At 64.4% G+C, this 44,514-nt stretch carries 37 protein-coding genes and 1 tRNA gene; 19 read left to right on the top strand and 19 right to left on the bottom strand.

Annotated elements, in window-relative coordinates:
• Window positions 1-118 precede the first annotated feature (118 nt).
• Entirely contained in the window at window positions 119-3,451 is a 3,333-nt protein-coding gene (locus tag MPN20_RS17540; protein WP_242782117.1) for a S41 family peptidase, read from the bottom strand.
• 80 nt (window positions 3,452-3,531) lie between these two features.
• Here MPN20_RS17540 and argS point away from each other — a divergent pair, with 80 nt between their 5' ends.
• Window positions 3,532-5,256 (top strand): arginine--tRNA ligase, encoded by a 1,725-nt coding sequence (gene argS / locus MPN20_RS11075; protein ID WP_242782119.1) that lies wholly within the window; start codon window positions 3,532-3,534, stop codon window positions 5,254-5,256.
• A gap of 100 nt (window positions 5,257-5,356) precedes the next feature.
• Window positions 5,357-6,577, top strand: a complete 1,221-nt coding sequence (locus tag MPN20_RS11080; protein ID WP_242782120.1) for an MFS transporter — start codon at window positions 5,357-5,359, stop codon at window positions 6,575-6,577.
• 276 nt (window positions 6,578-6,853) lie between these two features.
• On the opposite strand, the gene MPN20_RS11085 is transcribed toward MPN20_RS11080, so the two are convergent.
• Entirely contained in the window at window positions 6,854-7,678 is an 825-nt protein-coding gene (locus MPN20_RS11085) for a hypothetical protein (RefSeq protein WP_242782122.1), read from the bottom strand.
• 173 nt (window positions 7,679-7,851) lie between these two features.
• Between MPN20_RS11085 and MPN20_RS11090 the strand changes: the two genes are divergently transcribed.
• Window positions 7,852-8,391: a peptidylprolyl isomerase gene (locus MPN20_RS11090; protein ID WP_242782124.1), complete on the top strand. Its 540-nt coding sequence runs from the start codon at window positions 7,852-7,854 to the stop codon at window positions 8,389-8,391.
• Window positions 8,392-8,464: 73 nt separating this feature from the next.
• Complete coding sequence (locus MPN20_RS11095; RefSeq protein ID WP_242782126.1) at window positions 8,465-9,178, top strand: rhomboid family intramembrane serine protease; 714 nt, start codon at window positions 8,465-8,467, stop codon at window positions 9,176-9,178.
• 355 nt (window positions 9,179-9,533) lie between these two features.
• Here MPN20_RS11095 and MPN20_RS11100 read toward each other — a convergent pair whose 3' ends face one another.
• Window positions 9,534-10,355, bottom strand: a complete 822-nt coding sequence (locus tag MPN20_RS11100) for a cell division protein CrgA (RefSeq protein ID WP_242782128.1) — start codon at window positions 10,353-10,355, stop codon at window positions 9,534-9,536.
• Between the two features lie 384 nt (window positions 10,356-10,739).
• Here MPN20_RS11100 and MPN20_RS11105 point away from each other — a divergent pair, with 384 nt between their 5' ends.
• From MPN20_RS11105 to MPN20_RS11120, 4 genes are read left to right on the top strand one after another with little or no spacing between them, the layout of a single operon-like run.
• A complete protein-coding gene (locus MPN20_RS11105) occupies window positions 10,740-11,912 on the top strand; it encodes a class E sortase (protein ID WP_242782131.1) in 1,173 nt (390 codons plus the stop codon).
• 3 nt (window positions 11,913-11,915) lie between these two features.
• Entirely contained in the window at window positions 11,916-12,086 is a 171-nt protein-coding gene (locus MPN20_RS11110) for a hypothetical protein (protein WP_242782133.1), read from the top strand.
• Entirely contained in the window at window positions 12,083-12,760 is a 678-nt protein-coding gene (locus tag MPN20_RS11115) for a gamma-glutamyl-gamma-aminobutyrate hydrolase family protein (protein WP_242782135.1), read from the top strand. Before MPN20_RS11110 ends, MPN20_RS11115 begins: the two co-directional genes overlap by 4 nt.
• A gap of 11 nt (window positions 12,761-12,771) precedes the next feature.
• Window positions 12,772-13,302, top strand: coding sequence for a GyrI-like domain-containing protein (locus MPN20_RS11120; protein ID WP_242782137.1), 531 nt, complete (start codon window positions 12,772-12,774; stop codon window positions 13,300-13,302).
• A gap of 196 nt (window positions 13,303-13,498) precedes the next feature.
• On the opposite strand, the gene pknB is transcribed toward MPN20_RS11120, so the two are convergent.
• From pknB to MPN20_RS11155, 7 genes are all read right to left on the bottom strand, one after another.
• Window positions 13,499-15,418, bottom strand: a complete 1,920-nt coding sequence (pknB, locus tag MPN20_RS11125; RefSeq protein ID WP_242782139.1) for a Stk1 family PASTA domain-containing Ser/Thr kinase — start codon at window positions 15,416-15,418, stop codon at window positions 13,499-13,501.
• Window positions 15,419-15,504: 86 nt separating this feature from the next.
• The gene (locus MPN20_RS11130) at window positions 15,505-17,334 is read right to left on the bottom strand and encodes a protein kinase (protein WP_242782141.1); all 1,830 of its coding nucleotides are present in this window, start codon (window positions 17,332-17,334) and stop codon (window positions 15,505-15,507) included.
• Window positions 17,331-18,800, bottom strand: a complete 1,470-nt coding sequence (locus MPN20_RS11135) for a penicillin-binding protein 2 (RefSeq protein ID WP_242782143.1) — start codon at window positions 18,798-18,800, stop codon at window positions 17,331-17,333. Before MPN20_RS11135 ends, MPN20_RS11130 begins: the two co-directional genes overlap by 4 nt.
• Complete coding sequence (locus MPN20_RS11140) at window positions 18,797-20,275, bottom strand: FtsW/RodA/SpoVE family cell cycle protein (protein ID WP_242782145.1); 1,479 nt, start codon at window positions 20,273-20,275, stop codon at window positions 18,797-18,799. The genes MPN20_RS11135 and MPN20_RS11140 overlap by 4 nt, the downstream gene beginning before the upstream one ends.
• Window positions 20,275-21,789 carry a PP2C family serine/threonine-protein phosphatase gene (locus MPN20_RS11145; protein WP_242782147.1) on the bottom strand — a complete coding sequence of 505 codons (1,515 nt, stop codon included), beginning with the start codon at window positions 21,787-21,789 and terminating at the stop codon, window positions 20,275-20,277. The genes MPN20_RS11140 and MPN20_RS11145 overlap by 1 nt, the downstream gene beginning before the upstream one ends.
• Window positions 21,786-22,298 carry an FHA domain-containing protein gene (locus tag MPN20_RS11150; RefSeq protein WP_242782149.1) on the bottom strand — a complete coding sequence of 171 codons (513 nt, stop codon included), beginning with the start codon at window positions 22,296-22,298 and terminating at the stop codon, window positions 21,786-21,788. The genes MPN20_RS11145 and MPN20_RS11150 overlap by 4 nt, the downstream gene beginning before the upstream one ends.
• Entirely contained in the window at window positions 22,295-23,143 is an 849-nt protein-coding gene (locus tag MPN20_RS11155) for a DUF3662 and FHA domain-containing protein (RefSeq protein ID WP_242782151.1), read from the bottom strand. Before MPN20_RS11155 ends, MPN20_RS11150 begins: the two co-directional genes overlap by 4 nt.
• A 518-nt stretch (window positions 23,144-23,661) precedes the next feature.
• Between MPN20_RS11155 and MPN20_RS11160 the strand changes: the two genes are divergently transcribed.
• Window positions 23,662-23,745 (top strand) — tRNA-Leu (locus tag MPN20_RS11160).
• Window positions 23,746-23,994: 249 nt separating this feature from the next.
• A complete protein-coding gene (locus MPN20_RS11165; protein ID WP_242782153.1) occupies window positions 23,995-24,480 on the top strand; it encodes an anthrone oxygenase family protein in 486 nt (161 codons plus the stop codon).
• Window positions 24,481-24,498: 18 nt separating this feature from the next.
• On the opposite strand, the gene MPN20_RS11170 is transcribed toward MPN20_RS11165, so the two are convergent.
• The 3 genes from MPN20_RS11170 to MPN20_RS11180 form a co-directional block, all read right to left on the bottom strand.
• Window positions 24,499-25,776: a DUF6596 domain-containing protein gene (locus tag MPN20_RS11170; protein ID WP_242782154.1), complete on the bottom strand. Its 1,278-nt coding sequence runs from the start codon at window positions 25,774-25,776 to the stop codon at window positions 24,499-24,501.
• A 32-nt stretch (window positions 25,777-25,808) separates the two neighbouring features.
• Window positions 25,809-26,192 carry a YciI family protein gene (locus MPN20_RS11175; protein WP_242782156.1) on the bottom strand — a complete coding sequence of 128 codons (384 nt, stop codon included), beginning with the start codon at window positions 26,190-26,192 and terminating at the stop codon, window positions 25,809-25,811.
• A gap of 219 nt (window positions 26,193-26,411) precedes the next feature.
• Window positions 26,412-27,779 carry an FAD-linked oxidase C-terminal domain-containing protein gene (locus tag MPN20_RS11180; RefSeq protein ID WP_242782160.1) on the bottom strand — a complete coding sequence of 456 codons (1,368 nt, stop codon included), beginning with the start codon at window positions 27,777-27,779 and terminating at the stop codon, window positions 26,412-26,414.
• A gap of 152 nt (window positions 27,780-27,931) precedes the next feature.
• Here MPN20_RS11180 and MPN20_RS11185 point away from each other — a divergent pair, with 152 nt between their 5' ends.
• The 3 genes from MPN20_RS11185 (at window position 27,932) to MPN20_RS11195 (ending at window position 31,701) form a co-directional block, all read left to right on the top strand.
• Window positions 27,932-29,860, top strand: a complete 1,929-nt coding sequence (locus MPN20_RS11185; protein WP_242782164.1) for a bifunctional 3'-5' exonuclease/DNA polymerase — start codon at window positions 27,932-27,934, stop codon at window positions 29,858-29,860.
• Between the two features lie 142 nt (window positions 29,861-30,002).
• The gene (locus tag MPN20_RS11190; RefSeq protein ID WP_242782166.1) at window positions 30,003-31,082 is read left to right on the top strand and encodes an NAD(P)-dependent alcohol dehydrogenase; all 1,080 of its coding nucleotides are present in this window, start codon (window positions 30,003-30,005) and stop codon (window positions 31,080-31,082) included.
• A gap of 151 nt (window positions 31,083-31,233) precedes the next feature.
• Window positions 31,234-31,701 (top strand): VanZ family protein, encoded by a 468-nt coding sequence (locus tag MPN20_RS11195; RefSeq protein WP_240516229.1) that lies wholly within the window; start codon window positions 31,234-31,236, stop codon window positions 31,699-31,701.
• Between the two features lie 44 nt (window positions 31,702-31,745).
• Here the strand turns inward: MPN20_RS11195 and MPN20_RS11200 are convergent, their stop codons facing one another.
• Window positions 31,746-32,192: a MarR family transcriptional regulator gene (locus MPN20_RS11200; RefSeq protein WP_242782168.1), complete on the bottom strand. Its 447-nt coding sequence runs from the start codon at window positions 32,190-32,192 to the stop codon at window positions 31,746-31,748.
• 102 nt (window positions 32,193-32,294) lie between these two features.
• Between MPN20_RS11200 and MPN20_RS11205 the strand changes: the two genes are divergently transcribed.
• A complete protein-coding gene (locus MPN20_RS11205; RefSeq protein ID WP_242782170.1) occupies window positions 32,295-32,663 on the top strand; it encodes a VOC family protein in 369 nt (122 codons plus the stop codon).
• A 144-nt stretch (window positions 32,664-32,807) separates the two neighbouring features.
• Here the strand turns inward: MPN20_RS11205 and MPN20_RS11210 are convergent, their stop codons facing one another.
• Genes MPN20_RS11210 through MPN20_RS11220 form a run of 3 tightly spaced genes read right to left on the bottom strand, consistent with a single transcriptional unit; the run spans window position 32,808 to window position 35,162 of the window.
• Window positions 32,808-33,239: a YdeI/OmpD-associated family protein gene (locus MPN20_RS11210; RefSeq protein WP_242782172.1), complete on the bottom strand. Its 432-nt coding sequence runs from the start codon at window positions 33,237-33,239 to the stop codon at window positions 32,808-32,810.
• Between the two features lie 31 nt (window positions 33,240-33,270).
• Window positions 33,271-34,287, bottom strand: a complete 1,017-nt coding sequence (locus MPN20_RS11215) for an isoprenylcysteine carboxylmethyltransferase family protein (protein ID WP_242782173.1) — start codon at window positions 34,285-34,287, stop codon at window positions 33,271-33,273.
• 8 nt (window positions 34,288-34,295) lie between these two features.
• Window positions 34,296-35,162: a PhzF family phenazine biosynthesis protein gene (locus tag MPN20_RS11220; RefSeq protein ID WP_242782174.1), complete on the bottom strand. Its 867-nt coding sequence runs from the start codon at window positions 35,160-35,162 to the stop codon at window positions 34,296-34,298.
• A gap of 396 nt (window positions 35,163-35,558) precedes the next feature.
• Between MPN20_RS11220 and MPN20_RS11225 the strand changes: the two genes are divergently transcribed.
• The 3 genes from MPN20_RS11225 (at window position 35,559) to MPN20_RS11235 (ending at window position 39,649) form a co-directional block, all read left to right on the top strand.
• The gene (locus MPN20_RS11225) at window positions 35,559-36,302 is read left to right on the top strand and encodes a M50 family metallopeptidase (RefSeq protein WP_242782175.1); all 744 of its coding nucleotides are present in this window, start codon (window positions 35,559-35,561) and stop codon (window positions 36,300-36,302) included.
• A gap of 70 nt (window positions 36,303-36,372) precedes the next feature.
• A complete protein-coding gene (locus tag MPN20_RS11230) occupies window positions 36,373-37,059 on the top strand; it encodes an HAD family phosphatase (protein ID WP_242782176.1) in 687 nt (228 codons plus the stop codon).
• A 964-nt stretch (window positions 37,060-38,023) separates the two neighbouring features.
• Window positions 38,024-39,649 (top strand): HNH endonuclease signature motif containing protein, encoded by a 1,626-nt coding sequence (locus MPN20_RS11235; RefSeq protein WP_242782177.1) that lies wholly within the window; start codon window positions 38,024-38,026, stop codon window positions 39,647-39,649.
• 59 nt (window positions 39,650-39,708) lie between these two features.
• Here MPN20_RS11235 and MPN20_RS11240 read toward each other — a convergent pair whose 3' ends face one another.
• Window positions 39,709-41,322 (bottom strand): nucleobase:cation symporter-2 family protein, encoded by a 1,614-nt coding sequence (locus MPN20_RS11240; protein ID WP_242782178.1) that lies wholly within the window; start codon window positions 41,320-41,322, stop codon window positions 39,709-39,711.
• A gap of 414 nt (window positions 41,323-41,736) precedes the next feature.
• Here MPN20_RS11240 and MPN20_RS11245 point away from each other — a divergent pair, with 414 nt between their 5' ends.
• A complete protein-coding gene (locus tag MPN20_RS11245; RefSeq protein ID WP_242782179.1) occupies window positions 41,737-43,284 on the top strand; it encodes an 8-oxoguanine deaminase in 1,548 nt (515 codons plus the stop codon).
• Window positions 43,285-43,325: 41 nt separating this feature from the next.
• On the opposite strand, the gene MPN20_RS11250 is transcribed toward MPN20_RS11245, so the two are convergent.
• Window positions 43,326-43,832, bottom strand: a complete 507-nt coding sequence (locus MPN20_RS11250) for a hypothetical protein (protein ID WP_242782181.1) — start codon at window positions 43,830-43,832, stop codon at window positions 43,326-43,328.
• 145 nt (window positions 43,833-43,977) lie between these two features.
• Here MPN20_RS11250 and MPN20_RS11255 point away from each other — a divergent pair, with 145 nt between their 5' ends.
• A complete protein-coding gene (locus MPN20_RS11255) occupies window positions 43,978-44,436 on the top strand; it encodes a DUF2871 domain-containing protein (protein WP_242782183.1) in 459 nt (152 codons plus the stop codon).
• Window positions 44,437-44,514 lie beyond the last annotated feature (78 nt).

Here is a 44,514-nt window from a genome sequence, read left to right on the forward strand (position 1 = left end):
GCGATTCCGCACGCGGGTCCACTATGACGAGAGCGTCGAGGCACTTATGCCGGAGCTGGCTCCGGCGGGCGAGGTTCTCCGGAGGCAGGCCTGCCCGCACGACCGGCTTCTCGGGGATCTACTCCGTCGGGGGCAGCTGCACCCGGGGGGCGGGGAAGTCCGGGGCTGTGGCCGCGGGTGTCTCCTCCAACCCGGCGAGCACCTCGGCGATGGCGCGGTCCAACTGCGGATCATCTGCAGCGAACAGCTGAGACGGATCGTGCTCGACCTCGATGTCCGGGTCGACGCCGTGGTTCTCCACACCCCAGCCCTTGCCTTCGAGCCAGAAGGCGTAGCGCGGCTGCGTCACACCGGTTCCGTCGACGAGGTCGTAGCGGCCGTCGATGCCGACGACTCCGCCCCACGTGCGCACGCCGATGACCGGGCCGAGACCCTTGGCTTGGACGCGGGCGTTGATGATGTCGCCGTCTGAGCCCGAGAATTCGTTCGCGAGGAAGGCCACTGGGCCACGGCGGGCGTCTTCGGGATCGGGCATCATCACGTCATAGCTGCGGGCGGCATTCCACGCGATGACGCGCTCGGCGAAGCGTTCGGCCACGAGCGCGCTCGTGTGACCGCCGCGGTTGAAGCGGACATCGGCGATGACGCCCTCGGCGGACATCGCCTGCCTGAGGTCGCGGTGCAGCTGAGCCCAACCACCGGCCATCATGTCGGGGACGTGGACATAGCCGACCCGGCCACCGGACTTCTCCGCCACGTACTCGCGCCGGGAGCGCACCCAGTCCTGGTAGCGCAGCTTCTCCTCGCTGGCCAGGGGGATGATCGCAACCACGCGGTCCTTACGGCGACCTCGACGCAGGGTGAGCTCGACGATCGAGTCCGCCGCCCCCTGCAGGTGTGCCGCGGGGCCGCGCACTTCGTCGACGGGCTGCCCGTTGACGGCGACGATGATGTCACCCTCGCGGGCGCCGACTCCGGCCTGTCTCAATGGTGACCTGGCTGCCGGGTCACTGCTCTCACCGGGCAGGATGCGTGCAATCTGCCATCCCTGCGGCGTCCGCTCGAGATCGGCACCGAGGAAGCCGAGCTTCTTCGACCGATCTCCCGGCGCCGAGGCGGGGGTGACGTAGGCGTGCGAGGTGTTGAGTTCGCCCACGGTCTCCCACAGGATGTCGACGAGGTCATCATGGGTCAGTGCCTTCGCGGCCACTCGACGCCAGCGCAGGGTCACACCCTCCCAGTTCACGCCGTTCATATCGGCTCGCCAGTAGTGATCGCGCATGATCCGCGAGTTCTCTTCGAACATCTGCAGCCACTCGGCCCGCTGATCGAGTTCGAAGCGCAGGCGCGTGAGATCGATGGAGACCGACTCATCGTCGTCAGCCTCGACCTTGCGGCCCGCGGGCACGACCCGAAGATCACCGTCGTCATTGACGACGATGAGTTTGCCGTCGCCGGACACCGCGAACTCATCGGCCTTGTCGACGACCGTGACAAGTTTGCGCTTGGCGAAGTCGAAGTACTGGACCAACTCAGCGGGTCCGTCGCCCGCGTCACCGGCGTGCTTGTCACCGATTTCGCCGTCCTCGGCATCACCGGTGCGCATCCACAGAATGCCGCCCTCGGCAGCTTCGAGGTCACGGAAGACGCCGGAGGAGACAGGGAATGGAACGATCCTCTCCTCCGCGCCCTCGAGGTCGACCTCAATGGTCGTGACTCCGGCCTTCTCTGCCTTGGCCTTCTCCGCCTTCGCCGCTTCGTCGGTGAGCTCGCTGATCGCCCAGCCGCTCGCGCTCGGACCGAACGGAGCCGGCTCAGTCTCGCTCAGCGGCAGCAGCCACGGCCTCGTCACCCCATTGAACGAGAGGTCGAACGCATGCTGGTTGTAGGAGGGGTCGAACGTGCGGTCCGAGAGGAACGCGAGGTACTTCCCGTCCGCAGTGAACGCGGGCGAGAAGTCGTTGTACTTGCCCGTGGTCAGCGCCTGGCCGGGACGATCCGACTTCGTGTCGACGATCATCAGGCGAGCAAGGGCCTCCTCGCCCTGAGTCGGCTGAGACCAGACGAGATAGCGACCGTCAGGGGAGAAGCGGGGTGTCGTGGCCTCGCCGAATCCCGAATGACCGACGACGCGGCTCTTGCCGTTGCCGACCTCCACGAGTCGGATGCTGCCGTCGTGGGAGATCGTTGCCAAGGTCTTCCCGGCAGGATCGGCTGCCATGTCGAGGACGCGGCCCAGGGCACCGGCCCCGATCCGGCGAGGTTCCTTCTCGTCCGAGATCGTGCGCACCTCGATCGAGTCCTCACCCTCGACATCGGTGATGAAGGCGACGAGTCCGGACTGACCGAGCACGACGGGTTCGCGGGTCCGGATCGAAGAATCAGCACACAGTGCCCGAGCCGGACCCTCCCGGTGGGCCAGCCAGAAGGTCTTGCCGCGCCACTCGATCACCGAGGCGTTGCCGCCATGATCGGGGGAGACGGCCCCGATGCCCTTCTTCGGATCAAGGTTCAGCGGCTGCACCTGAGTGCCCGGAAGCTGAACCGCGAGCGTCCTGATCTGCGCGTCGAGGCTGTCGAGGATGCGGATCTCACCGCGGCTGTGCCAGACGATGCGGGTGCCGTCGGTCGTGGCATCGCGGACATAGCCCTCGGCCTCGGTCTGGAACGTCAGCTGTCGCGGCTCGTTCGCCGATGTTGTCGAAGTTGTCGAAGCCACCGTTCCAGCCGCCCCGGCGAGGGACCCCGTCTGCGTGGCCAAACCGTCCCAGATCCACAGGTTCGCCTGCTCATCGGCGTGGTGCGGAAACGTCGCGGCCCGATCTGAGGTGACGACCAAGGAGTCGCCGACCCACAGCGGATCGGTCAGTGAGGCTTCCTCGTCGCGGAGGAGGCGCTGCCACTTCGCACCTTTTCCAGTGGTGTCGCCGGCGCGATCAAGCCACAGCCTCGGTGCGGTGCCGCCCCGATAGCGCTTCCAATGGGCAGGTGGGCGGCTGAAGGGTGTCGACAGGGCTGTGGCTCCCGAGTGGTGGCGGGCCAGTCCCGAGGCGCGGCCCCAGGTCAGACGCTCGACGCCCCCATCGAGGCCCACGGACTTCACAACATGGTTGCGGACTTCGAACTCACCGGCATTGGATCCGATGAGGACGTGCTGCGCATCGGCCCAGCCGAGCATGGTCGTGGTGGTGCCGCCGAGCCAGGTCAACCGGCGCAGGGACCCGGATGCCACCTCGGCGAGCATGAGCTCCGGATGCCCGTCGCGGAAGGACACGAACGCGACATGCGCGCCGTCAGGGGAGATGCGAGGGCTGCGAACGGGCACATGATCCGAGGTCAGACGCCATGCACGCCCACCATCGGAAGGGACGAGCCAGACATCGTCGTCGGCCACGAAGGTGATGAGATCACCATGGATGTGCGGATACCTGAGGTAAGAATTGTGAGTCACGTCATCCACATTACAAGCTTGAGCGCCGAGGTGACACGGCCCATGCGGCGCAGTCGCCGGCTGACCAATAGAATGGTGCCATGCCATCTTTGACTTCGCTTCTCAACGCACGTTTCGCCGCCGCCCTCGAACAGGCCTTCGGTGCTGACTTCGCGCGACGCGACCCCGTGATCAGGAGCTCTCAGTTCGCCGACTTCCAGGCGAATCTGGCACTGCCTCTAGCCAAAGAGCTGAAGTCGAAGCCCCGCGACATCGCGACGACGATCGTGGAGAACCTCGACCTCGAGGGCGTGTGCGAGACCCCGGAGATCTCCGGACCCGGCTTCATCAACCTCACCTTCACCCCGGAATTCCTCGCCTCGACCCTGAGCAAGGGCGGCGCGGCTGCGGCAGAGCAGGCGACAGATCCGCTGCGGATCGTCATCGACTACTCGGCGCCGAACGTGGCCAAGGAGATGCACGTCGGCCACCTGCGGACCACCGTCGTCGGCGACGCCCTGGCCCGGACCCACGAGTTCCTCGGCAACACGGTCGTGCGCCAGAACCACATCGGTGACTGGGGCACTCCCTTCGGCATGCTCATCGAGCACCTCCTCGACGTCGGCATCGAATCGGAGACCGCACAGGAGATCTCCGAGAACCCGAACGCCTTCTACCAGGCTGCCCGCGCGAAGTTCGACTCCGATGAGGATTTCGCCACCCGCTCCCGGGCCCGCGTCGTCTCGCTCCAGGGCGGCGACGCACAGACCCTTGAACTGTGGACCACGCTCGTCGGGTACTCCAAGACCTACTTCCACCGGATCTACTCTCTCCTCGGCGTCACCCTGACCGACGATGACCTTGCCGGTGAGTCCACGTACAACGATGATCTGGCCGCAGTCTGCGCCGAACTCGAGGAGAAGGGCCTGGCCCGGATCAGCGACGGTGCCCTGTGCGTGTTCCCCGAAGGCTTCACCGGTCGTGACGGCGAACCTCTGCCGCTCATCATCCGCAAGTCCGACGGCGGCTACGGCTACGCCACGACAGACCTCGCGGCCGTGCGCCGCCGGGTCCGCGACCTGAGCGCCGATCGCGTCCTCTACGTCGTCGGCAGTCCGCAGGCCATGCACTTCGAGATGGTCTTCTCCGTCGCTCGGGCCGCCGGCTGGCTGCCCGAGGACGTCAAGCCCGAACACGTGAAGATCGGCAACGTCCTCGGCGACGACGGCAAGATCCTGCGCACCCGCTCAGGTTCCCCGCTGCGCCTGGCCGAACTCCTCGAGGAGGCCATCGCCCGGGCGCGGACCACCCTGCAGGAGTCGAACGCCGAATTCACTGCTGACGAGGAAGCCATGGTCGCGAAGATCGTCGGCATCGGTGCGGTCAAGTACGCCGACCTCTCGGTCGCCCACGACACGAGCTACACGTTCGACCTCGACCGGATGCTCGCCCCGATCGGCAACACCGCCCCGTACCTGCAGTACGCCGGCGCGCGGATCCGCTCGATCCTCCGCAAGGCCGACGGGGACGCGTTCACGGCTGCGCCGATCCACCTCGGCGAGGCTGCCGAACGTGATCTGGGGCTGGCGATCCTCGGGTTCTCCGATGTCGTCGCCGAGGCAGCCGCCGGGTCCGCGCCGCACCGGCTGTGCACGTACCTGTTCGATCTCGCCCAGTCGTTCACCTCGTTCTACGAGCAGTGCCCGGTCCTCATCGCCGACTCCGCCGAGGTGCGCGATTCGCGACTGCGGCTGAGCCAGACCGTGCTCGAGGTGCTCGAGGCCGGACTCGGCGTCCTCGGCATCGGCGTGCCCGAACGGATGTAGCCCTCCCGCTTCACACCCTGGCGGGTGCCGTCCGAACTGTCGCAAAATTCCAGGAGCCACCACGTCTGACCAGCCCGCCGTCCGTCGCATGCTGCCGTGGATGATCGTCGGCATCGTCATCCTCGCCCTCAACCTGCGGGCGCCGATCATCGCTCCGACCGCCGTCCTCGGCGAGATTCGGGACGACACCGGGCTGAGCGCGGCCGGGGTGGGTCTTCTCACCGGACTGCCGGTGCTCCTGTTCGCACTCGTCACCCCCATCGCAGGGAAGACCGTGGGACGGATCGGCGCCGAGGCGACCGTCCTGTCGTGCCTGACCGGAATCCTTGTCGGCACCGTTCTACGTTCCGTGGGTCCGCCGTGGCTGGTGCTCCTGGGCACTGCGATCATCGGAATTGCGATCACGTTCGGCAACATCGTCGTCCCGGTGATCATTCGTCGTGAGGTCCCGTGGTCTCAGGTGTCGATGGTCACCGGACTGTATTCGGCCATGATGAACGTGGGCTCCATGGCCACTCTGCTGGGCACGGGTCCGCTGGCTGCGGTCGTCGGCTGGCGCTGGGCGATTGCGATCTGGTGCGTGCTCGCGATCATCGGGCTCGTGTTCTGGCTATTCGTGGTCAGGGCCCGGATCCGATTCGACGCAGCTGTCGCCGAATCGACTGCGGCTGCGCCCGCTGCCTCGGCATCGGCGGCCCGCCGACCATGGCGTGAGGCTCCGCCGCAGTTCCGGCGCATCGTCGCACTGCTGGTGGTCACGTTCAGCGGACAGTCGATCGCGTACTACACGACCACGACCTGGCTCCCCTCGATCCTCGCTGACACCGGCGGCCTCGACGCTGCAGCTTCCGGTGGCACGGCCTCACTGTTCCAGGTGGCGGCGATCGTCGGAGCGTTCGGAGTGCCGCTGCTGGCCGCTCGGAACAAGCCCTGGGTGCCCGTGGCAGTCATCGCGGCACTGTGGCTCTCACTGCCGGTCGGCCTGCTGCTCGCACCGAATGCGTTCGTGCTCTGGGCGATCACCGGTGGGGTGGCTCAGGGCGGCGGCTTCACCGCGATCTTCTCGATCATCGCGCGGACTGCCGGCAGTGATCGAGAGACGGCCTCGGCCTCGGCGCGGGTGCAGGGCGGCGGCTATCTTGCGGCGACGCTGGCTCCGCCGTTCGCCGGGTGGCTCAACACCATCACCCAGGGCTGGACCGCTCCGGTGATGCTCATCCTGGCAGCGACACTCGCCTTCACCATCACCGGCCTTCTGGCGGCTCGGATCTCCGGCCGATTCACCGAGGGAGGACCGGCGAATAGGCGAGAGGTCCTGTGAGCTCGGAGCCTCAAGGGGCGAGTCGGGATCAGCATGTCGGACGTCGACGTGAATGACGAACGGCCCACGTTGTCCTGAATGGCTCACCGTAAAAGTGAGCCGCTCATGACAACGTGGGCCGTTCGATCTGCTTGGCCGATCTGCTTAGCCAGTCAAACTTGGCCGATCAGACCTGGCCAGTCAGACTTGGCCAGTCAGATGACCGAATGGTCGGGCGACCAGGTCAGCAGGCCAGATCTGGCTGAAAAGAGTCAGTGCAGACTCGATCCGCACGGATCAGTGCTTGGCGTTCTTGTCCTCGGCGTCCTCAGCGGCCGACGGGGTTCCGACGGCCTTCGCGCTGGTCGCAGGCTTGGGAGTGCCTGCGGTCTTCGGCTGAGCAGCTGTGGCATCGGCTTCAGCGGCCTTGGTCTCCGGGACGGCTGTCTGCGAGACAGCAGGAGCCGTAGCCTCACGGGAAGCCGGGGTCGAACCGACCGGACGAGCATCTGCCGGGCGGTTGTTGGGCAGCGGGGTCGACCAAGGATCTTCGACCGGCTGCGCCTTCTTCCACACGTAGTAGCCGATGCCGGCGGCCGAGCCGATGACAAGGGTCCACACGACTGCTGCCTTGCCCGACGACTTCTGAGCGGTGTCCTTCTGGATCCGCTTGCCGGCCTTCTCGAGGGCCTTGCGTGCCTTCTTCATCGCCTTCTTGTCACCGGTCAGGCGCACGGCCAGATCGTCGATGAGCTGAGGAGTTTCGAAAGCGGCGATCGAGGTCGCAGCGGTGGAGGCGAACTTTCCAGCGCGCTCGGTGGCCTCGGGGCGGTAGGAGTCGAGCTTGTCGGCCCACGCATGGACCTGGTTGTTCGCCCTATCGGCGAACGCCTCTACCTGAGGGCGGGCACGATCAGCCAGGTGCTCGGCCTTACCGGCCAGTGCTTCCACCTGGGGGCGGGCCTTCTCAGCGAGAGCTTCGACCTGCGGGCGTGCCTTGTCAGCGGCACCGCGGAGCTTGGGAGCTGCGGCTTCGCTGGCGTCGGCCAGGACTCGGAGTGACGTCTTCTTCGCGGAATCGAGCTTCGAAGTGAACGGATCTCGAGCTGACTTCTTCGACATGAACATTCCCAATCCTCTGTGTCGGGGTCAATTGATCATTTTCCAGTCTACGGCCTTGTGGCAAGGGGCCGGACATCGGGCCGTCATGAAATTCCCTGCGGATAACCTGACAGAGTCGGCAATCAGGGCAGGGAGAATCTGCAGAAGCTGCGGCGGCGTGGAAGAATGGGGACATGACTACAGGTTCAACTCACACAGCAGTCCTGCACACCAACCACGGTGACATCACCCTCAACCTCTTCGGCAACCACGCGCCGAAGACCGTTGCGAACTTCGTCGAGCTGGCGAAGGGTGAGCGCGAGTTCACCGATCCCGCAACCGGTGAGCCCACCAAGCGCCCGTTCTTCGACGGCCTCAACTTCCACCGGATCATCGAAGACTTCATGATCCAGGGCGGATGCCCCTTGGGCACCGGCACCGGCGGACCCGGCTACACCTTCGACGACGAGATCCACCCGGAGCTCCAGTTCGATCGCAAGTACCTGCTGGCCATGGCCAACGCCGGCAAGCAGATGGGACGCGGCACCAACGGCTCGCAGTTCTTCATCACCACCGCTGAGACCCCATGGCTCAACGGCAAGCACACCATCTTCGGCGAGGCCGCCGACGACGCCTCCAAGAAGGTCGTCGACGAGATCAACGGTGTCCGCACCGGTGCGATGGACAAGCCGATCGAGCCTGTCATCCTCGAATCCGTCGACATCAGCGAATGATCGAATGAGTTGTGGGCTCGCGGGCCCACAACTCGGCAGGTGATGACACCTCACCATTGAGTACGATGGTGGGATGGACACACCGGAGAAGGGCTCGGCACGGGAAACCGGCCGGGCCACTTCTGTCTCTGCACCCCTTGTCACCCGATCGATCATGATCGTCACGGTGGTGGCATTCCTCGCCCAATTCATCCCGAGCCTCGACCTGATCCACCGGCTGAGCTTCGTACCGGCACTCGCCGTCGAGCAGCCATGGCGAGCGTTGACCGTCGCCCTTGTCCATGAGCAGCCCTCACCGGTACATCTGCTGTTCAACATGGTCGGGCTCTTCTTCTTCGGTTCCTTCGTCGAGCGGGCCATCGGCCATTGGCGCTTCCTCGTCGTCTACATCCTCGGCGCCATCGGCGGATCCGCCATGATCCTCCTCCTCGCCGAGCCGTTCAGCCGGGACTGGGTGACATACAACATCGGGGCCTCCGGTGCGGTGTTCGCGATCGTCGGAGTTCTCCTCGTGCCGACGAGGCGGCTCGACCGCAACATCACCGGTGTGGTGCTGTTCGTGGCCCTCAACTTCGGCTACGGGTTCCTCGTTGACGGAGTGTCCTGGCAGGCGCACCTGGGCGGACTCGTCGTCGGTTTCGTGCTCGGCTGCGCAGCGCTTCTCGTGCCGAAGAAGCGGTCGATGCTTCTCTTCGTTCTCGCGGCTGTGGTGTTGCTGGTGGTCGTGCTCTGCGGGGGTGTTTGGCGGATCGCAGAGTCGGGCGCCTGGCAGATCTCGGGCTTGTAGCAGATTACAGTCGAAAAAGGGCCACTCACAGGTGTGAGAAAAGTTGTCCACAACCTTTATCCACATGGTGGATAACTTACATACGTGTATTTCTGCAGGTCACAGGCTTAAAATAAGTTATACACAAGCGACTCACCCGGGTTGGGTATAACTCTGCACTTGTGGACAGAGGCTCAGGCGTTCGTTCAAACGGCTCAGGCAGCGGTGAATAGACGAGCGGGTGCCGCGTCGATCTGCGGGTGGATCTCACCCGATTCTCGACGCAGCACCCGCTCCTCTCAAGAGTGTGCTGCGGCTGGCGTGTGCGGCTGGCGTCTGAGGCCAGCGTGTCTGCCGCCAGCGCGTGTGCTGGCTGCTACCTCCAGCGGGTGGACATGATCAGTCCGGCGACGAAGAAGGCGAAGCCGATGAGGATGTTCCAGTTGCCCCAAGCCTCGACGGGGACCGTTCCCTGCGAGATGTAGAAGGCCACCAGCCAGATCAGGCCGATGAGCAGGAGGCCGATGAGCACAGGCAGGAACCAGCGGGGGTTCGGCCGAATCGTCTGCTGACCCGACTGGGAGGTGTACGTTGCGGTCTTGCGCCCCTGTGGCCGCTTGGCCGGGTTGCCTGAACGCGAGGTGCGCTTGGAGCCGGAACCCTTGGCCGTTTCGGAACCCTTGGCCGTTTCGGAACCCTTAGCCGATGCGGAGCCCTTTGCTGCTCGTTTGGCAGTGGCCGACTTTTTGGCGCTCTTGGCGTCAGCCTTCGCGGAGTCCTTCTTCGCCTCGGACCTCTCGGCCGTTTCGGACTTCACATCGTCATCGGAGTCGTCAGCCACGTCTGCGCTCTTGGAGCTCACGTCGGCGTCCGCAGAGTCATCGGCAGAGTCATCGACGGAGTCGTCGGCAACCTCGGACAGGTCGGACTCGGCGGCCGTTGACGCTGTCTTCTTGCCGGAGACGGTGGTGCGGGTCGTCTTCTTGGAGGCGGAGGTTTCGGTGTCAGCCTTCTTCTCAGCAGTCACCGTATCCTCAGCGTCGTCGACCTTGATGCCGTCGACCTCGACGAACTCAGCCTCGTCTACCTCGACTGCCTCGATATCCTCGTTCGGCTGGGCCTTGGTCTCAACCTCGGCCTTCGACGAGTTGCGAGAAGTGCGCTGGGGGCGCTGGGTCCGTCCGTTGGACTTTGCCACGGGTACTCCTTATACGGCAGACCATTGCTGGGGTCACCGATTGAATGCGTAGGGACAATCGCACACCAGTCTACGCGTGACGCGGGGCAGTTTTAAAAACTCCAACTACCCTGTGAGGCCCACAATCGCGCATGTGCATAGGATAAAGTGCGTATGGGTGTCCCCGCTTGTCCTCTGGGCGAGCCCCGGATTCGAAATCATAGGCACGGTGTAACAGTGGTGAATAGTCCCTCCTCGGGTAACGAATCAGACGCAGACGCGTCGTCGCGACCCACTATTCGTCCTGCTCAAAGGCAGAATTCCGCACCGTCGGCGAACTCTGAGCGCTACCGCTCGAACTCAGCACCGAACACCGCCCCCGAGGCGGGACCCGCGACCGAGCCCATGAGCACCGCCCCAGCTTTCGATCGTTCAGGCAACCGCGGAGATTCTGGAAACGTCGGATCGGCTGGGAATTCCGCCGGTGCGGCAGGCTCGAATCCAGGATCTGATCAGCCTCTGCCCAGCCGACGTGAACTCCGCCGCCGTGAGGCCGCAGCTGCAGCGGCGTCCGGATCCCCGACAGCCGTGTACTCGGATGCTCCACCGGTGTATTCCGAGCCCACCACAGGACATCCTCCGGTCAACAGCGCTCAGCAGACCCACCTCGGCGCCTCTGCCTCTGCTTCTGAACCTGCCTATGGCGCTGCCCCTGCCTATGGCGCCGCTGGCAATAATCCGGGCGGCAACGGCGCGGGCGGTAACGGCGTGGGCGGCAATAGCGTGGGCGGCAATGGCCCGAACGCCAGCCGGCGTCAGCGGAAGCAGCGTCCGCAGCGCGAGCCCTTGGGCCCTGTGCGCGGTACGGTCCGCACGTTCGGTGAACTCTGCATCACCGCGGGTCTCGTCCTCATCCTGTTCGTGGTCTGGCAGCTGTGGTGGACCGACATCCAGGCCAACCGCGACAACGAGGTCCTCGCCGACGAGTTGACCCAGGATTGGGCGAATCAGGATCCCAACAAGCTGCCGGACGATCCCAAAGAGCCCGTCGTGGCGAAGCCTGTGGAGAAGAACCACGCATTCGGCATCTTCTACATCCCTCGCTTCGGCGATGATTACTACCGCACCGCCGCCGAGGGCGTCGACCTCGAACCCGTGCTCAACCGCATGGGCGTCGGCCGGTACCCGAACTCCGCGATGCCCGGCGAGGTCGGCAACTTCTCGATCGCAGGCCACCGTGTCACCTACGGCAAACCGCTCAACCAGATCGCGAAGCTGCGCCCCGGCGATGAGATCATCGTCCAGACCAAGGACGGGTTCTACACCTACACGTTCCGCAACTTCGACATCATCCTCCCCGACGCCGTGCAGGTGCTCGCACCGGTGCCCGACGAGCCCGACTACAAGGGCAAGGACCGGATCCTGACGATGACGGCCTGCAACCCGATGTTCTCGGCCCGGGAACGCTATGTCGCGTACGCCGAACTCACTGACTGGACTCCGGCCCAGGACGGTCCGCCGGACAACATCAAGGACTCGAAAGCCTACGACAAGGTCAGCAAGAACGGTGGTGCCTAGAGAATGTACGGTCTGATCTGGCGTCTTCTGCCCGGCAATTGGGTGGTCAAACTCATCCTCGCCCTCATCCTTATCGCGGCCGTGGTCCTGCTGCTCATGCAGTACGTCTTTCCGGTCGTTGCCCCGTACATGCCGTTCAACAACGCAACCGTGACTGACAATGGTGGACAATGACTTCGATCCTCGTCATCGACAACTACGACAGCTTCGTCTACACGCTCGTCTCCTACGTCCGTGAGCTCGGCGCTGACGTCGACGTCATCCGCAATGACGATCTGACCGCCGAGGCGGTCGTTGCACGGGCGAGCGAATACGACGGGGTCCTCCTGTCACCGGGTCCCGGCACCCCCGCGGAGTCCGGTGTGTGCCCGACCCTGATCAGCTGGGCGGAGAAGTCCGGCACCCCGGTGTTCGGCGTCTGCCTGGGTCACCAAGCCCTGGGTGAGGTCTTCGGCGCGACAGTCACCCACTCACCTGTGCTCATGCACGGCAAGACCTCGGTCATCACCCACGACGGCCAGGGCATCTTCTTCGGCTGCAAGAACCCGCTGACCGTGACCCGATACCATTCCCTGGCGATCGTCGACGAGACCATCGACCTGGACAAGTTCATGGTCACCGCGCGGACCGAGGACGGCATCGTCATGGCGATCGAACACCGGGAGAAGCCGCTCTTCGGTGTCCAGTTCCACCCTGAGTCCGTACTCACTGAGAGCGGCTACCTGATGCTGGGCAACTGGCTCGAGGTCTGCGGACTCGAAGGAGCCGCCGTACGGGCAGCCGCGATGTCGCCGCTGGCGTCGGCGCTGACCTCGGGCGCGGGCCAGTCGGCAGCCGCAGCGAACTGAGAGGATCTCTGATGACCGAGCCGAGTTTCACCGCAGAGCCGAGCTACAACCAGTCGGAGCCGTTCAACGAACTCACCGTCTTCGAGGCCTCCCCGCTTCCGACGGCGGTCGTCGAAGCCCAGAACGTGTCGCGGGCTGAGCTGGCGGACCTCTTCGACTCCACCTTCTCCTCGCTCTTCCCCGCACTGAGCGAAGCAGAGGTCGAACCGACTGCACCAGCCTTCGCGCTCTATACCCGCCAACCCAGCGAGACCGTCGACGTGCAGCTGGGAGTGCCGGTCTCGACGGGCCTGACACAGGCGCTGATCCTGGGCGAGGACCGCATCGCCATCCCCTCAGAGCTGCCGGGGGGATCGGTTGCTGCGATCTCCCTCTTCGGCGGCTACGAGGGACTGGGCGAAGCCTGGGCCTCACTCATGAACGCCGCCGTCGAGGCAGGCCTTCATCCAGGACTGCCCTTCATCGAGGTCTACGTGACCAAGCCGAGCCCGGACATGGACCCAGCCGAGCTGCGCACGGACCTGTTCCTCACCTTGTCCTGACGGCGATGCCGCCCTGAACCCAACTCTCCCTGCCCTGTGCGGGGCAGTGAACGGTCAGACCGCCTCGGCGCCGGTGAAGTCATGATGATGAACTGAGGCCGTCACCGGAATCCGGTGACGGCCTCAGCCTGCTCGGGTCGAATCAGCTCACGGTCTCGGTCGACTCGACCTCAGTTGGATCCGACGCTAGTCGGCCTCAGCGGTTTCCGCTGCTGTTGCCGCGGGCATCCGCCCAGCCGTCGAACCAGCCGCTTCCACCGCCGGTGAGGTCGTTGTTCGTATCATCCTTGCCGTTGTCGCCATTATCGCCGTTGCCACCGTCTCCGCCATCCGAGCCGTTGTCGCCCGGCGCGGTGGGGATTCCGCCTGGGATCGACGGCATGGTCGGGGAGGGCTCCTCCGGCGGCTTCTTGGCCACCTTCACAGTGATCTCCGACCCCTGTTTGACCTCGCTGCCACCGCTGGACGACTGCTCGAAGACCTTCTTCTCCTCTTCGTCGGCAGTCTCGACCTCTTCGGTCTTGCAACCCAGCTGATAGTCATCGCCCTCGAGGATCTTGCAGGCCTCGTCAGCGGACTTACCGGTCACATCGGGCACTTTGACCATGCCGGAGGACACGACGAGATCGACATTCGAATCGACATCGACCTTCGCGCCGTTGCCGGGCTTCGTCTCGATGACGACGCCCTTCTCCACCTCGGGGGAGTTCTGCGAGATGTGCGTACCGGCCTGGAGCTTCGCGTCATTGATGATCTTTCTGGCGTCCTCCTCGGACTTGCCGGAGACATCGGGGACCTTGACGCTCTCGGGTCCGGTGGAGATGATCAGCTTGACCACGCTGTCTTTGTTCACGCGTGAACCACCGGGAGGATCGGTCTCGACGGCTTTGCCCTCGTCGACCTTGTCGCTGTACTCCTCATCCCGGTCCACTCTCAGACCCTGTTGGAAGAGGGTGGATTCTGCCTCGTCGGCCTCCATACCCGCCACATCGGTGACCTGGACCTGAGGGATCGGCTCGGGCTTGTTGATCTCGTAGACCCACAGGGCGATAGCGGCGAGGGCGAGCAGCACGAAGATGCTGCCGATCCAGATCCACGCTCTCGAGCGCTTCTGCGGGGGTTTGTCCTCCTGCGCGAGGATCGTCGATACGGCACCCGTTTCAGGGGCCGCCTCGGCGTCCTGCGGATACTGCTCGGGCCCGACCAGCGGCGCGGCCATCGGGAAGGCCTGAGTGCGATCGAACTCATCGTCGAAGCTCAGCGGACGACCGTCACGGGTAGCGAGGACGTCCTCACGGAACGTGTAGGCGTCCTGGTAGCGCTCGTCGCGATCCTTGAGCAGCGCATGCATGAGCAGCCGGTCAACCTCGGGCGGGACGTTCGGATTGTAGAAGCTCGGCGGCTTCGGGGTCTCGCCCACATGCTGGTAGGCGACGGCCAGCTGCGAGTCGCCGACGAACGGAGGACGCCCGACGAGGAGTTCGTAGAGCAGGCAGGCCGTGGAGTAGAGGTCGGAGCGGGCATCGACGACCTCGCCGCGGGCCTGCTCGGGGGACAGGTACTGGGCGGTGCCCACGACCGACTGGGTCTGGGTCAGACCGCTGTTGTCCTTGAGTGCACGGGCGATGCCGAAGTCCATGACCTTGATGTCGCCCTCGGGCGTGAGCATGACGTTGGCGGGTTTGATGTCGCGGTGGACGATGCCGTTGCGGTGGCTGTACTCGAGCGGGGCGAGCACGCCGGCGATGACGTTGAGGGACTCGTCGACGGTCAGTGTTCCGTGTTCGTTGAGCACCTCGCGCAGGGTCTGACCCTCCACGTACTCCATGACGATGAACGGAACGGAGACGCTCGAACCACCGGTCTCGAAGAACTCCTCTTCACCGGAGTCGTAGACGGCCACGATGCCGGGATGGTTGAGACCGGCTGCTGACTGCGCCTCGCGTTTCAGCCGGGTGTGGAACGACGGGTCGCGAGCGAGATCGGAACGCAGAAGTTTGATCGCGATGCGTCGACCCAGACGGTTGTCGACGCCCTCGTGCACTTCTGCCATGCCCCCACGGCCGAGGAGCGCACGAATTTCGTAACGCCCCGACAGCACCTTGGGTTCAGTCATTTAAGTCCTCCGCTTGATTCACCCACGTTGTGGGAAAGTTCTCCGCAATTCACAAAGATTACTGGTCTTCTGCTCAGCAGTGCTCATCAGCCATTGGCTCCGCCGTTCGGATTCGAGCCGGTGCCGTTGGCACTCGAGCTGTCCTGACCGTTGGCGCTCGAGCTGGATTTCGAGCTGTTGGAACTGCTCGACGAACCAGGATCCGAGCTGCTGCTGGCATCGCTGCTCGAACTGCTCGACGAGCCGGGATCCGAGCTGCTGGAGCTATCGGAACTGCTCGACGAATCGGACGAGGAGTCACTCTTCGAACTCTTATCGGAGCTCGAGTCGGAACTGCTCGACGAACTCGCATCCTTGCTGTTCGAGTCGCTCTCGGAGTTCTTCGAGTCCTTGCTGTCCGAGCTCGAGCCGTTGTCACTGTCCGACTTCGTCGGCTTCGGAGTGCTCGGCGGTTCCGGCGTCTGAGTGTTCTCGGACGGGCCCGCCGAGATGTAGAGCGTGACGGTGTCACCCTTCTCGAAGGTGTACCCGTTGTCGCCCTTGCCCACATCGGCGACCGTTCCCGCAGCCCGGGACGAATCGATGGTCTGAGTGTCGACCTCGAGTCCCTGCTGTTGGAGGTTCTCCGTCGCCGAGGATTCGGTCTGTCCGATGTAATCGCTGGGTTGGATCGTGATTGCCTCAGGAGACGCGGAGGTCGTGGCTTCCGATGAGCTCGGTCCAGGTTCCGGCTGATTTCCGCCGTTGCCGAGGAAGAACCAGAGCAGAGAGCCGACGGCGATGAGGGCCACGATCGCGAGGATCCAGATCAGGGCACGGCCCTTGTTCGAAGACTTGTCCGCCGTGTCCTCATCCGCGGTCCGTGCGTCGACTTCGCCGCCGTTCGCCGCGTTCGCACCAACCGCCCCTGCTCCTGCAGCAGCGCCGGCTCCGACCGCGGCAGCACCGGGGTTGACCCGGGTTGCGTCATTGGACGAGGTGATCGGCATGGCCTTGGTCGTCGGCACGGGTTCGGGATTGTTGAATACCTGGGTCAGCGCCTCGGAGGCCGCATTCCCGTGGCGCATCTGCGGCAGAATCTCCTCTGCTCCGGCGATATCGCCGCTGGACAGTGCGTCCGCTGCCTTAGAGACCGCCATGGCATCGGAGGGCCTGCGTTCGGGCTTCTTCTCGAGCAGGCAGTCGACGAGGCGACGCAGCGGTTCCGAGACCGTGTCCGGCAGCGGCGGATGCTGCTGGTTGACCTGGGCGATCGCGATTGCGACCTGCGAGTCGCCGGTGAAGGGACGCTGTCCGGCCAGGGCCTCATAGGCGATGATGCCGAGCGCGTAGAGGTCCGAGCCCGGGCCCGAACCCTTACCGGTCGCCTGTTCGGGCGCCAGGTACTGCGCGGTGCCCATCACCTGTCCGGTCTTCGTCAGCGGTGCCTGATCAGTGACGCGGGCGATGCCGAAGTCCGTGATCTTCACCCGGAAGTCGGGGGTCATGAGGATGTTGCCGGGCTTGATGTCGCGGTGGATCACACCGACCTTGTGGGCGGCACCGAGGGCCTGTGCTGCCTGCGAGACGATGGACAGGGTGTCCGTCTCGGACAGGGGTGCACTGCGTTCGATGATCGCCGACAGTGCCTCACCCGGGACGTATTCCATCACGAGGTACGGAGAGCCGTCTTCGTCGCCGTAGTCGAAGACTCCGGCGATTCCGGGGTCGGAGACGCGACCCATGTTCTGCGCCTCGGCGCGGAACCGGGCGAGGAACGTGGAGTCGGACAGGTATTCGTCCTTGAGGATCTTGGCGGCGACCTCACGGCCGAGCACGGAGTCGACGCCTTTCCAGACTTCGCCCATACCGCCGACGGCGATCCTGGAGCTGAGCGTGTATCGGTTTCCCAACACGGTGCCTTCGACGGGTCTCATTTCTCGACCACCGCTTCCATCATGTTCTTGGCGATCGGTCCTGCGACCGTCGCTCCGTAAGCTTCATTGCCCGCGTTGCCGCCGTTCTCCACGACGACCGCCACGGCGACCTTCGGGTCGTCGGCGGGGGCGAAGGAGATGAACCAGGCGTGTGGGGCCGCGCCTGTGGCGTTCTGGGCGGTGCCGGTCTTCGCGGCGACCTTCGTCCCATTGATCTTCGCGACGGAGCCGGTGCCGTCGGTGACGACGTCCTCCATCATCGTGGTCAGCTGATCAGCGGTCTTCCCGGAGACCGGGCGCGACTGCTCCTTCGGCCGAGTCTTCTCGATCGGCTCGAGCGTGTTCGCGTTGAGCACCCGATCGACGAGCTGCGGCTTCATCATCTTTCCGCCGTTCGCGATGCCTGCGGTCATCATGGCCATCTGCATCGGGGTCGACCTGACCTCGAACTGTCCCAACGAGGACTGAGCCAGCTGGGGCGGGTTGAGGTCGTCGGGGAATGTGGAGGGAGAGACCTTGAGCGGAATGTCGAGATCCTGGCCGAAGCCGAACTTCTCGGCCTGTTTGCGGATCGCGTCCTGTCCCAGGTCCATGCCGAGCGAGGCGTAGGCCGTGTTGCAGGACTCTGCGAGTGCCTGCTCCATGGTCGGCTTGCCGCCGTTGCGGCAGGCGCCCGGGTGGGAGTTTCCGATCGTGGACGTGGTCTGGGGCAGGTCGAGACGGGCCGGGCCGTTGAGCTGCGATTCGGGCTTGTAGTCGCCGGATTCCAGCGCTGCCGCCGAGACGAGAACCTTGAAGGTCGAACCCGGTGGGTACAGGTTGCCGCCGATCGCACGGTTGTAGGCCGGCTTGCCCTCAGCGGAGTTGAGCGCGTCGAAGGCCGAGCGGGCCTCCTTCGGGTCATGGCTGGCGATCGGGTTCGGATTCCAGCCCGGCGTCGAGGCCATGGCGAGGATCTTTCCGGTCTTCGGGTCGAGGGCGACAGCAGCGCCCTTCTGGTTGCCGAGACCGTCCCACGCCGCCTTCTGCACCTTCGGGTCGATCGTGAGTTCGACGGCCGCACCCCGAGGCTGCTCCCCGGTGAAGAGGCTGCCGACCTTGTCGTAGAACAAGGCGTCGGAATCGCCGGAGAGGAGGTCACCGCTCGCACGTTCCATTCCCGAGGCGCCCGAGACGATCGAGTAGAACCCGGTCATCGAGGCATAGGCGCGAGGATCGAGACCTTCGGAACCGTACTTGCGCTGGAACTTGTACTTGTCGTCGACCGGTTCGGAATAGGCGATCTTCTTCCCGTCGACGAGGATCGGACCGCGATCACGCGCCAGCTGGTCGAGGACCTGCCGGTTGTTGAGGGCATTGTGGTTGAGCGAATCGGCGGTCACGAACTGCACCCAGCTCGTCGAACCGAACAGGAGCGCGAACATGACGAACCCGACCACGGTGATGTGGGTCAGAGACTTCTTCATCGTCCACCTCCAGTCATGCCCGGGTCTACGGGCCTGTTCGTGTCGAGATCCTCGGACCTCAGGTTCGTGGTGGGCGCCTCGTCCGAGGCGGGGGCTTCGACAGGGTCCTCCGTGATCTTGAGGACGCCGGTGTGGAACTCCTCGACTGGCCTGCGCGCGTTGTCGGAGATCCGCAGGAGCAGGCCGATGATCACCCAGTTCGCGATCAGGGACGAACCGCCCTGAGCGAGGAATGGCGTGGTCAGACCCGTCAGCGGGATGAGCCGGGTGACGCCGCCGACGACGACGAAGACCTGCAGGGCGATCGTGAAGCTCAGGCCCGTGGCGAGCAGGGTGCCGAAGCCGTCACGCAGCTGCTGGGCGGTCCGGATGCCGCGCTGGAAGATGAAGAGGTAGCAGAGCAGGATGACGAAGAGGCCCGCCATGCCCAGCTCCTCGCCGAGGCTGGCGTAGATGAAGTCGGATTCGGCATAGGGGACCATGTTCGGCCGGCCCTGGCCGAGTCCGGTCCCGACAAGGCCGCCGTTCGACATTCCGAACAGGCCCTGGACGAGCTGATACGAACCGCCGGGCGTCTTGTTGTACTCAGCAGGTGAGAGTGCGTTGAGCCAGCCGGACACACGCTGTCCGACGTGAGAGAAGAGGAAGGTCGCGGCGACCGCGCCGACCGCGAAGAAGCCGAGGCCGAGGATGATCCAGGAGACCTTGCTCGTTGCGACGTAGAGCATGGCGACGAAGAGCCCGAAGAACAGCAGCGAGGTGCCGAGGTCGCGCTCGAACACGAGGATTCCGACGCTGGCGACCCAGGCGATGACAATGGGACCGAAGTCGCGAAGGCGCGGGAACCGGATGCCCAGGATCTTCGGCCCGGCCGCGACCAGCTGGTCGCGGTAGGACACGAGGTAGCCGGCGAAGAAGATCGCGAGCAGGATCTTCGCGATCTCACCGGGCTGGAAGGACATCGGGCCGATGCCGATCCAGATGCGGGCGCCGTTGACGGTCTTGCCCAGGCCCGGGATGAGAGGCAGCAGCAGGAAGAGGAGAGCGGCGAACCCTGACACATAGGTGTACCGGCGCAGCCAGCGATGATCCTTGACGACGAAAATGACCAGAATGGCCAGTCCCACGCCGAGTGTCATCCACACGAGCTGGGTCAGGGCACTGTTCTTCATCTCTTCGCGACCCAGATCGATACGGTAGATCATGGCCAGACCCAGGCCGTTGAGCAGAACGGCGATCGGGACGAGCACAGGGTCGGCGTACTTGGCCTTCCACCACACGACGACGTGGATGATGAGGCCGAGGGCTGCTAGCCAGGCTGCGTACTGGTAGACGTTGGTCGGGATCGTATCCTCGGTGCCCAGCCCGACGAGGGCGTAGGCGCTCGTCGCCACGGCAATGGCGAGAATGAGCAGACCGAGCTCAGCCAAGCGGTAGGGCCGTGGCCGTGCAACTTGGTTGGAGGAGTCGGACATCAGTCTGACTCCTTGGTGATCGCATCACTCGGGTTGACCGCTTGGGAGCTCGGGGGCGAGGGCGCCGGGTCGCTCGGGCTCGCGCCGTCCTCGACGTTTCCGGACACATTGCCCGACTTCTCGGATTCCTTGCGGAGGTTGTCGATGATGCGGTTGGCCTCATCGCGCGAGTCGGCCTGGATGGAGCTGCGCAGACGGTCCTGGGAGAAGCTGTTGAGAGTGCCGACTTCGATGTCGGTGGTGTCCTCGAGACGGCTGAGCTCGATCGGGCCCAGCGTCGTGTCGAGGCCGCGGTAGAGCGTGACTTTTCCGTCGTTGTTCGTCAGGTAGTAGTGGTTGTCCATGTAGTTGTAGGCGAAGAATCCGCCCACTGCGAGAGCGATGATGACGATTCCCGCGATGATCCAGCCCAGGTAGGACCGCTTTTCGACCTCGTCGTCGTCAGCGTCGAGGTCATCCTCCTCGGCGGATACGGCCGCGCCCGTCTTCGCCTTCCGGGAGCCGGCGCGCCGAGAACCCCTGCGCGGGGCCTCGGACTCCTCCGAGTCCGGAGAATCCGTGCGCTGGGAGGGTGGGACCACCTCGGCGGTGGGCTCCTGCTTGTCCTCGTTGTCGACCGCCTGCAGTGGGACGGTGTCGGTGGGCACGTCGTCGTTGTCGCCGTAGTGGGGGACAGCCTCGGTGGGGGCGTCGCCGACGGCGCTCGTGCCGATCGTCGCGTACTGCGGATTGAGGTGGACGGAGCCGACCGCGCTGCCTTGGGCGGTTTCGACGGTGCCCTCGAGCACATCGCCGATGACGACGGTGACGTTGTCCGCGCCACCGCCGGCCAGTGCCAGGTCGATGAGTTTGCGGCAGCACTCGTCGGGATCGGCGATCTCGGAGAGCACCTCGGCGATGTCCGCGGTATCGGCGAAGCCGGTGAGGCCGTCGGAGCACAGCATCCAGCGGTCGCCGACGTGAGCTTCACGCAGGGAGAGATCGAGGTCGGGGGAGGCGCCGACGTCGCCGAGGACCTTCATGACGACCGACCGCTGGGGGTGGGTCTCGGCCTCGTCGGGGGTGATCCGACCCTCGTCGACGAGCATCTGGACGAACGTGTGGTCGTGCGTGACCATCTGGAGCGTGCCGTCGCGCAGGACGTAGCCGCGGGAATCGCCGATGTGGGCGAGAGCGAAGCGGTTGCCCGGTGCGCGCAGCAGCGCAGTGACCGTGGTGCCCATGCCCGCGAGTTCAGGCTGTTCGCCGACACCGCGGCAGATGCGGTCGTTGGCTTCGAGGATGGAGGTGCGCAGGATCTCGAGGGCGTCGTCGCCGCTGGGTTCGCGATCGAGGTCGGCAAGCCTGGCGACTGTGATCGCCGAGGCGACGTCACCTCCCGCATGTCCGCCCATTCCGTCGGCGACGAGCAAAAAGTTTGGTCCTGCGTAGCCGGAGTCCTGGTTGTTCTTACGAACCAGCCCGGTATGAGACCGGGCAGCAGAGCGGAGGGTGATCGTTCCGTCGGTCGTCACGATTGGGTCTCCAGCGTCGTATGGCCGATGGTGATCTGGGTGCCGATGCGCAGGCCGATCGGCGAGTGCATGCGTGAACCGTCCACGATGGTCCCGTTCGTCGAGTTGAGGTCCTCGAGGACCCAGGAGCCGTTGGCGGCAATGATGCGCGCGTGGTGGCTGGAGGCGAAGTCGTCATTGATGACGATCGTGTTGTCCGGTGCCCGGCCGAAGGTCACAGGCGCTCCGGAGAGGACCACCGAGGTTCCGGCCAGCGGACCGGCGGTGACCCGGATGGATCCCGGGTGAGCCTGGGACTGCGGCTTCACGGGTGCTGGTGCGGGTGCCGGCTGGCTGGCCTGCTGGGGCGGGGCCGACGTGCGGGACGAACGGCCACCTCGGCGGGACTTCTTCGATCCGCGCCTGGGTCCGAAGATGTCGCGACGCAGCACGCCTGCCACACCGAATACGAAGAGCCAGAGAATGATGAAGAAGACGAACCGGAAGACGGTGACGGTGAATTCGCTCACTGAACTTCCTGTTCGCTGTAGCGCACTTCTGCATCTCCGGCCATGAGGACGTCGCCGTCGGTGAGGTTCGCCGAGGTGAGCTTGCGTCCTCGCAGCAGTGTTCCGTTGGTCGATCCGAGGTCGTTGGCGACCGCGTGATCGCGTTCGACGGTGATCTCGAAGTGACGACGGGAGACGCCCGGATCGTCGATGACGATGTCGCAGCTGGCCGAGGAACGGCCGAAGACATGTGTGCCCGGGCGCAGTTCGTGAGTGGTGCCGTGGACGGTCACGCTGGCGGTGATCGTGCGTGCGCGGGCAGGAGCGGCCTGGCGGATCGGGGTCGACGCCCGCGGTGGTGCCGGCTCCGGTGCACGGCGGGGAGCGACCGGGCGGGAACCGGAGTTCGCCGAGCCCTCGCCGACGATGTTGTGTGCCCGTGAGGCGGGGTCGTAGCCGCCGCGGTTGGCCGGCTGAGCCGCCGGTGAGCCGTCGGGGCGCTGGGTGCTCGAGACGACGCGGTACATGCCGGTGTCGAGGTCGTCGGCTTCGACGAAGTCGACGGAGACGGGACCGACGAAGCTGTAGGCCTGTTCGACCGCGTGATCGCCGATGACCTGACGGAGGTCGGAGCGAAGCTCGTTCTCCAGTCCGGAGAGGCGATCGAAGTCCGTCGGTGAGAGTTCGATGGTGTAGTGGTTGGCGGTCAGCGTGCGACCGCGGGAGACCACTGCTGCTTTGTTGTCGGCCTCACGGCGTAGTGAGCCGGCCAGCTCGACGGGTTCGACCTGTGAGCGGAACGCTTTGGCGAAGGCGCCGTTGACGACATTCTCCAGTCCCTTCTCGAAGCGATCGAGAATCCCCATGGCACCTCCTCCTTCAGGTCTCGCTGTTTCAGCGGCGAACCCTTCGCCACCGGCTCGACCTGTCCGAACTGTGTGTCCGAACATGTCTGCACATGTCTGTTCTTGTCTATTCACGTCTGTTCAGTGTTTCCGGCCCTGCTGCGGTGCGCTGTCGAAGCCCGGTTCAGAGCTCGTCGACGTTCTGTCGAAGCCCTGGTCAAGACTCGCAGTGCACCTGTGAATCGGAGACACCAACACCCAATCCTAACGCGGGGAGGCTCTCAACTCACGTCTCCCGGATTCTCAGGGCAGAGCTGTGCCTCGATTCCCGGGAGTCGTCCAGCATAGGAGACGGTTCTGAGTACTCTATGTGCTCGGCGGGCCGCTGACGAGCGGAGATGTGACGGCGGTTACGGATGTGGGGCTCGAGGGGCTCGAAGCGTGATTCTCCTCGAATGTGAGGGTGGACACGTTTCGCACGTTTGACCCGTACTCGGTTTCCTGTTTCTTCTGCGCGATGCTAGAGTTTTCTCTTGTTCGCGCGAGTGGCGGAATTGGTAGACGCGCTGGCTTCAGGTGCCAGTGATCGCAAGGTCGTGGGGGTTCAAGTCCCCCCTCGCGCACAGTGGACAACAGCCCTTCACCGGGACCCTTCGGGGCCAAGGTGGAGGGCTGTTTCGTGTCTGCAATCTGATCTATAGCCCTGTAGCCCCGCAGGCGGTGAACCACCTCACAGGTCCGAACGGCAGAGCTTAGGCGGCCGGAGGAGAACTCGGTAGGCTCGAGTCGGAAGCGGCCGGTTGCATGTCTCCTCGAGCGTGCGTCCTGCGGACGATGCATTACTTCAATCGGAAGGCTCCGCAGTGGATGCCATGTTCTCAACGCTCACCTCTGTCCTGCTCGTCCTGTCGATCGTGTTGAACGGACTGCTGGCTGGCCTGTTCTTCTCGTTCAGCACGGCGGTCATTCCCGGCTTCCGCCGCGTTGTCGACCGCACGTATGCTCGTGCTTTCCGCGCGATCAATTCGGCCATCCTCAACGGTGTGTTCCTAGCCGTATTCGGTCTGGCACCGCTGTCTGCAGCTGCAGCCCTGGTGATGAACATCGTGACGGATGGTCGCGTGCCATGGGTGTGGCTCGTCCTCGGAGCGATCTGCTCGGTGCTGACATTCGCAGTCACGGCGGTTGTGAACGTTCCGCTCAACACCGGCCTCGATCGCGCCGACACCGGCACCGAGGCGGGAGCCCGTGCCGCACGCAGTCGGTTCGAAGATCGGTGGAACCGGTGGAACCACGTGCGGACGCTGACCAGCCTCGCGGCGCTCGTCTTCTTCGCCGTTGCCCTCGCCTTGGCCTAGGCAGATTCTAGGAATGGCTTACGGTTGCCGGGGCCATCGGCCGCCGGCTGTGTTTTCGAGGAAGGTGCGTTCGGCGGGGTCCGTGGTCAGTGCGATCGCACGTCGATACGCCTCAGCTGCGTCGTCGCATCGACCGGCTCGGGCCAGAATGTGTGCGCGCAGAGCCCATGCGGGTTGGAACGAATCGACGCGCTTGGCAGCATTCGTCTGTCCTCCTGCACCACCTGACCCACCCACAGAGCCCACATCGTCGAGAGCAGCGAGTCCGGCCTCGGGGCCGTCGATCTCGGCGATCACCGCCGCTCGGGATACCGCGCCGCCGAGGCTTGGAGCGATCGCCCCGAGATCATCATGGAGGCGCAGCAACATCGGCCAGTCCGTGCTGCCCGAGCGCACTCCTGCCATGTGCAGCGCCTGGATCGCTGCTTCGAGCCCGAAGCGACCGATCTGCCTCGTGCGATGAACCTCCCGCAGATGATGCTCACCCCGTGCAGCGAGCGTCGAATCCCAGGCCGACAGGTCCTGGGACTCAAGGGACACGAATTCCCCGCCCCCACCTCGGCGAGCGGGGAAGCGTGCTGCGGAGAGATGGAGGACTGCTGCGAGTCCGTGGGACTCCCCATCGTCGGGGCACAGCTGGGCGAGCAGGCGCGAGAGGTAGAGGGCCTCCCCGACGATGCCGTCCCGGGGTTCCGATTCGGCATGCACCCAGTCGATGGCAAAGGCACCGTAGATCGCCTCGTGGATGTCGGGGAGCCGCACCTCGAGATCGGCGCGGTCCGGCTGGCCGAAGCCGATGCCCAAGTCGGCGATGAGCTTTTTCGCCCGGGTGAGTCGTGCGGCGACGGTCGCGGCCGGAAGTGCCATTCCGACCGCGATCTGCTTCCCGGTCATGCCCATGACGGCAGAGAGCATGAGCAGTGGTCGCACCCCCGGATCGATGTCCGGATGAGCGCACGCGGCCAACAGTTCGAGGCGATGATCGGGCAGAGAGTCAGAGTCCGTCTGTTCCTCCGCGTCTCCGTCGTCGCGGAGCCGGCTCTGGATGTGGTCGTGGATATCGGGATCCCACGGCACCGAGGTGCGGGTCGCCGCCGACTTCCAGGCATCCCGTCGTGCGTTGAGCGCAACCCGGTAGAGCCAGCCTTCGGGATTGCGCGGGATCCCAGACTCCCGCCACACGCTCACTGCGCGTTCGAGGGCAGAGCTCAGCGCATCCTCGGCGCCGGCCAGATCGCCGTCCGCAGACGCGATGAGGGCGATGATCCGCCCCCAGCCGTCCTGGGAGAGGACCATCGTCCGATCGATCGGATCGCGCGGGTGTGAGCTCAGGGCTGGACCCAGCGGCCATCGATATAGGAGATCGCCGCCGCTCTGACTTCGATGGTTCCGTAATTCGTGCCCGGGAACTTCTCCGCCCAGGCCAGGGCCGCATCGCGGTTCTCGACGTCGATGATGAAGACGCCGGCCAGGGACTCTTTGCTCGCCGCGAAGGGCCCATCTTCGATGACGACCGAGCCGGTGCGCCGAGTGACGGTCGTTGTCTGTTCCGTCGGCTCGAGCATCTCGGCGGCGATGAAGACACCCGCCGAATAGAGGGCGTCGGCATAGTCGGACATGAGCTTCTGCATCTCGGCCATCGCCTCGGGAGAGGGCTGGGGGCTGCCTTCTTCACGCGGATCGGGTGCGTGGAAGATCAGTGAATAGCGCATCGTTGTGCTCCGTTCGTCTCGTGGCGCCCGTGTCTCGGCCGCTCATCAATGAGACGACCGAGCCCGCGCGAATTCGACACCTGCACGACTATTGTCGCCGAAGATCTTCGCGACAGCCTCGGCGAGTGAGGATTTCGAACGGAGAATGCGTTACTTCGGACGGAGACTGAGTCTCTCGCGAACTCAGTGCCTCCTGCGAACTCAGTGCCTCCTGCGAACTCAGCCGGAGTACACCGCGCCCGGGTTGAAGATGTTGTCCGGATCGAGCGCGGACTTGATGCGCTTGTTGAGCTCCATGACATCGGCGCCGAGGTAGGACTCGAGCCATGGTGCCTTGAGTCGTCCGACTCCGTGCTCGCCGGTGATCGTTCCACCCAGACCGGTCGCCAGATCCATGACCTCGCCGTAGGCGATCTGCGCGCGCTCCTGCTGCGCCGGATCTTTGGGATCGAGCACGAGCAGAGGGTGAGTGTTGCCGTCGCCGGCGTGGGCGATGACTGCGATCGTGACGTCTCGTTCGACTGCGATCGCTTCGATGCCGGTGACCAGATCGCCGAGGCGGGGCAGCGGAACGCCGACATCCTCGAGCAGGAGTGCGCCCTGCTTCTCCACCGCGGGGATGGCCATCCGGCGTGCCGTGACGAAGGCTTCGCCCTCCTCCGGGTCGTTGGTCAGGTAGCACTCGGAGGCATTGGTTGCGAGGCAGATCTCCTCGATCCGCGCTGCCTGGGCGCTCGCATGCTCGCCGGGTTCGTCTGTCTGGATGATGAGCATTGCCTGGACCTCCCGGTCGAGGCCCATCTTCGTTTCGTCCTCGACTGCGTTGATCGAGGCGCGGTCCATGAACTCGAGCATCGACGGACGCATCTCACGAGAGATGTCGAGCACCGCCGACGTCGCATCACTCAGCTGCGGGAACATCGCGACGATGGTCGTCGGCGGCAGCTGCGCGGGAATGAGGCGCAGTGTGATCTCAGTGATGACGCCCAGTGTTCCCTCGCTGCCGACGAACAGCTTCGTCAGCGGCAGGCCGGCGACGTCCTTGATCCTCGGTCCGCCGAGCTCGATCGCCCGGCCATCGGCGATGACGACCGTCATGCCTAGGACATAGTCCGTGGTGACCCCGTACTTCACGCAGCACAGACCGCCAGCGTTGGTCGCGATGTTGCCGCCGATCGAGCAGAACTCGAACGAGGAGGGGTCCGGCGGGTACCACAGGCCGTGTTCGGCAGCGGCCGCCTTGACCTCGGCGTTGAACGCGCCCGGCTGCACAACGGCCATCCGGGTGATGGGGTCGATGCTGATGTCGCGCATGGTCTCGAGCGAGAGCATGATCGCGCCGTCAACGGCCGAGCTCCCGCCCGACAGGCCGGATCCGGCTCCACGTGGAATGACCGGCACCTTCGCCTCGGCGGCAATCTTCACCACCGTCCGCACATCGGCAGTCGAGCCGGCCTTGACGACGACGAGCGGCACCCCCGCATTCGGGTCGTACGCGCGGTCCTGGCGGTAGGCGTCCATCGAGTCGGGGTCGGTGATGAGCAGCTCCGCGGGCAGAGCCTCCCGCAGTGTTGTGACAACGTCCATGTTGTGAGTCGAGCCTTTCGTCGAACGGGGGAATTCCGATCATCCACAGCGAGGCTATCAGTCGTTCAGGAGCCCGGCCGGACCTCGTATCAGAGTGAGACTTCGGCAATGTGGGACGGTGGCGTGTCGGGGCCGCGCAGTAGGGTGGGAGTATGCCCGACTCCTCCACTTCGACTCCCGCTTGGTGCGTGCTCGGCCGTGCCGAACGCGGACGTGTGGTGGCCGTCGACCTCGACCGTGACGGAGCCGAGATCAACCGGGTCGAACTCGCCGAGGCGGATCTGCCCGAGTTCGTCCGATCCCGTGAGCACGGGGGCAGTGAGCACGGGGGCAGTGAGCATGGGGCCTGGGACCGCGGGGTCAGTGACCACAGGGTCAGTGACCACAGGGTCAGTGAGCACGGGGTCAGGCGGAACTCGCCGAGGTGGGTCCTCAGTGACACCCCGAAGTGGTACCCGCCGCTGTTGGCCGCAGGGGTGAGCATCGAGCGTGGATTCGATCTGCGCCTGACGCATGCGATCCTCATGCGCTCCGAACTCGTCACCGACCGCAGTGCCGTGACCGCCGCCGAGGAGTGGGAGGCCGGACCGGTGTCCGCCCCGGAGGTCGATGAGACGGAGGCGCTCTTCGATGTCGACGCCTACGTCGACGACAGCCGTCGCCGCCGGATCAAAGAGGTACCGCACGACATCGATTCGACGTTGGCGGAATTCGCCCGGCAGATGGCCGCCCAGTCAGGTGCCTCGGACCCCGGCCGCCTGCGGCTCCTCCTCGCCGCGGAATCGGCTGGCGGGCTCGTGGCCGCGGAGATGCAGGCCGCCGGTGTGCCCTGGGACGTCGACGAGCACGACCGGATCCTCGCCGCCGAGCTCGGCCCACGGCCCGCCCGAGACGCGAAGCCTGAGAAGATGCTCGTCACCGCCGAGGCGGTCCGTGCCGCTCTCGACGATCCGCGGGCGAATCTCGACTCCCACGTCCGGCTCCTCCACTCTCTGCACGCTGCCGGCATCAACGTCGCCTCGACCTCGAAATGGGAGCTGCAGCAGAGTGATCATCCCGCGATCGAGCCGCTGCTCGAATACAAGAAGCAGGCGCGGCTGCTCACGGCCAACGGCTGGACCTGGCTCGACGAGTGGGTCTCCGAAGGTCGCTACCGTCCGGTCTACGTCCCCGGCGGAGTCGTCACCGGCCGGTGGGCTGCCAGCGGCGGCGGAGCCCTGCAGATCCCGCGCCAGCTGCGCCCAGCCCTGCGTGCTGATCCGGGCTGGCGGCTGATCTCAGCCGATGTCGCCCAGCTGGAACCGCGGGCGCTCGCCGCGATGTCCGGCGACCGTGCCATGGCCGAAGCGGGCCGAGGCAAAGACCTGTATTCGGGAATCGTTGACGAAGGCATCGTAGCGACCCGGCAGGAGGCGAAGATCGCTGTCCTCGGCGCGATGTACGGGTCCACGACCGGCGACAGCGGGCGCCTCGTGCCCCGGCTGCGCACGAGCTTCCCGGCGGCGATGGCCCTCGTCGACTCCGCCGCCGAGGTGGGAGCGGGCGGCGGTGTCGTGTCCACGTGGCTCGGTCGAACGTCCCCGGTCCCCAGCGAGGGATGGAAGCAGCTGCAGTCGGCGGCGAATCAGTTCGACGCCACACCGCAGGACGAGAACCGAGCCCGGCGCTCGGCCGGTGACCAGGGACGATTCACCCGCAACTTCGTCGTCCAGGGCACAGCCGCCGAATGGGCGCTGGCCTGGCTGGCCGACCTCCGACTCCGGTTGTCGCGGCTGCCCGCGATCGATGATGTGAACCCAGGGCCCACCTCGGCGGAAGATGGGGCGAACCCGGGACCCGCCTCGGCGCGGGATGGGGCGGGGGCTCTGGCCACAGCTTCGGGACCGGTCTTCTCGCGGCGGGCTCACCTGGTCTTCTTCCTCCACGATGAGGTCATCGTCCATAGTCCTGCCGAGCAGGCCGAGGACGCGGCGGAAGCGATCAGACAGGCGGCCGCCTCGGCGGGAAGGCTCCTGTTCGGCGACGCTCCGGTGGACTTCCCACTCGACCTCACGATCTCCGAGCGGGCGATCAAAGACTAGGGAGGGACCGTCAGCCCTGCGAAGCTGTGAGTAGCACAATAGAATCGCAGTTCCGGGAATAAGGTGGCAGCGATCGTCGCTGGATAAAGGGCGTCAAATCACACAACCAACCCACCGACACACAACAAACAGAGGAGCCCGCATGGCATTCACCGTCAAGGCACTGCAGAAGACCGGAGCCGACCAGCCATTCCGCGTCGGCACCATCGAGCGTCGCGATCCGCGTCCCGATGACGTGGTCATCGACATCAAGGCCGCCGGGATCTGCCACAGCGACATCCACACCATTCGCAACGAATGGGGCGAGGCCCACTTCCCACTGACCGTGGGCCACGAGATCGCCGGTGTCGTCGAGGCCGTCGGCTCCGACGTCACTGACTGGAAGGTCGGCGACCGCGTGGGCGTGGGCTGCATGGTCAACTCGTGTGGCGAGTGCGAGGAATGTCGCGCCGGTCAGGAGCAGAACTGCCTGAGCGGCAGCGTCGGCACCTACAACTCCACCGACGTGGACGGCACCATCACTCAGGGCGGCTACTCCGAGAAGGTCGTCGTCAACGAGCGCTTTGTCGTACGGCTCCCCGATGCGCTCGACTTCGACGTCGCGGCTCCGCTGCTCTGCGCGGGAATCACCACCTACCAGCCGCTGGCGCGCTGGGGTGCAGCAGAGGCCAAGGACGGCGCTCCCAAGAAGGTCGCCGTGCTGGGCCTGGGCGGCCTCGGCCACATGGGCGTGCAGATCGCCGTTGCCATGGGCGCCGACGTCACCGTCCTCTCCCGCACGCTGACTAAGGAGAAGGCCGCACTCGAGCTGGGTGCGAAGCAGATGCTCGCGACCACCGACGAGGACTTCTTCAGCAGCCACCGCGGTGAGTTCGACATCATCCTCAACACGATCAGTGCAGACATCCCCGTCGACCGTTACCTGCGCCTGCTCAAGCCGCGCGGCGTCATGGCCGTCGTCGGTCTGCCTCCTGAGAAGCAGTCGCTGTCGTTCGGCTCGGTCATCGGCGGCGCCAAGGTGCTCGCGGGATCGAACATCGGCGGCATCGCCGAAACCCAGGAGATGCTCGACTTCTGCGCCGAGCACGGCATCGCCGCGAAGATCGAGACCATCGGAGTCGCCGAGGCGGATGCGACCTACGATCGCGTCGTCGCCGGAGACGTGTACTTCCGTGCCGTCATCGACACCTCAACCTTTGCCGAGGCTGTGCCTGTGGCCTGAGCCTCAGGCGTTGTTCGAAGGGGGCCGTTCCACCTCATTGGTGGGACGGCCCCCTTCGTCTGCACTCGTACGTCTGCGCTCGTACGTCTGCGCTCAGATCCCCACCTCCAGAAGAGACTGGCGCCCAGGCGGCGAGAGTAGAATCTGCCGCATGACAGGTCATGGGCGGCGGATGGGCGATGCTCCTCTCGTGCTGCTGATTCTCTACACTCTCTTCATCGGGCTCATGACGCTGACCCCGTACCAGCTCGACGTCAGTCCCGGAGGGCCGATCGGCAAGCTGCTCGAGTTCTTCGCGGCACATCGGCTGACGGCCTGGCTCACCTACACTCGGGTCGAGCTGTTGGCCAATGTCGCGATGTTCATCCCATTCGGGTTCCTGCTCGCTTTGCACCTCGGTCGCAGGCGCTGGTGGCTCGGCTGGGTGGCCGGTGCGGCGTTCACCTGCATCATCGAAGGCACTCAGGCGACCCTGCTCTCGCCGACCCGCTATGGAACCATCAGCGATCTCGTCACGAATACCATCGGAGCGGGAGTCGGTGCTGTGCTCGGACTGATTCTGATGGTCATCCTGCCGCCGCTGAAGAAACAGGACACTGCGGACCCCGTCGTTCGGTAGTCGCCAAGATCAAATGATCTTGCGGGCAAGGATCTGCGGGCGAGTTATGAGGCGTCTGAGCTGAGTGCGTCGATGCATCGGTCGAGCGCCTCGGCGAGGTGGCTCCTCTGCGAGTCATTGAGCGGCGAAACCATGAGCGCTGAGATCTCCTCGACGCGTGCGACCGCACCGGCGAGTGCCTCTTCACCCTTCTCGGTCAGGGTCGTCGGCAGCACTCTCCCGCTCGTCGCCTTCTCCGGGCGCGTGACGAGCCCGCGGTCCTGGAGCCCGCGCAGCATGGTGTTCATCGTCTGCCGTGTGACGAATCCACCGCGAGCAAGCTCCGAATTCGACGCCCCGGGAGATCGCTTCAGCAGTTCCAGGCACGCGTACTGCGGGGTCGACAGGTCCAACGGTCGCAGCGCCTCATCCATCCGCGAACGCAGCACGGACTGCAGATGCTTGAGCTGATAGCCGAGCATCGACTCGAGACTTCCGGGGTCTTGACTCATGTAAGTATTCTGACATTCATTGATGATGTCAGAAACCTGACATGAAAAATACCGGCTGAGCAATACCGACTGAGCAATATCTACTGAGCAATGGAGACGATTATGACTGTCACAGGGCCCGACTTCGTGGCACTGCAGGTGCGAGACCTGGAGAAGGCCGCAGACTTCTACGAGAACACGATCGGACTCACGCGAGCACCCGCGGGACCTCCCGGTGCGGTCGTCTTCACGACCTCTCCGATTCCATTTGCCGTCCGTGAGCCGCTGCCCGACGTCGATCTCGATTCGGTCGAGCGTCCGGGAACAGGCGTTGCACTGTGGTTCAGCTGCGATGACGCGCAGGAACTCCATGACCGTCTGGGTGAGGCCGGCGTCGCGATTCTGCGTTCGCCCGCACCCAGCCCCTTCGGATTGACCTTCACCTTCGTCGATCCCGATGGCTACGCGGTCACCGTCCACAACGCGAGCTGAGCTGAGCCGTAGAGGGCTGAGCGAGGCCGATACAGGATTGCGCGCATCCGATACGGAATCGCGAGAGGCCGAGCATCCGTGGATGACCGCCCCGGCGAGGTGTGGTGGTTCAGGGAACCGGCTGCTCGCTCAGCTCAGGTCAGCTCAGGTCAGCGAATCGATGATCTTCGTGATCCGGCGCTGCCGCGTCTCTTCGGCCTTCGCCGACTCGACCTGTCGGACGTGCTCCTTGCGCTTCGAAGGAGCCAGCACATCGAAGGCCTCGCGAACGTGGGAACGATCGAGTGCCTCGGCGAGGTCATCAGGAACCGGGGTCTCCCGGGACGACGTGTCGTGGGTCAAGGTCACCTCGTGGGTTTCGCCGCCGGAGACGCCGATCGTCTCGCGGTGCTCCTTGGCCAGCGGCAGGAGGAACCTCCCGCCCATCACCGCAGTGGTCGAGGTGTAGGAGTAGCCGGCGATCGTGACGATGACCGGGACTCTCTTTCCGGCGCCGAAGCCGAGCACGACGTCCTCGGGCACCTCGATGCCGACGTTGTTGCCCAGCTGCAGAAGAGTCGTCGTGAAGGTGACCATGGCCGAACTCTACGCGTTGCCGGGCTCAGCGTCAGCTGTTGGGCTGAGTTTCGCTGTCAGTCTCAGCGTCACTGCCGGGCTCAGCGTCGTTGTCAGGCTCAGCGTCACTGTCGTACCCGGAGTAGCGAGGCAGCCACCGGGCCACACGCAGGCAGTATGTGTCGTACTCGGCGCCGAAGCGCTGTCTGAGATCGTCCTCCTCATGCGGGATCACCAGCCAGTTCCACAGCAGCGAACCGACCACTGCGTAGGCGATGACCATCCACGATCCGAAGAGGAGTCCGACCGCCACTCCCTGCCCGAGGCCGGCGATGGCCATCGGATTGCGGACGAAGGCGTAGGGCCCCCGCACGACGAGGTGGTTGGCCATCTCGGAGGGCAGCGCAGTGCCGGATCCGAAGTTCGCAATCGCGCGTGCTGACCACACGCCGATGACGGTGGAGAGAGCGAGGAGCGCGAACCCGGCCACAGCGACGAGGATCGACGTCTTCACGACCAGCTCCCACCGCTGTTCGAACGAGTTGATGATCGCTGGCACGATGATGAGGAACACGACCCAGAACACGATGAGCTGAACCGTCGTCCGCAGCAGCACCTGTGAGCGCACACGCGTGCGCGAACTCCTGAAGGCGAACGGGCCGACGAGGAGACGCTCGGACGGGACCTTGCCCGTGAGCATGAGGATCCCGGCGATGACGCTGCCCACCGATGCGGCGACCATGAGTACGGCACCCAGACCCGCCTGGGCGGTCACGGTGGCATAGATGATGAGCCCGATCGTGAGCAGGACGGTCCAGGGCACGACGATGAACACGGCCCAGCGGACGTTGAGTGCGACGATCGCCGAGGCGATGACGAAGAGCGGGATGTGAACAGAGGAGGCGAGGACCGGGTCGATCCCGCCGAGAGTCGCGTCGCGCAGCGTTGGAAGCGTGGAGATTCCGAGCCACCAGGCAGCCCCGACGAGTGCCTGCAGGGCGAAGTACATGCGGGCGTGGAAGATCCTCGGCCGCGTCGTCGGACGGAGGTGCCTGGTCGGCTCTTTCATTGAAGGGCTCATGCGAACGCCGTCCCATGGAAGCAGACGGTCGTGGCTCCGCCGACCCAGATTGTGTCTGCGTCGGGGTTCCCTTCGTCTGCGCGGGCTTCGCGGGAGATCTCGATGACGCCGGCCCGTCCCAAGGCGGTGCCCTGGGTGACCGTGTACTTTTCGGGTGCGAGGCCGGCTCCGATGAGCCATTGCGCGACGGAGGCGTTGAGGCTGCCGGTGACGGGATCCTCGGCCACTCCTACGCCCGGCACGAAGGCGCGGATCTCGTACTCGTGGTCTGAGCCGGCCGGATGGGCGCCGAGGACGCCGAGCTTGGTATCGGGAATCTGTGAGAAATCCGGTTCGAGAGCGAGGACCTGCGCGGCGCTGGCCAACCTCACTGCGGCCCAGCCGGGACCGTTGTCGGCCCACTGGTGGTCGAGGATGTCCTCGCGTTCGAGGTGCAGAGCCTGCGCGATCTGGGTGACGAAGTCCTCGTCGAGTGGGCCCGAGCGGAGACGTTCGGGAGCGGCGAATGCCAACGTCCGGTCGCCTCGGCGGATATCGACGAGTCCCGCACCGCACTCCTGGATCAGGGCGCCGTCATTGCGGGGCACGCCGCCGGCGGCCAGCCACGCGGCAGCCGAACCGAGTGTGGGGTGACCGGCGAAGGGGAGTTCCCGGGCGGGAGTGAAGATACGCAGTCGATAGTCGGCGGCCGGATCAGTCGGGGGGAGGACGAAAGTCGTCTCCGACAGGTTCGTCCAGTTCGCGATCCGGGCCATCTCCTCATCGGCAAGTCCGTCAGCATCGAGCACCACGGCGACGGGGTTGCCGTGGTAAGGCTCGGCGGAGAAGACGTCGACCTGGGCGAATGCTCGATTATGGGGCATATGTGCTCCTTTTCGGGGATGAGCAGCAGAGGAGTGCTAGTTCCCATCGTAATCGCCTGAGCCTCCAGGTCAGGGACGCGGGCCGGAGCGCACCGTGGATGGGACCGGGGATTGAGCGATGGTGAGGGTCAAGGGACGTGTCGGTTCAGACGGGGGAGTGCTGGATGGGTCAGGGAATGCTGGATGGGTCCGCACTTGCTGGATGGGTCGGGGAGTGTGGGGTGGGTCAGCGGTTGCTGGAAGGATCAGGGAGTGTGGGGTGGCTCAGCGGTTGCTGGCCGATGACTGTCGATCAGCTGAGGACTCCGTACAGACTCGCTTCATAGACTGGGCTGCTATGGACGAGCAACTGAAGTCAGAGGCGCCCGCGGTGGCGGCGATGCGGGGAGTGCCTTCATGGATCTGAAGCAGGGCGTGGCTACGTGGTGGGATGCCATCACGTCCGGATTCGGGCGGCAAGATGACTTGGAGCTGGGCGTGGTCCAGCTGCTCATGGTCATCGGTATCCCTCTGATCGTCACGCTGACCCCGGCGGTCTGGCGGTTCTTCGGCCTCTTCGTCACGTTCGTCCACGAGCTCGGGCACGCGTTCGCAGCGCTGATGACAGGACGTGTAGTCAAGGGGATCTCACTGAACTTCGACCATTCAGGACAGATGAACTCCTTTGGCCGAGTCGGCTTCTCCGCCACCTGGTCGGGCTTCTGGGGGTATCCGGCCCCCGGCGTTCTGGGATTGGTCCTCATCACCTCGGCGATTCACGGGTGGGCGCCGTTGGCGCTGTCGATCGGCGCGCTCATCCTGCTGGTCGCCCTCATTTTCATCCGCAACCTCGCGGGAGCCGCGATTGCCGTGGTCACAGCAGTGGCCGCACAGCTCGTCGTCGTGTTCCTGCCTGTCGAATGGATCGCCGTCTTTGTGGCGGGACTGGGAACAGCCCTGGTCATCGGCTCGCTCAAGGACCTCGTCAAGGTGATCCGCGTCCACACCCGACGCCGTCACGTCCAGCAGTCCGACGCTTTCATCCTCAGCCAGGGATCGAGCGTCCCCGCAGGGATGTGGTTGACGCTGTTTACCCTGGTCATCGGCGTCTGTGCGCTCACCTCGGCGTACATTCTGTACTCCGCAGCAATCATGGCGTAGACAGGTTCGGGTCGTGAAGGGATCGTAGGCGCGGGCATTCGCGTCCGGACCGGATGGAAGAATCGACAGTATGGAACTCAAGCCGAAATACTCTGCTGTCCTGTTCGACTGCGACGGCGTGCTCGTCGATTCCGAGAACATCACCAATACGGTGCTGCGCGGGATGCTGCACGACCTGGGCTGGCAGCTCAGCCGAGAGGAGTGCCTGTCCCGTTTCGTCGGAAAGATGCTCCGTGACCAGGTCGACGTGATCGAAGAACACACCGGATTCCGCATCGACGCCGAGTGGCTGACCGAGTTCCGGCGGCGTCGCAACGTCGCGCTCGAGGCCTCATTGGAGGCGATTCCCGGAGTCGCCGAGGCGGTCCGTGCCCTTGACGCCGTCTATCCCGGCCTCCTCGCGTGCGCTTCGAGCGCTGATCGCCCCAAGATCGATATGCAGCTGAAGAAGATCGGCCTCTTCGACGTGTTCGAGGGCCGGATCTTCTCCGGAATGGAGCTGCCGAAGTCGAAGCCGGCCCCGGACGTGTACCTCGCCGCTGCTCGCGCATTGGGGGTCGATCCCGCCGAGGCGGCCGTGATCGAAGATTCGCCCACCGGCGTCATCGCGGGGCGAGCTGCAGGTTCTCATGTGCTCGGCTTCTGCCCGGATTCCCCGGTTCATCAGAGCCCGGAAACCCTGATGGCGGCCGGTGCTGACGAAACGTTCGACGCGATGGGCCAGCTGCTGGGACTGCTGACTGTCCAGGCGAGCTGACTGGGTGGAAGAGCGCGGGGCGGGCGGTGAGGGAGGCTGCCGACGCTGGTGCGGTCGGGTCGGGTTTTCGGGGCGGGGCTCGTGCGGGCGGGTCGGATGTGGTGCGGGCGGGGCTGGTGCCGTCGGATGTGGTGCGGGCGAGGCACGGTCGGGCCGGGTTTGGTGCGGTCGGTTCGGGTTTTCGGGGTCAGGTTTGCCGGCCGAGTGAACTGTTTTCGGCCGAAGAGGGTTCAGTATAAAGATGTGACTGCGTGTCGATAATAGTATTGATGTTCTAGTTGTAATCGAACTGTTACATTCATTGTTGGAATTGACGAGTAGAATAGAGGTAGGCACTCACACCGACGTGAAGAGCAGGTGACCACCAGTGAAGCACCCCTCCGATTCCGACAGCACCGCTTCCGAACCTGCCCATGAGCCGACCGATTCCGCTGGTTCTTCAAATTCCGCCGACTCCGCCGATTCCACTGGGTCTGTTGAGAATCCCGAAACGACTGAAACTGCTGACTCCACTTCGACCGGTCCCTCTCAGTCAGCTGGGTCGACGGAGCCGGGGGCGCCCCCGCGCTCCGCCCGCCGTCTCAGCATCGATGCCGACTCTCCCTTCGCGGATGCTGTCGATGTATTTGCTGCCAGTGATCGCGCCCAGCTTTCGGTCCTTGATGTCTCAGCGGGACTGTTCTTCAGCGAGACCGTCGAAAACCTTCGTCTCTTCAATCCGCATCCGGAATCCCCGTACCAGCACGCCACGATCGCCGAGACAGTCAGAAGATACCGTCGAGAGGCACGCCCGAGCTGTTCGAAGAAGAATGCCTCGACGAACGGTGGTACGAAGGCGAATGCAACAGAGGGCAACGCATCGACAGGGAGCGGATCGAAGGGGAACGCATCGAAGGGGAACGCATCGACGGAGAGCGGATCCCAAGGGGGCGGATCCAAGTTGCCGTCGTTTCCCAAATTCCGAATGAATCAGACCTTCTACGGGTGGGTTCACGAACTGTCACAGGCAGAGGACATTGCTGAATTCACCACGGTGATGGGCTCGACCACAGCAAAGGCCTATACCCAGATCACATCAGCGATGACGCTGATCCACGGGCTCCCGAAGTTCTATCAGCGCTGCTTGGCTGGCGACTTCACCATTGAGCACGTGAACGCCACCGCGCACGCCTGCAAGGATGTGAAGTTCGAGAATCTTCCCGCGGTTGACGACTATCTCGCAGAACGACGTGCCGACATCACGATCGAGACGTTTAAGAAATCGTTGGGAATGAAGATAGCGGTTCTGGAGCCGCTTGAAGACCGCCTCGAGGAAGCGAGCAAGCGGAGGCGTGTCGACATCACCACCACCCCCGACGGGACTGCTTACCTCACGCTGACTGGCCCTGCTCCCGAACTGCAGGCGTGCTATCTCAGAATCGCAGCCTTTGCGCGTGCAATACATTCAGGCAATATCGCTCCATTCAGTGATCAGATGCCTACTGGTGCGTCCATGGACGACGATCGCGGGATCGACGCTCTTATGTTCGACATCCTGACTCGCACATGCCCGCAGCTGAAGATTCAGGTCACCTCCAACAACACGACCACCGGCGAGACCTCAACCCGAGACATTCCCTTGGACAGGGACGGGCTCAATGGCACCTCGGTGACACCGGAAGACGTGATCAATGCCGTGAACGAGGCAGCTGCCGGGGCAACCTCGAGTGCCGAGTCGGCCGCGGGATCCGGTGCGCGTTCCGGACGTGCCGCCGGCGACGAGGACGTCCAAGCATTCGCTGTTCTCACGATGCCGACGCACGGCCAATGGTTCGAATCCCAGGCCAGGATGATCACTACGGTCCCGTTCCTCACGCTCACCGGTGACTCCGACCTTCCAGGGTCCTTCTCCAGCGGATCACCTATCCCGGCAGACACCGTACGGCGGGTTGCTGGCCACTCGAAGACGTGGACTCGCATTCTCACTGACCCTGCGACTGGAACGCCGATCGATGCGAAGGCGACCACCTATCAGATCCCGGCGGCGATCCGTCAGACGCTGGTGGCGAAATGGCAGATGTGCACCATTCCGGGGTGCATCCGGCGAGCAGAGACGTCGGAGATCGACCACATCGTCCCCTTTGATCACGATCATCCGGAACAGGGCGGTCTGACTCGCTTCGAGAATCTCCATCCGCTGTGCAAAATGCATCACCAAGCCAAGACGGATCGCAGATATTCAGTGCGCATGCCTCGAACCGGCCTCTTGGAATACGTATTCCGCCATGGAATCACCGCAGAGGTCAGTCCCGGAGACCATCCGATCAATGCGGAACACGCGAAGCTGTTCGATGAAGTGCATTTCAGGGAGAAGCCGCCTCCGGGAACCGGAGATCAGGTCAATGGCATACCTGATCCAACGAATCCACCTGCGCCGAAGTCCCCGCCAGTGGGACGTCCATTTCACGGGGACACCTGTGTCTCGGAACAGCGACCGGGCCCAGCACCCGGCGATGGGAAGCCCGGATGGGTGAAGTCCAATCCATTCATCAGTTCGAGCACGGTGCAGAACGAATGGATATGGGACTCAGGGGAGCGCCCGCCGTTCTGACGGGTCACCTCACCTTCGGTTGGGCGTATTCGTCGGCCAACCTCGGCGCTCTGATGACCTCAGCTTTCGGGGTCCGACTCGCGGATCACGCGGTGAACGTCTTCCTGAGTCTTGACCTCGCCCTTCTTGACGGCCTCGACGACCTTCTCATGCTGACGATCTGTGACAACGGGAATCTCCGCGCCGTTGTGGTCGACGACTTTGGCCTCTTTGATGGTGTCGCCTTCGGCCAGAATCTCCTGGTCATTGAGTAGGCGCTGCAGGTCTTCCTTGCGGATGACTCGGCCTGAGCCGGCGACGAAGACCGACCGGTCGGAGCGGTCCTTGTCTTTGGCGCCGATGTGGTTGAAGACGAGGTTGAGGAGCACCGCCATCAGTGTGGCCGAGGAGATTCCCGAGTGGAGGATGATTCCGACCCACGACGGGAATGCGTTGTAGAAGTCAGGCTCGACGACCGGGATGATGCCGAAGGCCAGGGACACGGCCACGAGGATCATGTTGAGGTTGCCCTCATATTCGACCTTGGACAGCGTGCGGATACCCGATGCTGCGACCGTGCCGAAGAGGACGATTCCCGCGCCGCCGAGAACTGGCGACGGAATTGCGGCCACAACGCCACCCATGACTGGCAGCAGACCAAGGACGACGAGGATGGCACCACCGGCGGTGACCACGTAGCGCGACTTGACGCCTGTGATCGCCACGAGCCCGACGTTCTGCGCGAACGCGGACTGGGTGAACGAGTTGAAAATCGGGGACACGGCTGACGACAGCATGTCGGCGCGCAGTCCTGCTGCGATGCGCTTGGAATTGACCTTGGTCTTGACGATCTCGCCGACTGCGATGATGTCCGCAGTCGTCTCGGCGAAGGTGACGATGACGACGATGAACATCGACACGATTGCCGCTGCGGAGAATGTCGGCATCCCGAAGGCGAAGGGCTGCGGGAAGGCGAACACGCCGCGATCGAGCACATGGGAGAAGTCGGCCCAGCCGAAGATGAGGCAGATGACGGTGCCGAGGACGATCGCCAAGAGGATCGAGAGCTGAGAGACCACGGCCACTGGGATGCGGCTGAGAATCAGCACGATGGCCAAGGTGCCGACCGCAATGAGAATGTTCGTCGCACTGCCGTAGTCCGGCGCCTCGGCGTTGCCGCCCATGGCCCAACCAGCGGCAACGGGCATGAGTGAAAGACCGATCGTCGTGATGACCGTGCCGGTGACGACCGGTGGGAAGAACTTCACGATGAGCGCGAAGGCCGGTGCGACGATCAAGCCGATCGCCGAGGCGACGATCACGGCTCCGAAGACTTCTGGGAGCCCGTCGCCACCGGCGATGATGGATGTCATCGTGGCTACACCGGCGAATGACACACCCTGAACCAGGGGCAGCTGGGACCCGAAGAACGGTACGCCCCACGACTGCAGGACCGTTGCCAGCCCACCCATGAACAGGCATGATGCGATGAGGATGCTGATGCCGTCAGGGTCAAGTCCGGCGGCGTTGCCGATGATGAGAGGCACGGCAATGATGCCGCCGTACATCGTGAGCACGTGCTGGAGACCGTACGCGAACGACGTGCCGATCGGCAGTTTCTGATCCTCCGCGCGAAGTGATTTCTGCTTCCGGGCGGGCGAGCTGTTCTGCGCTGATTCCTTGGATACCGACATCTGTATCTCCATCGATTTCTTCCTCCGAATCGCGAACTCGGCTCCAGTGTCAGCTATGGCACCTGGTCGGACCGCAACGAATGAGGATCAGTTTCTCTGCTGGGTGTGTTTGGGCTGTGTGGCTATGCGTCATGTTGCTGAGCGTATTGGACGTTTCAATTTCCAACATGCGAAATTATTTTTCCTTATCGCAGAATGCTAAGTGAATGCTCCAGCGATGGCAACTCAATTTCGTGACCTCGCACACATGCTAGAGTGCAGTCTTGTCGGTGTTCATCTCAGATACAAATCGCATCGGTCGGCGGAGCAGCAGACGCCGTGAAACCTGAGCTGGTGGCGGTGCCCCCCAGCCGTGTCGCCACTGAACACGAGCAGAGACGTAGGTCTCCGCGCTGTCAGCGAAAGGCGACGCACATGTCTCAGTCACATGGTTCAATCACAGGCGAGCCCGCCGTACTTTCCGTAACCTCTGTACCCTCAGAATCTGGCGACGGGTCCACAGCTTCAGGGGCCTCAACTTCAGGGCCCGCAGCTTCAGGGTCTACAGCTTCATCACCCGCATCTTCCGCCCCAGGAGCGAAGCTCTGGCTGCGCAACCCCAAGGCCGTTCATCTTGGTCGCGACGTCGATGCGAGCCTGGCCGCAGGCGGAATCGTCGTCGACACCGATTCGGGGACCATCGTCGAACTCGTCCCCGGCGGTGGCGAGCCCGCCGGAGGTCCGCAGGCCGTCGCCGAGGTGGTCGATGCGAGCCAGCACGTGATCACTCCCGGATTGATCAACACTCACCATCACTTCTACCAAACCCTGACCCGGGCGTGGGCTCCCGTCGCGGACCTGCCGCTCTTCGGGTGGCTGACCAACCTCTACCCGGTGTGGGCCCGCCTGACGCCGAAGGCGCTCGAGCTGGCCACCACCGTCGCGATGGCCGAGCTCCTCGAATCCGGCTGCACCACGGCCGCCGACCACCACTATCTGTTCCCGACAGGCATGGACGATGCGATCGACACCCAGGTCGACGTGGTCAGGAAGCTGGGCATGCGTGCGATGCTCACCCGCGGATCCATGTCCTTGGGGGAGAAGGACGGCGGACTCCCGCCGCAGCAGACGGTGCAGGACGCGGACGTGATCCTCGCCGATTCCCGCCGACTGGTCGAGACCTATCACGAGCGCGGTGCTGGCGCACAGGTGCAGATCGCCTTCGCCCCGTGCTCGCCGTTCTCAGTGACGACCGAACTCATGCGCGACAGTGCGCTCCTCGCTGAGGAACTCGATGTTCGTCTCCACACCCACCTCGCGGAAACCCTCGATGAAGAGGACTTCTGCCGCGAGCGATTCGGACTGCGCACCGTCGATTATCTCGAGTCGGTGGGCTGGTTGGGAGACCGCGCCTGGTTGGCGCACGGAGTGCACTTCGATACGGAGGAGATCAGGCGCCTCGGCGAGGCTGGTGCTTCTGTGGCGCACTGCCCGACCTCGAACATGCGGCTGGCCTCGGGCATCGCACGAGCCGTTGAGCTCGAAGATGCGGGAGTCAACGTCGGTCTCGGTGTCGATGGGTCGGCGTCGAACGATGCCTCGAACCTCATTCGCGAAGTTCGGCAGGCTCTCTACATCCAGCGTCTGCGCTACGGCTCGGAAGACGTCACATGCGCCCGCGTCCTCGACTGGGCGACGAGCGGATCGGCGGCAGCACTCGGCCGTGATGACATTGGACGCATCGAGGTCGGCAAGCAGGCGGACCTCGCGATGTTCCGCCTCGACGGCCTCGCGTTCTCCGGTTCGCATGATCCGATCCCGGCCCTGGTCCTGTGCGGGGCAGAGAAGGCCGACCGCGTGATGATCGCTGGTCAGTGGCGCGTGAGAGACGGCAATGCCATCGGTAGCAACGGTGTGCAGCTGGACAAGGAGGCGCTCATCGCCGCCCACCAGGAGGCGGCGCGCAAGCTCGTCGCGGGCTGAAGCCGGGCAAGCCGGTGCAGGATCGGTGAGGGCGTGACCTCTCAGCCGTCCTTGGACCCCGTCGCGGTGTTGGGCTTACGGAACACTGCGCGCATATGGTCGCTGGTGAGGAAGTCGCCGACACCGATCATGATGAGGCTGAAGACGATCTGCTCGGTGATCATCCACACCGGGTAGAGCCCGGGAATGGCAGCCATGACCAGGGTGATGACCGGGAAGATCTGGGCGAACAGGCGCAGCCGCTGGTAGCCCCAGTAGTAGCCCTTGGTCGAGCGCCAGAAGAAGTAGAACAGCGTGGCGGTCATGCCGAGGACGACGACGGTGCGCATCCAGACCGCGAAGGGGACAGGCTCACCCGCGCGGGCGATGATGATGGCGAAGACCACTGCGCCGAATCCGAGCACGAGATCGAATATGAGCAGCCCCGTGATCCACGCGAATGCGCGTTTCGTCTTGGGGTCGGCGAGACCTTCGGCTGGGACGATGAGTCCAGCTTTGCTGCCACCCGCGATTCGGTCGATCTTAGCGAACAGACTTTCCATGGCCATGTCTTCAGGCTAACCGCTGAAGTGGCTCGCCAACCCTGAAATCTGGGACTTGAACACTGTGATAGCGAACATCAATCAAAAGTTGGGAACAGAGTTCAATCGTCTGGGTCAGGTTTCCAGGGCCGTAACTTGATGAAGTATAAGCATGAAGAAGATATTCAACGCGGCATTCGCATACATGATCATCGGCGTCCTCTCCGGGCTGTTCTACCGGGAGTTCACCAAGGCCAATGACTTTCCCGAAGGAGGCTTCACGCAGCTCAGCGTCGTCCACACCCACCTGCTCACCCTCGGCTTCATCGTCCTGCTGATCGTCCTGGCACTCGACAAACTCTTCGGGCTTTCCGGCACGAAGATGTTCTCGTGGTTCTTCTGGACCTACAACGCAGGGATCGTCCTCACCGCAGGCACCATGATCTGGCACGGAATGCTGACCGTCCTCGGCCAGGAATCCAACGCCATGATCGCTGGCATCGCCGGACTCGGACACATCGCACTCTCAGTCGCCTTGGTCCTCCTGTTCCTATCGCTGCGGAAGGCGATCGTCGCCGACCGGTCAGTCACCGCCGGCCAGAGCACCGCGTCCGCATCGATCAAGAGCTGATCAACATGATCGGCTGAACCCGCACCCTCGCCGAGGTGGCACCAGGGGCCCGTACTCAACGACGTGATCGTTGAGTAC

This window comes from Brevibacterium sp. ZH18, from assembly GCF_022748595.1.
Classification (GTDB): domain Bacteria; phylum Actinomycetota; class Actinomycetes; order Actinomycetales; family Brevibacteriaceae; genus Brevibacterium.

Bases quoted from the DNA above. Each gene is read 5' to 3' on its own strand.
- MPN20_RS11105 (WP_242782131.1), top strand. From the start codon at position 10,740: ATGAGCACCGCCCCAGCTTTCGATCGTTCAGGCAACCGCGGAGATTCT.
- MPN20_RS11230 (WP_242782176.1), top strand. From the start codon at position 36,373: ATGGAACTCAAGCCGAAATACTCTGCTGTCCTGTTCGACTGCGACGGC.
- MPN20_RS11225 (WP_242782175.1), top strand. From the start codon at position 35,559: ATGGATCTGAAGCAGGGCGTGGCTACGTGGTGGGATGCCATCACGTCC.
- MPN20_RS11140 (WP_242782145.1), bottom strand. From the start codon at position 20,275: ATGTCCGACTCCTCCAACCAAGTTGCACGGCCACGGCCCTACCGCTTG.
- MPN20_RS11170 (WP_242782154.1), bottom strand. From the start codon at position 25,776: ATGGTCCTCTCCCAGGACGGCTGGGGGCGGATCATCGCCCTCATCGCG.
- MPN20_RS11250 (WP_242782181.1), bottom strand. From the start codon at position 43,832: ATGGCCATGGAAAGTCTGTTCGCTAAGATCGACCGAATCGCGGGTGGC.
- argS (WP_242782119.1), top strand. From the start codon at position 3,532: ATGCCATCTTTGACTTCGCTTCTCAACGCACGTTTCGCCGCCGCCCTC.
- MPN20_RS11215 (WP_242782173.1), bottom strand. From the start codon at position 34,287: ATGAAAGAGCCGACCAGGCACCTCCGTCCGACGACGCGGCCGAGGATC.
- MPN20_RS11085 (WP_242782122.1), bottom strand. From the start codon at position 7,678: ATGTCGAAGAAGTCAGCTCGAGATCCGTTCACTTCGAAGCTCGATTCC.
- MPN20_RS11235 (WP_242782177.1), top strand. From the start codon at position 38,024: ATGAATCAGACCTTCTACGGGTGGGTTCACGAACTGTCACAGGCAGAG.
- MPN20_RS11135 (WP_242782143.1), bottom strand. From the start codon at position 18,800: ATGAAGAAGTCTCTGACCCACATCACCGTGGTCGGGTTCGTCATGTTC.
- MPN20_RS11175 (WP_242782156.1), bottom strand. From the start codon at position 26,192: ATGCGCTATTCACTGATCTTCCACGCACCCGATCCGCGTGAAGAAGGC.
- MPN20_RS11255 (WP_242782183.1), top strand. From the start codon at position 43,978: ATGAAGAAGATATTCAACGCGGCATTCGCATACATGATCATCGGCGTC.
- MPN20_RS11115 (WP_242782135.1), top strand. From the start codon at position 12,083: ATGACTTCGATCCTCGTCATCGACAACTACGACAGCTTCGTCTACACG.
- MPN20_RS11240 (WP_242782178.1), bottom strand. From the start codon at position 41,322: ATGTCGGTATCCAAGGAATCAGCGCAGAACAGCTCGCCCGCCCGGAAG.
- MPN20_RS11095 (WP_242782126.1), top strand. From the start codon at position 8,465: ATGGACACACCGGAGAAGGGCTCGGCACGGGAAACCGGCCGGGCCACT.
- MPN20_RS11080 (WP_242782120.1), top strand. From the start codon at position 5,357: ATGATCGTCGGCATCGTCATCCTCGCCCTCAACCTGCGGGCGCCGATC.
- MPN20_RS11220 (WP_242782174.1), bottom strand. From the start codon at position 35,162: ATGCCCCATAATCGAGCATTCGCCCAGGTCGACGTCTTCTCCGCCGAG.
- MPN20_RS11195 (WP_240516229.1), top strand. From the start codon at position 31,234: ATGACAGGTCATGGGCGGCGGATGGGCGATGCTCCTCTCGTGCTGCTG.
- pknB (WP_242782139.1), bottom strand. From the start codon at position 15,418: ATGACTGAACCCAAGGTGCTGTCGGGGCGTTACGAAATTCGTGCGCTC.
- MPN20_RS11165 (WP_242782153.1), top strand. From the start codon at position 23,995: ATGTTCTCAACGCTCACCTCTGTCCTGCTCGTCCTGTCGATCGTGTTG.
- MPN20_RS11190 (WP_242782166.1), top strand. From the start codon at position 30,003: ATGGCATTCACCGTCAAGGCACTGCAGAAGACCGGAGCCGACCAGCCA.
- MPN20_RS11210 (WP_242782172.1), bottom strand. From the start codon at position 33,239: ATGGTCACCTTCACGACGACTCTTCTGCAGCTGGGCAACAACGTCGGC.
- MPN20_RS11200 (WP_242782168.1), bottom strand. From the start codon at position 32,192: ATGAGTCAAGACCCCGGAAGTCTCGAGTCGATGCTCGGCTATCAGCTC.
- MPN20_RS11185 (WP_242782164.1), top strand. From the start codon at position 27,932: ATGCCCGACTCCTCCACTTCGACTCCCGCTTGGTGCGTGCTCGGCCGT.
- MPN20_RS11120 (WP_242782137.1), top strand. From the start codon at position 12,772: ATGACCGAGCCGAGTTTCACCGCAGAGCCGAGCTACAACCAGTCGGAG.
- MPN20_RS11130 (WP_242782141.1), bottom strand. From the start codon at position 17,334: ATGAGACCCGTCGAAGGCACCGTGTTGGGAAACCGATACACGCTCAGC.
- MPN20_RS11205 (WP_242782170.1), top strand. From the start codon at position 32,295: ATGACTGTCACAGGGCCCGACTTCGTGGCACTGCAGGTGCGAGACCTG.
- MPN20_RS11245 (WP_242782179.1), top strand. From the start codon at position 41,737: ATGTCTCAGTCACATGGTTCAATCACAGGCGAGCCCGCCGTACTTTCC.
- MPN20_RS11090 (WP_242782124.1), top strand. From the start codon at position 7,852: ATGACTACAGGTTCAACTCACACAGCAGTCCTGCACACCAACCACGGT.
- MPN20_RS11110 (WP_242782133.1), top strand. From the start codon at position 11,916: ATGTACGGTCTGATCTGGCGTCTTCTGCCCGGCAATTGGGTGGTCAAA.
- MPN20_RS11180 (WP_242782160.1), bottom strand. From the start codon at position 27,779: ATGGACGTTGTCACAACACTGCGGGAGGCTCTGCCCGCGGAGCTGCTC.
- MPN20_RS11155 (WP_242782151.1), bottom strand. From the start codon at position 23,143: ATGGGGATTCTCGATCGCTTCGAGAAGGGACTGGAGAATGTCGTCAAC.